Here is a 55,100-nt window from a genome sequence, read left to right as displayed (position 1 = left end):
CCGACGCGAGCGCGGACGTCGTCCTGGTCGACGTCTTCGCCGGTGCCCGCACGCCGGCGCACCTGACCAGCACGGAGTTCGCCGGCCAGGTCGCCCGGGTGCTGCGCCCGGGCGGGGTGACCGCGTGGAACGTCTCCGACGGACCGCCGCTGCGCTTCCTGCGCACGCAGGCGGCCACCCTGGCCGCGGTGTTCGGCCACGTACTGCTGGTCGCCGAGCCCGGCACGCTGCGCGGGCGCCGGCACGGCAACACAGTGGCGGTGGCGTCGGACGCCGAGCTGCCGGTCGCCGCGCTGACCCGGCGCTGCGCCGGGGACCCGATGCCGTCCCGGGTCGTGGCGGGGGTCGACCTCACCGCGTTCGTCGGGACGGCGCTGCCGGTGGCCGACGCGACCGCCGTGCCCTCGCCCGAGCCGCCGGCGGGCATCTTCGCCTGATCTGCCCAGGCACCGTCCAGGCAGTCGCCTTACGGTGTAGCCATGACCTCTCCGGCGTCCCGCAGATTCTCCCGCGACACCCAGCACAAGGTCGTGGCGGGGGTGTGCTCCGGGCTGGCCCGGCGCTTCGGCCTCTCGCGCACCGTCGTCCGGGTGGCCTTCGTGGTCTCCTGCGTCCTGCCGGGGCCGCAGTTCATCGCCTACCTGGTGCTGTGGGCGGTCATGCCCCGCGGCTGAGCCGCGGGTGGGTCACCAGCTGCTGTTGCCCGACTGCAGGCCACGCAGCGCCGGCCGGACGTCGACCAGGTAGACGATGATCCCGACGATCGCCGGCAGGCCCAGGAACGACATCACGCCCATGCCGTAGACGACCAGCGTCGCGATGGCGGTGATGGCCACCCAGGCGGGCTTGCTCAGCTTGCCGGCGGCGACGTAGCCGGCGGCCGGCCGGATGATCGCGTCGACGGTGGCCCAGGCCCCCAGCCCGAGCACGGCATAGGTGATGACCGCGAACAGGGCGTTGTCGAAGGCCGGCATGGCGCCAGGGTAGACCGCGGACACGCGTCAGGGCCCGCAGCGCGAGGCTGCGGGCCCTGACGGCGGGGCGGGTCTCCTCAGTTCGAGGAGGGCGCCGAGCTGCTGGCCGACGGCGCGTTGCTGGACGCCGAGGGGGCGGTGCTGCTGGCCGACGGCGCGGTGTCCTTCGCCGCAGCGCTCTTGGCCGGGGGCACCAGGGGCGAGGTCCGCCCGGCCGCGGGCTTCCGCGCGGTGCGCTTGGCCGGGGCCTTGGGGGCGGTGGCCTTGGGTCCGGTGGTCGAGCGCACGGTGCGCTTGGTGCTGCGCGCCTCGGTGCGGACCTCGTCCTTGGCCTCGGCGGCGGCCTTGCTGGTCTGGCTCTTGGCCTTCTGGGCGACCGAGGTGGCCTTGTCCGACGCCGCGGCGACGGTCTCGTCGGCGGTGTCCAGGACGTCCTCGAGGGCGTCCTCGACGGCGTCGACCGAGCGCTCGGCGCGGCTCACGACGGAGCGGAAGCCGGGCTGGCGGCGCAGGTCCTCGACGACCTCCTCGCCGCGGGCGGCGAGACCGGAGACGGTGCTGAGCGCCTGCTGGCGGACGGCCTCGGCCAGGCCGACGACGGTGCCGCGCACCTCGGCGACGGTGCCCTTGACGGCCTCGGGGCGGGCAGCACCCTGGGCGCGGTCCGCGGCGACCTCGGCCTTGCCGCGGGCCTGGCTCACGGCGGAGAACGCCTTGTCGCGGGCGCCCTCGGCCCGGGTGCGGACCTCCTTGGCGGCCAGGTCGGCCTGCACCTGGGCCTCGCCCGGCAGGGCCTCGGCCTTGCTGCGGACGGTGCCCAGCACCGAGCGGACGGTGCCGACGGCGACGTCGCCGGCGCCGATGGCGGCCAGCACCCCGGTGCGACCGGCCTCGACGACCAGGTCGGTGGCGGACTTCGCGGTCAGCCGGGCGTCGTCGGCGGTGCGGGCGGCGCGCTTCTTGGTGCGGTCGCGGGTCTCGGTGGTGCTCATGGGGACTCCTCCTGGGAGGTCTGCGGGGTGGGGGTGACGGGGGTGCTGGCCAGCGACTCGTAGAGGTCCAGCAGCACGTTCTTGTGCCGCTCGCTCAGCGCCGGGTCCGACCGGATCGCGGTGACCGTGTCGGGCGTGCCGGACCGGCGGTCCAGGATCCCGGCCTGCTCGTAGAGCGTCTCGGCCGAGATCTTCAGGCCCCGGGCGATCTGGGCCAGGATCTCCGCCGACGGCTTGCGCAGTCCCCGCTCCACCTGCGAGAGGTAGGGGTTGCTGACCCCGGCGGTGCGGGCCAGCTCGCGCAACGACACCTGGGCGGCGTTGCGCTGGGTGCGGATGAAGTCGCCCACCTGGGAGCTGACCGCGGTCGACACGGTGGTCGCCTCGGCAGCGGCGGACTCGACGGCACTGGTCACGCTCTCGCGGACCGAGCTGACGATCTCCGACGGGTTCTGCACACCGACGACGCTAACCCAGGGTGCTAGCTCCTGCAAGCACAGGTGCTAGCAGTGTGACGAACCGCTCATGGAGTCGCAGCGCTCGGGGAACGATGCGCAGCGACTCCGCTCAGACCAGTGCGGCGGACGGCCGGACCTCGCCGACCACGCCGTCGCCACCGCTCACCGGGGTCACCGCGAACGGCGCCAGCAGCTCGGCGTCGACGCCCAGGCGGGCCAGCCCGGCGCACAGCGCGGGCATCCGACCGCGGTCGCCGCCGTCGTCCAGCTTGAGCGCGACCGCGCCGACGCCGGGGAGGGCGGCGACGTGCACGCCGTCCGCACCACCCTTCATGAGCAAGCCGGGCACCGCGCCCATCAGCAGGGTGTCGTCCTTGCCGGTGCCGGCGACCAGCCACGGGTGGGCCCGCACCGCGTCGGCGACCGAGCGACCGGCCGTGCCCGGCTCGGCCTGCACCAGCGACAGGACGCCGCGGGCCAGCGCGGTCACCGACAGCGCGTGCTGCGGGGCACCGCACCCGTCGACGACGACGGCGCTCACCGGCTCGCCGCCGGCCTCGCCCAGGCGGGCCTCGATGGCCTGCTGCAGCGGGTGCGCGCGGTCCAGGTAGCCCTGCGTGGGCCAGCCCGCGGCGACGCAGGCCGACAGCATCGCGGCGTGCTTGCCCGAGCAGTTCATCGCCTCGCGGGCCGGCGCGCGGCCCTCGACCAGCCAGGTGGCCCGCTCCCGCTCGTCGGAGGGCAGCGCGGCGGGACAGCCGAGGTCGTCGGGGCCGAGACCGGCCGCGGCCAGCATCGCCAGCGCGAGCTCGACGTGCCCGGGCTCCCCGGAGTGCGAGCCGGCGGCGATGGCCAGCTCCTGCGTCGACCGCGGCACCCACCCGGCGTCCAGGTAGGTGGTGGCCTGCACGGGCTTGTTCGACGAGCGCGGCAGCGTCGGCACGTCCACCGCGCCGACCGCGTGGGTCACGGCACCGTCGGCGTCCAGCACGACCAGCGACCCGCGGTGGGCCGACTCGAAGAAGCCCGACCGCCAGACCTCGACCAGGACAGGGTTGTCCGGGAAGTTAATGGCGACCCTCCGCGGCGAGGAGCTGGGCGACGTCGGCCTCGCCGTCGCGGTAGCGGCGGCCCAGCTCGCCGGCCAGGGAGTCCATGACGTCCTGCACGCCGCGGCGCCGCTCGGACAGCCCGCGCTCGCCGGCGGCCAGGGCGCGCGCGGCGGTCTCGAGCTGGTCGTCGGGCAGGTCGGCGATGTCGGAGAGGTCGACGCCGGGGGCCAGCGAGTTCACCCAGTGCTCGAGGGCGACCGGGTCGCTGGGCTGCACCGTCTGGTGCCGGCCCAGGCCGTGCGCCGGGCCGCGGCCCTTCTCCGAGAGGATCTCGGGCAGCAGGTCGACCAGCGAGCGGCCGTCGTGCTCGGCGCGGCGCTGCAGCTCCCGGCGGACGATGTCCAGCCGGCCCTGCAGCAGGCGCCGGGTGTAGGAGAGGTCGACCTCGGACTGCTCGGCCTGCCGGCGCAGGGCGCGGACGTCGAGCATGCCGCGCTGCTCGATGCCCTCGAGGAAGGCCGGGGCGAGCAGGGTGTCGACGGCGGTGCCACCGGCTGAGGACGGAGCGGTCATCGGGATGCCTCCTGGGGTGCGCGGATGCCCAGCAGCTCGCGGGCCTCGGTGGTGGTCAGGGCGGGTCGTTGGGCGATCCGGGCCAGGCCGGCGGCGCGGGCGACGAGCTGGGCGTTGTCCCGCACCGGCTCGCCGGGGGCGTAGGTCAGCGTGTCCTCCATGCCGACCCGCAGGTGCCCGCCGGCCGACAGCGCGGCCAGCATCACCGGAAGCGAGGTCCTGCCGACCCCGGTCGCGGCGAAGGTCCAGGACGGGTCGATCGCGGGCAGGCAGGCGGCCAGCGCGCCGGTGGTGCCGGGCATGCCGCCGGGGACGCCCATGACCAGGTCGACGTGCACGTGCCCGCCGTGCGGCAGGCCGTGCCGGTCGAGCAGCCGGGACAGCGTGGCCAGGTGGCCCAGGTCGAAGGCCTCGTACTCGGGGACGATGCCGCGGTCGCGCATCTGGGTGTGCAGCTCGACGATCAGGTCCCACGGGTTGCTGAAGACGTCGCGGCCGAAGTTGACCGTGCCCAGCGAGAGCGAGGCGGCGTCCGGCTCGGCGTCGAGCACGGCGACCCGGTCGGCCAGCGGGTCGGTGACTGCGCCGCCCGAGGACAGCTGGACGACGAGGTCGGTGGACTGCCGGACGGCGTCGACGACCTCGCGCACCCGCACCAGGTCCAGCGTGGGCCGGGTGTCGAGGTCGCGGACGTGCAGGTGGACGACGGCGGCGCCGAGCGCCTCGCAGTCGCGGGCGGTGGAGACCACCTCGTCGACGGAGACCGGCAGCGCGGGGACGTCGGCCTTGGCCGACTCGGCCCCGGTGGGGGCCAGCGTGATGAGCGTCCCTGCGCGGGTCCCTCGCGTCGCCGTCCCCGTGGTCACCGACCGATCGTCGCAGACCGGACCGCCCGCACGCGCTCCCGGGCCGCCGCGACCGTGTCGTCGGTGGTGACGACCAGGTCGTCGGGGTCGACGACGGCGACGCTGCCGCCGACCCGGAGGTCGGCCGCGCCCTTCTCCAGGGTGGCCGACTTGACCAGCGCCAGGCCGACGACGCCCAGCTCGTGGTGCCGGACGACGGTGCCCAGCCGGCCGACCTCGCGGGTGCCGGCGGTGACCGGCGTCCCGGGCTCGGGCAGGTGCTCCTCCATGCCGTCCAGGTGCACCAGCACCAGCCGGCGCGGCGGACGGCCCAGGTTGTGCACCCGGGCGACGGTCTCCTGGCCGCGGTAGCAGCCCTTCTCCAGGTGCACCGCCGTCTGCAGCCAGGGCGTCTCGTTCGGGATGGTGCGGTGGTCGGAGTCGGTGCCCAGCCGCGGGCGGTGCGCCTCGACGGCGAGGGCGGCCAGGGCGTCGACCCCGGCGAGCACCGCCCCCCCGGCCAGGAGGGTGTCGGCCCGGGCGTCGAGCTCGGCGCGCGGCACCAGCAGGTCCACGGTCGGCACGCCGTCCCCGAGCGGGGGCATCCGGCGGACCCAGCCGCCGTCGGTCGCGAGCACCTCGTACGGCGCGGCCGGGACCGGCAGGCCGGCGGCGGTCAGCACCTCGTCGGTGCGCGGCCCGACCAGGGTGAGCACGGCCCACGCCTCGGTGACCAGCGCGGGCTCGACGCGGAACATGAACCGCATCCGGTCCAGCCAGCCGGCCAGCGCCGCGCCCGTGCCGGGCTCGGTGTCCAGCCACGTGGTGCCGGCCAGCTCGGCGACCACGACGTGGTGCTCGACGTGGCCCTGCGGGGAGAGCACGAGCGCCTCGGTGCCGGCGCCGTCGGGCAGCCGCTCGAGGTGCTGGCTGAGCAGGCTGTGCAGCCAGGTCAGCCGGTCGGGCCCCGGGACGGCGACGACGTCGCGGTCGCTGCGGTCGACCAGCACGACGCCCTCGGCGGCACGGCGCTGCTCGGGCAGCGGTTCGCCGTAGTGCGCGGCGACCTCACCGCCCTCGGCGGCGACGGCGGCGGGGCGGGACAGCAGGGGGGATGGCACCTCAGGACTCCGATCCGGCCGCACGGCAGTCCCGGCAGGTGCCGGACAGCGCCACGTGGCCCACGTCGAGGGTGTAACCCAGGTCGGCGGCCAGACGTTCCGCGACGCCGTCCATCACCGCGGGGTCGACCGAGTCGATCCGGCCGCAGCCGGAGCAGACGACGTGCAGGTGCGGGTGCTGGGCGGCGTGGTAGACCGGCGCGCCCTTGCCGAGGTGGGTGTGCCAGACCAGGCCCAGCTTCTCCAGCAGCTCGAGGTTCCGGTAGACCGTCGAGGTGTCGGGGGCGGCGCCGTCCGGGCCGGCCTGCTCCTTGAGCCAGGACCCGATCTCCTCCGGCGTCCCGTGCTCGAGCGCGCCGACCGCGGCCAGCACGCGCTGCCGCTGGGTGGTCAGCCGCAGCCCGCGGGCCCGCAGCTGCGCGGCCAGCGGGGGCGCCGTCGCGGGCTCGTGGCTGTGGTCGGTCACGGGGCGAGCCTAGGCCCGGTCCCACCAGGCCAGGACCCGTCGAGCACCCAGCGTCACCCACCGCGAGGGCTCCCCCTCGGGCACGTCGACGGGGAACCAGACCGCACCGGGCTGGACCGGCCCCTGCAGCCAGCGACCGTCGGGCTGCCGGCCGGCGCGCAGCAGCTCGACAGCGTCGGCGGCCCGCGGGTCGGGGTCGGTGCCGTCGAGCAGGGAGGCCGAGCGCAGGTGGTCCAGGGCGCGCAGCACGTCGTACCGCCAGCGGGAGGGCGCGGTCGGCGGGACCAGGCACGGCTCGAGCATCGCGCCGCTGGACAGCCGCCGGGTCAGCCGGCGCGCCAGGAGGTGCTCCTCGCCGCGGTGCCGGGCCGCCCGCAGCTCGTCGCTGCCGCCGGTCGCCACCTCGTCGGCGAGCAGGCCGCGGACGGCGTTCAGCGTGGAGTGCACCGACGAGCGGGTGGTGCCCTCGACCCACTCGCAGTTCCAGCCGCCGTCGTCCAGCTGGTGCGCGGGGAACCAGGCGGCCAGGGCCTCGACGTCGACCCCGAGCCAGACGCCGGAGGCCAGGGTGTTCGCGTTGATGCAGACGTCGACCTCGCCGCCCCAGTACGGCAGGTCGTCGTACTCCCAGGTGCAGTTCTGGGCCAAGCGGTCGGCGGTGTCGGCGAGCGCCGCGGGGTCGCAGCCCCAGTCGCGCAGGGCGGCCAGCGACCAGGTGGTCGCCGTCCAGGGCTGGCCCTCGCCCTCGGCCGGCCACTGCACCTCGCCGTCCACCTTCGGGAAGAACGCGCCGCCGGCCCACTGGCCGTCGGGGTCCTGCAGCGCGAGCAGCCGGGCGCCCCAGCCCTCGGTGGCCACCCGGGCCCGCGTCGCCCGCCAGACCGGCTCGGGTTCGCCGGCGAGGTCGCGCTCGACCTGCCAGCGCAGGGCCGGGTCGCTGTCCAGGAGCCAGGTGAGGACGTCGTCCGCCATGCCGGGACGGTAGTGCGCTCCTAGGGTCGGGTGGGTGTTCTTCCTCTTCGGGTTCGGCAGCAAGCAGAAGGACCTCGGTCCCGGCTCGACGCGCACGTGCCCGCGGTGCGGCAACACGACGGTGTGGGCGCGGGTGAAGCAGTACAAGCAGTTCACGGTGTTCTTCGTGCCGCTGGTGCGCTGGAAGCGGCAGCAGCTGGAGATCTGCACGATCTGCGGCACCGCGGTGGTGGTGTGAGGCAGGCTGGGCCCGTGGACGGACGGCGTGCGGTGGCGGTCTGGCGGGACGGCGCGGCGGTCAGGGTGCCGGCCGACCAGCCGGTGGTGACGGCGTTCGACGCCGGGCTGGCCCGCGGGGACGGCGTGTTCGAGTCGGTGCTCGTGGTCGGCGGCGCGACGCCCCGGCTGGCCGACCACCTGGCGCGGCTGCAGTGCTCCACCGGTCTGCTGGACCTGCCCCCGGTCGACGACGCGACCTGGCGGGAGCTGGTCGCCGCGGCCGTGGACGGCTGGCCGGCCGAGGTCGAGGGCGTGTGCCGGCTGTTCCTCACCCGCGGGGACGGCACCTCGCCGACCGCGCTGGCCCTGCTGGCCGAGGTGGCGCCGGACGTGCTGCGCCAGCGCGCCGACGGGGTCGCCGTGGTCGCGCTGACCTACGGGCTGGCCGCCGACGTGCGGGCCTCGGCGCCGTGGCTGCTGGGCGGGGCGAAGACGCTGTCGTACGCGGTCAACATGGCCGCGCAGCGGCACGCGCACGCGGTCGGCGCCGACGACGTGGTGTTCACCTCGGCGGAGGGCCGGCTGCTGGAGGGCCCGACGTCCACGGTCGTCTGGGCCGCCGACGGCGTGCTGCACACCCCGCCGCTGGACAGCGGCATCCTGGCCGGCACCACCCAGGCCCGGCTGTTCGCCGCCGCGGAGGCCGACGACTGGCCGACCGCGGTCACCGCCGGGACGGTCGCCGACCTGCACGCCGCGGACGCCGTCTGGCTGCTGTCCGGCATCCGCGGCGCCGCGCCGGTGACGTCGCTGGACGGCGTGGCCCGCGGCGACGCCGGCCTGACTGCCCGGGTGCAGGAGCTGCTCGCCCGCTGAGATCAGCGGTCGTCACCGGCCGTCCCCGTCGTGCCGCCCCGCCGAGGAGCAGATGTGCCCGGACCGTCCACGAGCGAGCAGTCCACCGCCCCACGCCGTCGCCGGCGACGGGTGCTGGTGTCCGGACTGGTGGTCGCCGTGGTCCTGGTGACGGTGGTCGTCGCGGTGGTGGCGTGGGTCCGTCGCGCGCCGACCGGGGGGAGCGTGGCCGAGGGGTCCGACGCCTTCCGGCGGTGCTGGGAGCTCAGCACCACGGGGCAGGACGACCTGCTGGCGCCGACGGGCACGGGGACGTGGGACGCCGAGGAGGAACGGCGGTTCTGGTCGCAGCCCGCAGCCCTGGACTGCGCGGTGGAACGCCTCGAGGAACCGGTGCGCGCCCGGGCGCTGCAGGAGCGTTCCCGTCCCGGGAGGACGGCGCCGACGTCCAGGCGCAGTGGCAGGCGGTCGCCGACTACGCCACGTGGCTGACGGTCGAGCAGGACATGGACAGCGCACAGGTGCTGCTGCGGGCCGGCGCCGTGCTCACGGCGCTGTGGGTGGCCGAGGACGACACCAGCTCGTACGCCGAGGGGTTCGTCGACGTCGTCGTGCTGGCGGACATGTCGGCCCGGGGTGAGCTGCCCGGCTACCGACCGTGGTTGCAGGAGACGGACCGGACGGACGACGCCCGCGCCCTCGCCGACTACCTCGACGACGACCTGGTCGCCGACCGGCCGGAGAACGACGATCCCTACCGGCTGAGCCGTGACCGCGCGGATGCGCTGCTGTACGCGATCCGGTGAGCACCGGCACGGACGTGACCATGACGTGGGACGGCGACGGTGATCGGGACCCGTTGTCGGCCCCGACGACGACCGACCTGACCGCAGCGATCGAGCGGTTGGACGGTGCGCGGTGGAGCCTCGTCACCGTCCACCGCGCGGACGGTGACCTCGTCGTCGGGGGCTCGGCGGCTCGTGGCCTGATCGTGTACGCCGATCTGGGGCCCGGGCGCTGCTGGACCGCGCTGGGGACGGACCGGGCCGGCGAGGACGAGGTAGAGCTCGTCGCCGGCGGTCAGCCCGGGAACTACCCCAGTCGGGTCGTCCTCGGACTCGACGCCGCCGTGGCCGCCGCCGCGGCCTTCCTGACCACGGGCAGCCTGGCGCCCGAGATCGGGTGGGAGGAGAACTGAGCCCCGCGCACCACCACACCGGACCGGTCAGGCCAGGTCAGGTCAGGTCAGGTCAGGTCAGGTCAGGTCAGGTCAGGTCAGGTCAGCAGCGGTCCGATAATGATTTCGGTGCCGTCGGGGCGGTGGGTGCGCCATCGCTGCCCAGGTGGGGCGTCGTCGTCCTTCGTCACCCGGAACCCGTGGTGCACCTTCGTGTGGTGGCGCTCGCAGAGCAGCGCGGAGTTGTCCAGGCTGGTGTCGCCCTGGTCGAGCACCCACTCGGCGAGGTGGTGGACATCGCACCAGTGCGTCGGGGCGTGGCAGCCGGCGAAGACGCAGTGACCGTCGCGCTGCTCGACGGCACGTCGGATGTGCGGCGGGACGACGCGCTTGGTCCGGCCGACGTCCAGCGGCAGCCCGTCGGGGCCCATCACGATCCGGGTGACCGCGGAGTCGCAGGCGACCCAGCGGGCGCGGGCGGCCGAGATGCGGGCGCCGAAGCCGGTGGTGGCGGTGTCGTGGCCGGCGACGGGGTCGACCAGGTCCTCGAGGTCGACGGTCACCACCACGTGCGGCTTGACGGTGCGCAGGAACGGCAGCGCTCCGGCGGCGAGGGTGTTGTCGGCCCACTGGACCAGCGCGTCGCCCTGCTGCTGCGCCCGGTTCCGCAGGTCGCCGCGCGGCCGGTCGGCCTGCACCATCGACTCGATCACCGCGGCCACCTTCTCCAGGCCGACCGCGTCGAGGTCGAACCGGCCCGACCCGCTGCCGTCGTGGTGCCGGGTGATCGTCAGCCGCCGCTGCTCGGTGGGGTCGGGTTCCGGGCCGTCGGGGTCCAGGGCGTTGCGGAAGGCCTGCACCGCCGTCCCCAGCTTCGCGTGCGGCAGGGTGCGTGCGACCTCGGTCCAGGCCTCATCGAAGGCGTCCAGGTCGATGCCCTGCTCCTCGGCCGCGGCGACGTCGCCGGGCCTCAGACCGTCCGCGACGATGCCCACCTGCGCGGCGGTCACCGCGCCGTCGGCGAAGGCGGACTCGAGCCGGGGCAGGTGCTCCAGAGCCCGGCCGGCCCGCACCACCGCAGCTGCCGCGCCCGGCGAGAGGTGGTGGTGCCCGCGCAGCACCGACTGCATCGTGCGGAGTCCGTCGTGCTCGGCGGCCCCGACCACGTCGGCGTGCCGCACGGTGCGCACCAGCTCGGCCTGCAACCGGTTGATCGTCTGCGAGATCTCCGCGGTGCGGTCGAGGAGCTGGCCGTCGCGCAGCTCGTGCAGGTCGTCGGCGGCGAGCGCGTCGACAGCGGAACGTAGCTCGCTCACCACACCTCCTCCAGTCGAACACCTGTACGAATAGTAACCCAAGCGGGACTGGTCCGCAAGACGAACCTGCAGATCAGAGGCCAATTGATCGGGAAAGGCCGGCCCCCCGGGCTGCCCGACACGGTCCCGCCACCGAGGTCGCAGGTTGACCACCGGGAACGGACAGGACGACTGTTGCGCGGACCGTCCCCGTCGCACCGGTCCTGCTGCTCAGCGAGGCCCGAGAGCCGACAGACGGCGGAAGCTGGACCAGGCGCCACCGGCGAGGAGGACGACATGGAGAAGGTCACCGGCATCGGCGGCTTCTTCTTCGCCGCGACCGACCCCGGCGCACTCGCGCAGTGGTACGCCACGACGCTCGGGGTCGACCCCGCCCCGGAGTCCTACGAGCATCCCAGCTGGTGGCAACTGGCCGGCCCCACCGTGGTCGCGCCGATGCCCCGCGACGCCGAGCACCTGCAGCGCTCGAACGGCACGTTCGCGGTCACCTTCCGGGTCGCCGACCTCGACGCGATGGTCGCCCAGGTGCGCGGCCACGGGGTCGAGGTCGTGGTGGACCCGACCCCCTACCCCAACGGCCGGTTCGCCGACCTGGCGGACCCCGAGGGCAACGCCGTCCAGCTCTGGGAGCCGGCAGGGGTCGACCTCCGGCACCCCTGAGCGCACCGGGGACGATGACCGGGTGCGTCCCACCCCCTCCGCCTGGCTGCTCACCGGGGCGGTGGTCACCGAGGTGGTCGGCACCCTGGCTCTCCGGGTCTCGGACGGCTTCACCCGCTGGCTGCCCACCGCGGTCACCCTCGTCGGCTACGGCGTCTCGCTCTGGCTGTTCTCCCTGCTGCTCGACCGCGGTGGCGTCGCCCTCGGCACGGCCTACGCCACGCTGACCGGTGTGGGGCTGGCCGCGGCGACGCTGGCCAGCGTGCTGCTGTTCCGCGACCCGTTGACCGCCGTCCAGCTCCTCGGCATGGGCGTGCTGGCGGCCGGGGTGCTGGTGCTGCAGACCGGCGGCCCGGCGGAGCGCACGTGACCGGGGCGGCGCTGGCCTGGCTGGCCGGCGCGGTCGCCGCCCAGGTGGTCGGCATCGGCTCACTGCGGGCCTCGGCGGGGTTCCGGCGCCCGGGGTTCGCCGTCCTCACCCTGCTGGGCATCGGCGTCTCCGTGGCGCTGATGTCCCGGGCGCTGGTCAGCGGGGTGTCCCTCGCCGTGGGCTACGGCATCTGGACCGGGTCGGGCATCGCGCTGGCCACCCTCGGCGGCGCCGCCGTGTTCGGCGACCGGCTGGGTCGGCGCGAGCTGCTCGGGGTGGGGCTGATCGTGCTCGGGGTCGTGGTCGTGCACGCCGGCGGTTAAGCTGGACGACGGTGCGCCGGGAAGTCTGGTCGGCAACTCCTCGACCGACCCCGCACCCCGGAGCCGCCCTGTGACCAGCCCCACCCGCCTGTTCTCCCGAGGCACCTACTCCGAGGCCGTCCGCATCGCGGCCCTGCTGCGCCGGGAGACCGTCGGCGGCGTCCTGCTGATCCTCGGCGCGGTGATCGCCCTGATCTGGGCGAACACCCCGTGGTCGGCGGCGTACGAGACGCTCCGGGACACCCGCGTCGGCCCGTCCGCGCTGCACCTGGACCTGACCCTCGGCACCTGGGCCGCGGACGGCCTGCTGGCCATCTTCTTCTTCGTCGCCGGGCTGGAGCTCAAGCGCGAGTTCGTCGCCGGCGACCTGCGCGACCCCCGCAAGGCCGCCCTGCCGGTCGCGGCCGCGGTCGGCGGCATGGCCGTCCCCGCGGTGATCTACACGGTGATCAACCTGGGCAGCAGCGACGGCGGGCTGACCGGGTGGGCGATCCCGACCGCGACCGACATCGCCTTCGCCCTCGCCGTCCTGGCGGTCATCAGCACCCACCTGCCCGCCGCGCTGCGGACGTTCCTGCTGACGCTCGCGATCGTCGACGACCTGCTGGCCATCACGATCATCGCGATCTTCTACACGTCGTCGCTGGCCTTCGGGCCGCTCGCCCTGGCCTTGATCCCGATCGCGCTGTTCGGGTTCCTGGTGCAGAAGCGGGTCCGGCACTGGTGGCTGCTGCTGCCGCTGGCCGTCGCCACCTGGGTGCTGGTCCACGAGTCCGGTGTGCACGCCACCGTCGCCGCCGTCCTGCTCGCCTTCACCGTGCCGGTCGTGCGCAGCGACGCAGCCGGCGGTCCGGACGCCGGGCCCGGCCTGGCCGAGCACTTCGAGCACCGCATCCGGCCGATCTCCGCGGGGATCGCCGTTCCCGTGTTCGCCTTCTTCTCCGCCGGGGTCACCGTCGGCGGGCTCTCCGGCCTGGGCGCCTCGCTCACCGACACCGTCGCCGTCGGCATCGTCGTCGGCCTGGTCGCCGGCAAGGCCATCGGCATCACCGGCGCCACCTGGCTGGTCAGCCGGTTCACCAAGGCCGAGCTGGACACCGACCTGCGCTGGCCCGACGTGATGGGGCTGTCGCTGTTGGCCGGCATCGGGTTCACCGTGTCGCTGCTGATCGGCGAGCTCGCCTTCGGCTCCGGGTCCCTGCGCGACGAGCACGTCAAGGTCGGCGTCCTCACCGGCACCCTGATCGCGGCCCTGCTGGCCACCGCCGTGCTCAAGCCGCGGGACCGCGTCTACCGCCGGATGGCCGAGGCCGAGGCCCGCGACGACGACGGCGACGGCATCCCCGACGTCTACCAGGAGCACGGCCGAGACGTCGCGCAGACCTCACCGCGGGAGACCGTCGACGAGGCCGCCGAGCGCCGCCGGAACCCCTCCGCGGAGAGCTGAAAAAGGGTGTTGCGCGGCCGCGGAGCACGGTCGTACCGTGGCTGCACACGAGAGAGGAGGTGGTCCGAACAATTGATGTCGTTCAGGACTCGTGAGGTGGCTGTCCGCTAGCCGCCGTCCAGATGGGCCGCCCGCTCAGCACCGGATCAAGCCGGTCTGACGCGCGTGGCATCGCCCGTCCGTCGAACGGCGGCGAGCGAGAACCGGACAGTCACCCGACCCCCGGGCCGCCGACCCAGTCCAGTCGGCCCGCGACCTGCCAGAAGTGCTCATCGAGCCGGCAGGGACCGCGGAGCAGCCCGGGGGTTGTCCGTGTCCGGGGTCGGTCAGACCGCGGTCGGCCAGCGGAACCGCTGGGCCGCCACCACCCCGGCCGGCAGGTCCGCCTCCAGCGGGCCCAGCACGTCGGCCAGCTGCTGCACGGTCAGCTCCGGCCCGGCCGCGCCGAGCGCAGCGACCGCCGGCCACGGGGTGCGCCAGTCGCCCAGGCCCTGGTCGTCGGCGACGCCGTCGACGTAGGAGTCCACGACGCCGTACAGCGACTCGGCGTCCACCGGCAGCCCTGTACCCGGGTCGTCGGGCAGGTCCGAGGGCACCCGGGACCAGGCGGCGCCGTCCCAGCCCAGCACGAACGCGATCTCCTCGGTCCGCCCGCGCAGCGGCTCCGACCACCACCCGGGGACGTCGGCCACCAGCGTGCCGTCCGGACGGCGGGACGGGCGGTCGACGGCGGTCCGGTCGCACCCGAGCAGCACCGCCCGGTCCGGTGCGCTGACCACGACCTCGGCCCAGTTGCCGCCCCCGTCGTCCCAGCGCCAGTGCCCGTCGCGGGCCCGGGCGGCGTCGGGGAACCCGAGCGCGGTGACGACGGCGGACGCCGCGGCCCACCGGTCGCGCAGCTGGTCGAGGGCGGGCAGGTCGACGACGGCGAGCTCCACGCCCGCGACTGTAGGACGATCGCCGGCATGGACGCGCTGACGGTGGAGACCCGGCTGACCTCGGTGCTGGGCACGTGGGCGGCGGCCAGCGTCGCCGTCGGCGCCGTGCTGTCGGTGCGGGAGAGCACCCGCGGGTTCGGCCGGCAGACCGCCGCCTGGGGCGCGGTCGACGGGGCGATCGCCGCCGTCGGCACCCGCAACCGGCGGCGCCGCGGACCCACCGACCCGGCCCGGCTGCGGAAGGTGCTGCTGGTCAACGCCGGGCTGGACGTCGGCTACCTGGCCCTGGGCGCGGCGCTGCTGCGCACCGACCGCTGGCGGGGGGACGGCGCGGCGGTCGTCGTCCAGGGCGCGTTCCTCCTCGCCCTGGACTCCGCCGCCGCGGCCGCCATCCCTACAGGCGGCTGAGCTCGTCGGCCAGGTCGTCCAGGCCCAGGCTGCCCTGGGACAGCGCGGCCATGTGCCAGGCCTTCAGGTCGAAGGCGTCCCCGCGGGCGGCCTGCGCCGCGGCGCGGCCCTCGAGCCAGGCCCGCTCCCCCAGCTTGTAGCTGATCGCCTGCCCGGGCATGCCCAGGTAACGGACCAGCTCGCTGTCCAGGAAGGCCTCGTCGCGGCCGCAGTACTCGCCGAAGAACGCGCGGGCCAGCTCCGGCGTCCAGGGCTGGCCGCGGTGCTCGGTGAGCGCGCCGTCGGCGTCGTCGGGGATCGGCAGCTCCAGGTGCATGCCGATGTCGACGACCACCCGGACCGCGCGCATCTGCTGGGCGTCCAGGTAGCCCAGCCGGGCACCGGGGTCGGTGAGGAAGCCCAGCTCGTCCATCAGCCGCTCGGCGTAGAGCGCCCAGCCCTCGAGGTTGGCGCTCACCCCGCCGACCGCGGTCTGGTAGGTCGACAGGTCCTTGGCCACGTACGTCCACTGGGCCAGCTGCAGGTGGTGCCCGGGGACGCCCTCGTGGTACCAGGTGCTCACCAGGTCCCAGAGCGGGAAGCGGTCCTTGCCCAGGGTCGGCAGCCAGGTGCGGCCGGGCCGGGAGAAGTCCAGCGACGGCCGGCTGTAGTACGGCGCCGCGGCGCTGCCGGGCGGGGCGATCATGGCCTCGACGCGCTTGATCGGCTCGGCGATGTCGAAGTGCGTGCCGTCCAGGGCGGTCATCGCCTCGTCCATCATCTGCTGCAGCCGCTCGCGGATCGCCTCGACGCCCTCGACGGCCTCGCCGTGCTCGCCCAGCCAGCGCATCGCCTCCATCGGCGTGGCACCGGGCCGCACCAGGTCGGCGGCGGCGCGCTGCTCGCCGCGGATCCGGCGGTGCTCGGCCCAGCCCCAGGCGTAGGCGTCCTCCAGGCCGGTGCCGGTGCCCAGGTCGCTGCCGTTCCAGCGCCGGGCGAAGCGGGCGTACCGCTCGCGGCCGACGGCGTCCGGCGTGCCCTGGGCCTGGGGCAGGTAGACGTCGCGCAGGAAGTCCCGCACCTCGGCCACCGCCCCGTCGGCGGCGGCCGCGGCGGCGTCCAGCTCGGCCCGCAGCTCCGCGGGGCCCTCGGCGACCAGGCCGGCGAAGTACGGGCCGCTCAGCCACTCACCCAGCTGGCCGACGACGGTCTCCACCTGGCGCGGGGCGGCGAAGAGCCCGCGCGACGCGCCCTCGGTGAGGGTGGCCAGGTAGCCGCGGTAGGCCTCGGGCACCCGGGCCGCCCGGCGACCGAGCACGGCCCAGTCCTCGGTGGTGGCCAGCGGCATCATGGAGAACACCTGGCGGACCGAGTGCACCGGGGAGAACAGGTTGGACAGCTCGCGCAGCCCCTCGTCGGCCTCGTGCATGTCCAGCGCGGAGGTCAGCCGCTCGCGCAGCAGCCGGGCGCAGCGGAACTCCACCGGGTCGTCGGCCAGCGCGGGGTCGGCGGCCAGCACCCGGTCGAGCTCGGCCAGGGTGTCGCGGACCAGCTGCGCGTCGGCCTCGAGCCCGGCCGGGGACAGGTCGGGCAGGCGGTCGTCACCGGGGCGGGTGCCCAGCGCGGTGGCGGCGATCGGGTCCAGGTCGCAGAGGGCGTCGACGTAGGCGTCGGCGACCTGGCGGGGGGTGCTCGCGGGGGTGCTCATCGGATCCTCTCCAGGCGGGCGGACATGACCGGGCGCAGCTGGCCGTCCGGTCCGGCCCGGTCCACGGCGTACATCAGCGCGCCCTCGACGATCCCGTAGAGCCGGGCCGCCTGGGTCACGTCGGGGTGGTCGGGGGTGCGGGCCAGCACGTCGCTGGTCAGCTCCCAGCTGGTCGTCGTCCGGGCGGTGCCGACGTAGATCTCCACCAGGCCCTCGGGGTGGGCGACGAGCAGCTCGACCTCGTCCTCGCCGCGGGGGCGCCAGAAGCCGGACTCGCGCACGTCGGGACCGCCGACCGTGCCGTCCTCGGCGATGGTCCAGGTGCGGGACTCGTAGGCCAGGAAGTCGCGGCCGTCGTGGGCGAAGCGCACCCACTGGCCGAACCGCTGGTCCCCGGCCGGGCCGACCAGCACGCCCTCGCCGTGCCACTCGCCCAGCAGCGGCAGCACCGACAGCAGCCCGTGGGCGACCTCGGGTCCGGTGCGGACGTCGGTGGTCTCCTCGACGGGCAGCTCGGTGGGCCCGGTGACCGGCTGCTCGGGCAGCCCGGCGGGGGTCGGGTCGGTCACCGGGTACCCCCGGTGCGCTCGCGACGGGTCGACCGGGCCGCACCGACCGCGCACCACAGCGCGGCGAGTGCGGCCAGGGCGACGAGAACCCAGGCAGTGACCAGACCCATGCCCGCCACGGTAGCCACGGCCCGACCGGCCCGCGGCACGGGAGTCAGACCGGCAGCGCCCCGGCGGTCCGCGCGACGACGTCCGCCCACGGCGTGGGCCCGGTCCCCAGGACGGCGGTCGTCGCGGTGCCGTCGACGACGAAGTCGGCGTCCCACTGGTGCCGGATCGCCACCACCTCGCGCAGGAACGGGACGACGGCACCCAGGGCGGTCAGCAGCGGCCACGGCGTCTGCGACACCTTCGGCGCCGGGGCGCCGAACGCGGCGGCGAAGTCCCCCAGCGCCTGGCGCTGGCTGCGGGACGGCGTGCTGGGCACGACCCACGCCTTCCCCCAGGCCCGCTCGTCGGTGCCCAGGGCGGCCAGCGTCGCGCCGACGTCGGGCAGGTAGGCCCAGCTGTGCTGCACGTCGGGGTCGCCGATCACCCAGACCCGCTTGCCGGCGCGGACACCGGGCAGGTTGCGGACCAGGTAGGACTGGCCGGCCGGGATGTCCGGGCCGACGAAGTCCGACGCCCGCGCCTCGGCCACCCGCACCCGCCCGGCCTCGTGCGCAGCCAGCATCTGCGCCCACATCGCCGCCCGGACCCGGCCCTTGACGTCGGTGGCCGCCAGCGGGCTGTCGGCCGTCATCGGCCCGGTCGGCCGCCCGTAGCCGTACAGGTTGCCCATCGCCACCAGGACGGCGCCGCTGCGCTCGGCCGCGGTGAGCAGCGCCGTCGCGATCGGCGGCCAGTCGGTGGCCCACCGGTGGTAGGGCGGGTTGACCGCGTTGTAGAGCGCATCGGCGCCGGCCGACGCCGCGGCGAGCGCCTGCGGGTCGGCGGCGTCCACCGCCCGGTGCTCGACGTCGGCCGACGACGTCCCGCCGCTGCGCGACAGCACCCGCACCCGGTGCCCGGTGCGCACCAGCTCCTCCGCGACGGCCGAGCCGACCGGTCCCTTGCCCACGACCACGTGCAGTCCCACGACGTCTCCCTCGCTCGACGAGAGCGGTGCTCTCGTTCTGGAGCGACCATGGCCTCTCCCCGACCCGATGTCAAGAGCACTGCTCTCGTACCGGATCGGTGCTATCGTCCGGCACGTGGTGAGCACGGCGAGGGAGCGCGCCCGCGCGGCGCTGACTGCGGAGATCCTGGAGTCCGCGCGCGGTCAGCTGGCCACCGTCGGGGCCGCGGCGCTGTCGCTGCGCGCGGTGGCCCGCGACCTCGGGCTGGCCTCCTCCGCGCTCTACCGGTACTTCGCCAGCCGCGACGAGCTGCTCACCGCCCTGATCATCGAGGGCTACGACGCGATCGGTGCCGCCGCGGAGGCCGCCGACGTCCCCACTGCGCAGCCCCGCACCCGCTGGCACGCCATCTGCGCCGCCGTCCGGGCCTGGGCCCTGGCGCACCCGCACGAATACGCGCTGCTCTACGGCTCCCCCGTCCCCGGCTACGCCGCGCCGCAGGACACCGTCGCCGCCGCCGGTCGGGTGGGGACGGCGCTGGGCCGGGTGCTGGGCGACGCCGCGCGCGCCGGGGTGCTGCCGCCGGCCGAGCACCGCCGGACGTCGTTGGTCACCCCGGCGGCAGCCGAGGCCCTGGGCGGCGAGCACCCCGACCTCGACGACGCCGTCCGGGCGCGGGCGCTGCTGACCTGGAGCTCGGTGTACGGGCTGATCAGCTTCGAGCTGTTCGGCCACTTCGCCGGGGTCGTCACCGACCTCGACGCCTTCTTCACCGAGCAGGTGGGCGAGCTGGCCGACCTGCTCGGGCTGTAGCGGTCCTCCTACGCAGAAGTCCGTCCTCCCGCACCAGATCTGGCGCAGGAGGACGGACTTCGGTGCACCCCCCTGATCAACGCTGGGGGGACTGCCTTCAGGCGATGGCGAGGGTGGTCTCGTTCAGGCCGACCTCGGCGGACAGCACGCGCTCGGCGCGGCCGACCGGGGCCAGCGAGCGCAGCTTCCAGTCACCGGGGGCGGCGAAGAACCGGAACTCGCCCTCCGGCGAGGTCACCACCTCGGCGGTGAACTCGTCGGTGGAGTCGAGCAGCCGCACGTAGGCACCGGCCACCGGGGCGCCGTCGTGCCAGACCGAGCCCTGGATGACCGTCTGGGTGGACAGGTCGATCCCGGCGAGCGCGCCGCCCTGCTTCGGGGCCCCGCACACGGTCAGGCCCCCTTGGCGATCGGGACGCCGACGAGCGAGCCGTACTCGGTCCACGAGCCGTCGTAGTTCTTGACGTTCTCGTGGCCGAGCAGCTCCTTGAGCACGAACCAGGTGTGCGAGGAGCGCTCGCCGATGCGGCAGTAGGCGATGGTCTCCTTCGAGCCGTCGAAGCCGGCGTCGGCGTAGAGCGCGGCCAGCTCCTCGTCGCTCTTGAAGGTGCCGTCCTCGTTCGCGGCCTTGCTCCACGGCACGTTCACGGCCGAGGGGATGTGGCCGGGGCGCTGGGCGCCCTCCTGCGGCAGGTGGGCCGGGGCGACCAGCTTGCCGGCGAACTCGTCGGGGCTGCGCACGTCGACCAGGTTCTTGGTGTCGATCGCGGCGACGACCTCGTCGCGGAACGCGCGGATCGAGGTGTCGGGCTCCTGCGCGGTGTAGGTGGTGGCCGGGCGGGAGACCTCGGCGTCGGACAGCGGGCGGCTGTCCAGCTCCCACTTCTTGCGGCCGCCGTCGACCAGCTTCACCGCGTCGTGGCCGTAGAGCTTGAAGTACCAGTAGGCGTAGGCGGCGAACCAGTTGTTGTTGCCGCCGTAGAGCACGACGGTGTCGTCGTTCGAGATGCCCTTGCTGCTCAGGAGCGCCTCGAACTGCTCCTTGTCCACGAAGTCGCGGCGCAGCGGGTCCTGCAGGTCGACCTTCCAGTCGAGCTTGACGGCACCCTCGAGGTGCCCCTTGTCGTAGGCGCTGGTGTCCTCGTCGACCTCGACGAAGACGATGCCGGGCTCACCCAGGTGCTCCTGGGCCCAGTCGGCGCTGACGAGAACGTCTGCACGGCTCATGGTGGTTCCTCCTGCGGTCGGCGATCAGGGGTGTGCGGCGGGACGGGCCCGCCGGGCGAGCAGGTAGAGCTCGCAACCGAGGCAGAAGCCCACGGCCGCGTTGAGCAGGGCCGCCACGAGCGCGAGCCCGGTGGCGACGGCGCCGACGAGGGGTGCGCCGGCGAGGTAGCCGACGGTGCCCACGAGGGCGAAGCCGAACCCGACCAGCTGGGCGAAGCGCGGGGGCGCCTCGTCCTCGGTCTCGGTCGCCGGCCCCAGGCGGGGCGCGACGAGGGTGCGGAAGAGGAGCCCGTAGGGGGCGTGCCGCAGACCGGCGAACGCGCCGACGGCGAAGACCGCCGCCTGGACGGCGAGCAGCCAGCCGCTGCCGGTGAGCAGGACGACGGTGGTGATCCACGCGCCGAAGCGCGGGCCTCGGACGTCGATCCGACGGGCGGGTGTCACGGGGTGGGGGCCTTTCGACGGCGGTCAGGGCGCGTCGAGGCGGGTGGTCAGCCTCGGGAGGAGGCCCGACACAGGCAGCTGCCCAGACGGCACAGGTCGACTGTGCGTCGCTGAGTCAGCAGGGTGCCCACGGCGGGGAGACTAGCAAGGGCCATCACACGGGGTCCGTCGCCGGTGCGTGCGCGGCCACCAGGGCCTGCAGCTCGTCGGGGCGCGGTGCGCCGCTGCTGCGGCCCAGCAGCTCGCCGCCGCGACCCAGGTAGAACAGCGTCGGGGTGCGCCGGACGTCCAGCGCGCGGACGGCGTCCAGGTGGCTCTCGGCGTCCACGTGCACGGCCGCGAGGCCCGGGTGCCGGGTCTGCAGCTGCGCCAGCCGGGCCTTGGTCGCCCGGCACGGCGCGCAGAAGGCGGTGGCGAACTGGACCACCGTCAGGTCGGCGTCCTCGGGCCGCACGCCCAGCGACCGCAGCACCTCGACGTCCTCGCGTCCCTCGGTCACGCCCGCTCCCGTCGTCCGCACCGCACCGCTGCGGGTCCGCAGCCACCAGGCCGCGACGCCGGCCAGCAGCAACGCGACGAGCAGCACGACAGCTCCGGTGGTGTCCATCCCGCCCAGCAACACGACCGGACCGGTGGGGATTCCCTACTGCAGGACGACGTCGGTGGCGGCCACCGTGACGTCGACCCCGCCGTCGGTGGTCTGCAGGCCGGTGAGCTGCAGGCCGAAGGGCAGCGCGGGCAGCGTGTACCGGAAGTCCAGCAGGTCCTGGGCCTGGTCCAGGAGGAAGTCCGGGACGTCGATGCCGGCCCCGGCGGCGGAGTCCACGGTCACCACCAGGTCCTGCCCGTCGAGGGCGACCTGGCCGGCCGCGGTCAGCGGGATGGTCTGGCCGAGCACCTCGACGGTCTTGGTGATCCGCAGCCCGTCGCCCTCCCGGGTCAGCGTGGTGTCCCCGCCCAGCTGCGCGGCGAGCAGGTCGTAGGGCACCGAGGCCCGGCCGTCGACACGGTCCACCGGCAGCTGGGAGACCTGCCCGCCCAGCACGTCGGACAGCGGCAGCCGCACGCCCTGCAGCGAGACGTCGGCGCTGGTCCCGGCGGGCTGGCCCAGCTCGTCGGCGGTCAGCGAGATCCGCACGTCGTCGTAGCGCCCGGCGACGGCCTGGGTGAGGAACGGGAAGCCTGTGATGTCCACCTCCGGCTCGCCGGCGAGCTGGCCCTGCGCGGCGACCTGGGCGGCGACCTGGTCCTCGGCCAGCAGGACGCCGACCCGGTCGGCGGCCACCAGCAGCACGACGAGCACCCCGACGGTGATCAGCAGACCCTTCACCGGGGCCACTCTCCCAGGCTCAGAGGCTGGTCTGCAGCGCCAGGAAGAAGGCCACCGGCGCGGCGGCGGCGAACGGCAGCACGGCCTGCACCAGCGGCAGCGCCACCCCGCGCTGCGGGCGCTCGGCGACCACGTAGGACGCACCGACCGCCACCAGCGCGGCCACCCCGCCGATCGCGGCGCCGTAGGTGGCCGCCGACAGGGCGTCGACCAGGTCACCGGGCTGCCGGCGGAGCAGCGCGACGGCGACGCCGGCCAGCACACCCAGCACCAGGCCGAGCAGCCCGCGGGGCACGCCGTCGGCGATCACCGGGCGGGGCAGCACCAGGTCGACCAGGTGCCCGACGACCAGCGCGGCACCCACGACCAGCGCCGCGCTGGCGGCCAGCCGGTCGCCGTCCGGGGTCCGGCCCAGGGCGAGCAGGACCGCCAGCGCGGCGACGCCGCAGACCAGCAGCAGCACCCCGGCCAGGGACGCGACGAGGTACCGGCGCGGGGCCGGCCGGGCCATCTGGTGCACCACCGCGAGCAGGAAGCCCGGACCCAGCACCAGCAGCAGCCGGCCCAGGTCGGGGCGGTCGGGCAGGCCCAGCAGCAGGTCGGCGCCCACCGCGACGGCCACGCCGATGCCCAGCGAGCCGACGAACCCGCGGATGCCGGTGGCCAGCACCCAGGCCGCCACCAGCGCCAGCTGCAGCACCAGCACCGCGGCCAGCCGCCCGGTGTCGCCGAGCAGCTCGGGCAACCCGACGAGCAGACCGGTGGCCAGCACGACGGCACCGGCCGCCGGCAGGTGGTGGGCCATCCGCGGCAGCGGGGTGTCCAGGGCCGTGTGGCTCACCGGCCGGGGCTCGCTGCGGGGGTCACCCGGTCATGCTCGCAGAGCGGGTCGCGGCCGACCGCGTCCCGCGCCCACCGACCGATGCGCTCGGCCAGCGGCCCGGTCATCCCGTTCTCCGCGTGCCCCATCCCGGGCACCACCCAGACCTCGGCGGCCGGCCCCGCGGCCTGGGCCAGCGTGCGGAAGTGCTCCAGCGGGAAGTAGGTGTCCCGGTCGCCGTGCACGAGCAGCAGCGGGGTCGGGGCGATCCGGCTGACCAGCTCGACCGGCGCCGGCGGGTTGCTCGGCCACGGCGGGGCCAGTCGGACGCCGAGCACCCGCGACCCCAGCCGCCGCCCGACGGTGGTCTCCAGCAGCCAGTGCACCCGGCGCATCGGCAGGGTGTCGCGTCGGCCCCGCTGCAGGGGCCCGCCGCGAGCCTGCGAGTGGTGGGGGGCAGCGGGGTCCTTCTGCTGGCGCAGCGCGGCACCCCCGCCCATGGAGAGCCCGACCGTGACCACCGTCGTCGCGCCGTCCTCCCGGGCGGCCCGGACGGCGGCGTCCACGTCGAGCAGCTCGGGGTCCCCGCCCACGCCCGAGGCCCCGCCCGAGCGGCCGTGGCCGCGGAAGTCCAGCCCCCGCACCTCCCCGAAGCGGCGCAGGTAGCCGGCCAGCCGGAGGAACGGGGCGCGGGACGTGGAGTTGGTGAACCCGTGCGCCAGCACGAAGGTCATCGGCCGTTCACCGGCCGTCGGTGGACGCGGGAGGTCGGCCGGGACCACGATGCCGTGCAGCCGCACCCCGTCCGAGGTGCCGACCGTCACGTCACGACGAGGTATCGCCGGGGTCACATCTCGGTGCACGTCGGATATCCTGCCGTCTCACCCCGACATCGGCGTCGACGGACACCATGAGGAGACGGCATGCGGCTCGTGCTCATGACATCCGCCCGCCAGGCGACCACCGAGGTGCTCCCCGCCCTCGGTCTGCTGGCCCACCAGGTCCGCGTCGTGGCCCCCGAGCTGTCGAGCCTGCTCGACGGCGACGCGGGCGACGTCGTCCTGGTCGACGCCCGGCACGACCTGGTCTCGGCCCGCACGCTGTGCGGCCTGCTCGCCTCGACGGGGGTGGCCGCCTCGCTGGTGGCCGTGCTCTCCGAGGGCGGCCTGGTCGCGCTGTCCGCCGACTGGGGCGTCGACGACGTCGTGCTGGACACCGCCGGCCCCGCCGAGGTCGACGCCCGGCTCAAGTGGGCCTCGGCCCGCCGCGCCGCCGCCAGCGCCCCCAGCACCGTCGACGAGGGCGGGGTGACCAAGGCCGGCGAGCTGGTGATCGACGAGCACAGCTACTCGGCCAAGCTCCGCGGCCGCCCGCTGGACCTGACCTACAAGGAGTTCGAGCTCCTCAAGTACCTGGCCCAGCACCCGGGCCGGGTCTTCTCCCGCGCGCAGCTGCTGCAGGAGATCTGGGGCTACGACTACTTCGGCGGCACCCGCACGGTCGACGTCCACGTGCGTCGGCTGCGGGCCAAGCTGGGCAGCGAGCACGAGGCGCTGATCGGCACCGTGCGCAACGTCGGCTACAAGCTCGACCAGCAGGTCGCCGACGCCACGGCCGCCGCGGCCGAGACCACCGACGCCCCGGTCTCCTGACCGGGCACCGGCACGACCCCCTCCCCGACGCCGTGACCGCGGTGTCGGTGGACGTGCTGCGCCGGGCCGAGGGTCGAGTGCTCGACCTCGCCGTCGAGCTGCTCGAGACCGCCACCCGGGTGGACGGCGTCCGGCCGGTCAGCGAGGAGGCCGAGCTCCGGCTGCGGCACGGCGGGCCCGACGACGGTCGTGACCTGGTCCTGGGCCAGGAGGGCCGGGCCGCTGCCTACGCCCGCCTGGACCGGGACGGCGACGGGTGGCAGGCCGAGTTCGTCGTCCACCCCGAGCTGCGCCGGCGCGGGCTGGGCACCGTCCTCGCGGAGCGCCTGGAGGACCTCGCCGGGGACGCGCCGCTGGCCGTCTGGGCGCACGGCGAGCTGCCCGGCTCGACCGAGCTGGCCACCTCCCGCGGCTGGACCCCCACCCGGACGCTGCTGCAGATGCGCATGCCCCTGGCCGGCGTGGACCCCGACCCGCGGCCGCAGCTGCCCGACGACGTCGTCGTCCGGCCGTTCCGACCGGGGATCGACGAGGCCGCGTGGCTGCGGGTCAACGGCCGGGCCTTCGCCCACCACCCCGAGCAGGGTGGCTGGACTGCGCACGACGTGGCGCTGCGCGAGGCCGAGCCCTGGTTCGACCCGGCCGGCTTCCTCCTCGCCTGGCGCACCGCCCCCGACGGCACCGAGACCCTGCTCGGCTCGCACTGGACGAAGGTGCACCCCGCCGGCGAGGTGGCCGACGAGCCGGTCGGCGAGATCTACGTGCTCGGGGTGGACCCCGACGCGCAGGGGCTCCGGCTGGGCCGCGCCCTGACCGACCTGGGGCTGGCGCACCTGCGGTCGCGCGGGCTCACCGACGTCCTGCTGTACGTCGAGCAGGACAACGCCACGGCCGTCCGCCTGTACGAGGGGTCCGGCTTCACCCGGTTCGCCGTCGACGTCCAGTGGCACCGGGCAGCACCCCGCTCCTGAGCCGGGTTCCACTCGAAACGCCCGAGTTCACCTGCTGGACGTGACCTGTCCCTCACCCCGACGGCCAACCCTCAGGGCCAGTTCATCCGCCGTTCACCGAGCCAGCCAGATCCGTCCACCTCGGCTCCCTAGCGTCCTCGTCTGTTGGAACCCACTGCCCGGCACCGACGTCCGGGCACCACCAGTCGAAAGGCCCTGAGTTGATGCTCAGCACCAAGACGCGCGCCGTGACCTTGTCCGCGGCGTTCGCCAGCACCCTCGCCCTCGCGGCGTGCGGCGCCTCCAACGAAGGCGGCTCGGCCGACGCCGCCGGTGGCAGCAGCAGCGAGGAGCAGCTGAGCGGCACCCTGAACGGCGCGGGCTCCAGCGCCCAGCAGGCCGCCATGCAGGGCTGGACCGCCGGCTACTCCGCCCTTCAGTCCGACGTGACCGTGAACTACGACCCGGTCGGATCCGGCGGCGGTCGCGAGCAGTTCCTCTCCGGCGGCGTGGACTTCGCCGGCTCGGACGCCGCCCTCACCGACGAGGAGCTCGCCACCGCCGAGGAGCGGTGCGGGTCCGACGGCGTCTTCGAGCTCCCGGACTACATCTCGGCCATCGCCGTGGTCTACAACCTGCCCGGCGTGGACGACCTGAACCTGTCGCCCGACACCCTGGCCGGCATCTTCACCGGCACGATCACCACCTGGGACGACGCGGCCATCGCCGAGGACAACCCGGACGCCGACCTGCCCAGCACCACGATCACCCCCGTCCACCGCGCGGACGACTCGGGCACCACGAAGAACTTCACCGACTACCTCTCCAAGGCCGCCGGTGACGTGTGGACCGAGGAGCCCGACGGCGAGTGGCCGCTGTCCGGTGGCGAGGCCGCCAACCAGACCTCGGGCATGGTCTCCGCCGTGACCGCCGGTGAGGGTGCGATCGGCTACGCCGACGAGTCCCAGGCCGGCGACCTCGGCGTGGCCAACATCGGCGTGGGCAGCGAGTTCGTCGCCCCCTCCCCCGAGGCCGCCGCGGCCGTCGTCGAGAACTCCGAGCTGCAGTCCGGGCGCGGTGAGTTCGACTTCGCCTACGACATCAACCGCACCACGACCTCTGCCGACGAGTACCCGATCGTCCTGGTCAGCTACCACATCGGCTGCGTCAGCAACGACGACGCCGCCCAGGCCGACCTGCTCAAGTCCTTCCTCGGCTACGTGATCAGCGAGGACGGCCAGCAGGCCGCCGCCGACGCCGCCGGCAGCGCCCCGCTGTCGGACACCCTGCGCGAGCAGGCGCAGACCGCGGTCGACGCCATCACCTCCGGCAGCTGATCCCCGTGCGGACGGCCCCGACGCCACGCGCGTCCGGGCCGCCCGTGCGTCGGCGGCCGCGCCGCCGCGCCACCCGCTCCACCTCCCCGCACCGCCCACCCGCAAGCTCGGAGTCCAGGTGACCTCGCTCGACAACCCGCCCCGGCAGGCCGACAAGCCCACCCGGGCCGTCCGCAGCCGCGGTGACCGCACGTTCGCCGGGTTCTCCACCGGCGCCGGCATCCTCATCCTCGTCGTGCTCGCCGGGGTGGCCGCGTTCCTGGTGACCGAGTCCCTGGACGCGATCTCGGCCCCCGCCGCGGACATCCCCGGCGGCGAGGGCGTCTGGACCTACGTCGGCCCGCTGGTGTTCGGCACCCTGCTGGCCGCGGTGATCGCGCTGCTGGTCGCGACCCCGCTGGGCGTGGCGATCGCCCTGTTCATCACCTACTACGCGCCCAAGCGGATCGCCGCGACCCTGGGCTACCTGATCGACCTGCTCGCCGCGATCCCCAGCGTCGTCTACGGCTTCTGGGGCCTGGCCGCGCTCGCGCCGGCGATGGTGCCCTTCTACGCCTGGGCCGAGGACAACCTCGGCTTCATCCCGCTCTTCGCCGGGCCCGCCTCGGCGACCGGCCGCACGATGCTGACCGCCGGCCTGGTGCTCGCGATCATGATCCTGCCGATCATCTCGGCGATCTCCCGCGAGGTCTTCTCCCAGGCCCCGGCCCTGCACCGCGAGGCCGCACTGGCCCTGGGCGCCACCCGCTGGGAGATGATCAAGATGGCGGTGCTGCCCTACGGCAAGTCCGGCGTCATCGGCGGCTCGATGCTCGGCCTGGGCCGTGCACTGGGCGAGACCCTGGCCGTGGCCATCGTGCTCTCGGTCTCCGGCGGCGTGACGTTCAACCTGATCAGCTCGTCGAACCCCTCCACCATCGCGGCGAACATCGCGCTGCAGTTCCCCGAGTCCAGCGGGCTGGACGTCAGCACGCTGATCTTCACCGGCCTGGTGCTGTTCGTGATCACCCTCGCGGTCAACATGCTCGCCCGCTACGTCGTCAACCGCCGGGCCGACTTCTCCGGAGCGAACTGATGACCACCACGACCCCCACCCGCCCGGAGGACCTCGACCCCATGGCGCCCGCCGTCGGCACCCGCCGCAAGCTGCCCCGCTACGGCGGGGTCGGGCTCTACGCCGCCGGCCTGGTCGTCGCCGCCGCGCTCACCCTGCTGTCGGGCTGGTCCTGGGGCCTGTTCGCCTTCTACGGCCTGGTCCTGGGCACCCTGGCCACCTACGTCGGCTCCCGCGTCGTCGAGGGCTCCCGCAAGGCCACCGACCGGCTGGTCACCGCACTGGTCAGCTCGGCGTTCGCCATCGCGATGGTGCCGCTGGTCTCCCTGATCTACACGGTGGTCAGCAAGGGCGTGACCCGGCTGGACGGCACCTTCTTCTCCAACTCCATGGTCGGCGTCGTCGGCGAGGGCGGCGGTGCCTACCACGCGATCATGGGCACGCTGATCATCACCGCCCTGGCCACGCTGATCTCGGTGCCGGTGGGCCTGCTGGCCGCCATCTACCTGGTGGAGTACGGCCGGGGCAAGCTGAAGAAGGCGCTCACCTTCTTCGTCGACGTGATGACCGGCATCCCCTCGATCGTCGCCGGTCTGTTCGCCTACGCGCTGTTCGCGCTCTTCTTCGGCCCCGGGGTGCGCTTCGGGCTCGGCGGGGCCGTGGCCCTGTCGGTGCTGATGATCCCGGTCGTCGTCCGGTCCTCGGAGGAGGTCCTCAAGCTCGTGCCCAACGAGCTGCGCGAGGCCAGCTACGCCCTGGGCGTGCCCAAGTGGCGCACGATCACCAAGATCGTGCTGCCCACCGCCATCGCCGGCCTGGGCACCAGCGTGACGCTGTCCATCGCCCGGGTCATCGGCGAGACCGCTCCCCTGCTCGTCATCGTCGGCATCACCGCGGCGACGAACTTCGACCCGTTCGACGGGCGCATGGCCACCCTGCCGGTCTACGCCTACTACCAGCTGACCCAGCCGGGTGTCCCGCCGCAGTTCGGGATCGACCGGGCCTGGACAGCAGCGCTCGTCCTGATCATCATCGTCATGGCCCTCAACGTCGTGGCCCGCCTGATCAGCCGCTTCTTCGCCCCCAAGACCGGTCGCTGACCGAGAGACCTGGAGAGAACTCGACATGGCCAAGCGCATCGACGTCTCGGACCTGGACATCTTCTACGGCAACTTCAAGGCCGTGGAGGGCGTCAACGTCTCCATCGAGCCCCGCAGCGTGACCGCGCTGATCGGTCCCTCGGGCTGCGGCAAGTCCACGTTCCTGCGGTCGCTGAACCGCATGCACGAGGTCATCCCCGGCGCCCGCGTCGAGGGCAAGGTCGTCATCGACGGCCAGGACCTCTACGGCTCCGACGTCGACCCGGTCGACGTCCGCCGCCAGATCGGCATGGTCTTCCAGCGCCCCAACCCGTTCCCGACGATGTCGATCTACGACAACGTCGTGGCCGGCGTCCGGCTGAACGCCAAGAAGATGAAGAAGAGCGACCTCGACGACCTGGTCGAGTCCTCCCTCAAGGGCGCCAACCTCTGGAACGAGGTCAAGGACCGCCTGAACCGGCCGGGCTCGGGCCTGTCCGGTGGTCAGCAGCAGCGGCTGTGCATCGCCCGCGCGATCGCCGTCCAGCCCGAGGTGCTGCTCATGGACGAGCCCTGCTCGGCCCTGGACCCCATCTCGACGCTGGCCATCGAGGACCTGATGACGGAGCTGAAGGACCGCTTCACCATCGTCATCGTCACGCACAACATGCAGCAGGCCGCCCGCGTCAGCGAGCAGACCGGCTTCTTCAACCTCAACGGGGTGGGTCAGCCCGGTCGGCTGATCGAGTTCAACCCGACCGAGAAGATCTTCTCCAACCCGGACCAGAAGGCCACCGAGGACTACATCTCGGGCCGCTTCGGCTGATCCGCGACCACCCAGGACCCCCGTCGACCCCGGTCGGCGGGGGTCCTGCGCGTTCGGGGACCTCCCTGCGCCGGAAGGCCCGGGGGGATCAGCCGCAGGTGGCGGTGGGGACCGTCGCGGGGGCCGCGGTGGTGGGGACGGCGGCGCCGACGGCCACCTGCTGCACCGCCAGGTCCGGCGCGGCGACGACGAGCTGCACGCCACCGCCCACCGCGGTGCTCGACTCCAGCACGGCACCGGGGACGGCGGCGGCCACCGTGTGGGCCTGCTCGACCGCCTCGGGGGCGTAGCGGACCACGCTGGTGGACGTCACCGCGGGCTCCAGCGCGACCTGGCCGACGACGAAGCCCTGCGCCGCCAGCGCCGCGGCGGTGGTGGCGCCCGCGCCGGTGGTCGGGTCGGTGCTGTCGCCGGTGGCGTCCAGGACCGTCACCGTGACGGCACCGGGGGCGACGGTCACGCTGGCGTCGTCCGAGGCCGGGACGGTCGCTGCCTCCGTGGCCTCGCCGGCCTCGGGCAGCTCGCCGGTCCGGATCACGGCCTCGAAGAGGTCCCGGGTGCCGGGACCGTCGAGCAGGAGCTGGGCGGTGCCGCCGCCGACCGGCACGTAGCCCACCCGGGCCACCGGGAGCGAGGCGCGCTGGACGGCCCCGGCCGGCAGGTCGCGCAGCGTGCCCTCCAGGGCCCGGAGGTCGGCCAGCGAGGTGTCCTCGTCGAGGGTGACCGCGTCGGCCGCGGCCAGCAGCGTGGAGGTGGCGCGGACCGGGTTGGCCAGCAGGCCGACGTCCACGGTGGGCAATGCGTCGGTCGGGCAGGCCGGGCTGCCGGCCCCGTCGCGGCCGAGGTCGACGTCGAGCAGGTGGTCGATGCGCAGGCCGGACAGCTGCTGCACCGCGCGCACCAGGCAGGAGGGCCCGCCCTGCAGCAGCGCGTCGGCCAGCGGCTCGGTCGTCGGCTGCCGCAGCTCGCCGTCGGCGGCGCGGCACACAGGGGTGTCGACCAGCGCGGTGGCGGGGACGTCGAGCAGCAGCGCGGACTCCTCGTCGGCGGCCACCCGGAGCAGCTGGGCGGTGACCGCGCCGGGGCCGTCGGCGCCCGGGGCGCCGGTGCCCAGCACCAGCCAGGTCGTCACCCCCACCTGCAGCTGCGGGGCGAGCACCTCGGGCCCACCCGGCGACAACGCGGCGACCCGGTCGGTCGAGCGGTCGGCGTAGAAGTACAGCCCGACGTAGAAGCCGCCGACCAGCCCGACCAGCACGCCGACGACCACCGCGGCCCGCACCAGCCGACGGCGCAGCGGGCTCATCGCGGCCCGGCGGTCGGCCCGGCTCAACGGGGCCGGCGGCTCCGCGGGCAGGTCCCGGCCCGGGATGGGCGGCAGCGGGGTGGCCGGCCGCAGCCCGGGCAGCGGGGGCACCGGGGCGGAGTTCCGGACGGCGCGCTCGGTGCCCGGCAGCGGCGGCACCGGGGCGGAGTGCTGCCGGGCGCGCTCGGTGCCCGGCAGCGGCGGCACCGGGGCCGAGGTGCGCATCGGGGCCGGCGCCCGCTCCGGCTCTACCGGCGGCGCGACCGGCACCGGGGGCAACGTCGGCCGGGGTCCGGCGGTCTGCGCGGGCACCGCGCTGGTCTGCGGTGCCCGGGGGATGCCGGACGCAGGCAGCTCGCTGGTCTGCGGTGCGGACCCGGTCGTCTGCTCCGGGGGGGGGGGGGCCGCCGGCGGCCGGGGGGTGGGGACCGGCGCGGGCGGCAGCGGCACCGCGGCGGGGGCCGGGGGCAGGGCGGCGCGCGGGACGGCCGGCTGCGCGACGACGGGCTGCGGATCCGGACCCGCCGGCTCGGCGACCGGGGCCGGCACCGGACCGCCCGTCGGCGACGGGACCGGCGACGGCGGCACGGGGAGCAGCGGCGCGGGCGAGGCCGCAGATGAGGCCGCGGGTGAGGCCGGCGGCAGCGGCCGGCGCTCGACCGGCACCGCGACGGCCGGGGTGGGCCGCGGCGGGGTGGTCGGCCGGGGCGCCGGCGGCGGCGAGCTCGGCCGGGCCGACGGCGGCGGGGTGGTCGTGTTCGGACGGGGCGAGGACGACGGCGCCGGGCGGGACGGCGGGGCGCTCGAGGGGGCCCGTCGATCGGCGCGCCGGCGCCCACCGGACCCGGCAGCGACGGCGGCCCAGGACCGGGCCAGCAGCGCGTCGACGGTCAACTGCGCGTCGGTGGTGGCACCGCGGGCGGGCGCCGGGGCAGCCGCGTCGACCTCGGGACCCTCGTCGGGTCCGCCGAGCCTGCCGTCGTCCGCCACCGGTGTGGACACCCTCGTCGTCGTGGTTCCCGGTCGAGGGGTCCCGTGCCGAGACGCCCCGCGTGGACGCTCCCGCAGCGTCACCGTTCGCCTACAGAGTACGGATCGAACTACAGCTGTGGGATTCCCACGCCCTGCCGTCGACAGATCGACAGGGAGTCACGTCGCCGGCGGTCCGATCGCGCACCACCGATCCGCTGCGTAGCGTCGCGACCGTGAAGATCCCTCTGCTGCCCGGCCCGGCCGACCTGGTGTCCGCCGCCGAGGGGCTGCGCGACCTGGTCACCGAGTCCCTCGCCCTGGTGCCGCGCGTGGTCACCGCCGTCGGCCAGGCCGAGCTGCTGCTGGACCGGGTGTCGGTGCTGCTGGCCCGGGTCGAGGCCGTGGTCGACCGCGCCGAGGACGCCGTCGCGGGGGTCGCCGTCGTCAAGGACCGCGCCGACGCCGCGATCACCGGGGTGGAGCAGACCAAGCACCGGGCCGACGCCGCCATCGCCGGGGTGCAGACCACCAAGGACGCCGCCGACGCGGCCATCGCCGGCGTGCAGTCCACCCGGCACGCGGCCGACGAAGCCATCGCCGGGGTCGCCGGCACCCGGGCGGCGGCCGACGCCGCGATCGCCGGCGTGGACGGCACCCGGGCCGCCGCCGACCAGTTGGTGGGCCGGGCGTCCGGGCTGCTGGACACCGCGACGCCGCTGGTGGCCGCCTACGAGCCGACGCTGGAGAAGCTGGCCCCGCTGCTCGCCCGCTTCGCCGATGACCTGGACCCCGCCGAGGTCGAGGCCCTGGTGAAGCTGGTGGACCGGCTGCCCACCCTGGTCACCCACCTCGACGAGGACGTGCTCCCCGTGCTCGCGACGCTGGACAACGTGGCGCCCGACGTGCACGCCCTGCTGGACACCGTGCAGGACCTGCGCGAGCTCGCCAAGGGCTTCCCCGGCTCGAAGCTCTTCCGCCGCCGGGGCGCGGAGGAGATCGCCGAGGAGGAGGCCGAGGAGCGCGGCCGGCGCTGAGCCGGCCGCGCCCGGGGCTCACGCCGGGGGCGGCGCCTCGGTCTCGTACCCCAGCGCCCGGACGACCTCGCCGACCCGGGTGTAGGTCTCCCCCTCGGGGAGCCGGGACAGCTCGTCGGCCACGGCGTCGGGTGCCCGGTGGTCCCGGGCGGCCTCGACCAGCTCGGGCCCGGTGGCCGGGAAGTCGGCCCGGTCCAGCCAGCGGGCCAGCTCGGCCCGCAGCCGCACGGTGTCGGGGTCGACGCCCTCGGGGGTGCCGCCCAGCAGGGCGCCCCCGGCCGACCGGTCGACGCCGGGCTCGTCCTCGCCCGAGGGCTCGGGGTCGGTGAACTCCTCGGCGTGCGTGGACCGGCCGGCCCGCACCAGGCCCTCGACCTCGGACGCCATCTCGTCGTCCAGGCGCGGGCTGTGGGTCGTGCTGCGCTCGGCGGAGACGTCCCCGCCGTCGGCGCTCACTTCTTGTCCAGGGCGTCGGGCTTGTGCACCGCCGTCTTGCCCGACTTGTCGCTCTCCACCTCGTACTGCGGCTCGTCCGGGCTGGCCTTGACCTTGCGGCCGGCCGCCTCGGTCTCCGAGGTGATCTTCTTGGTCACGGTGCCCTCGGTCTCGGTGCCGTGGGTCTTCCAGGTGACGTCGTCACCCTTCTTCAGGTCGTCGCTCACGGGTCCTCCAGGGGTCGGGATCCAGCGCTACCCCCGCCGCCCCCGGCTGCACACCTGGGTGCGCGCGGGCGGGTCTCCCCCGTCGTGGTGAGCCGGGCCGCGCAGCCGTTCCGGTCCGGCCGGGGCGCCCCTACGGTGATCATCGGTCGACCCGGTCGGTCCCCTCCCCCGGGGCCGTCCGGGTCGGCTCTCCCTAGGCTGGCTGGTCGTGACCGCCCCGCAGGGAACCCGCCCCGTCGACGTGCTGACCGTCGTGTCCGCCGCGTCCGTGACCCCGGCCGTCCGGCGGGTCACCCTGCGCGGGGCGCCGGAGGTGGTCGCGGCCGCCGGCCCGACGCTGGCCCTGCTGGTCCCCCGGGTCGACGACACCGCCCCGCGCTGGCCCGACGTCGCCCGGGACGGCCGGATCGTCTGGCCGCAGGGCAGCCACGGGGTCAGCCTGCGCAGCTACACCGCCCGCCGGCAGGACCCGGTCACCGGCGAGGTGGACGTCGACTTCGTGCTGCACGGGGACGGCCCGGCCGCTGCGTGGGCGACCGCGGCGGCGCCCGGTGCGGTGCTCGGGGTGGCCAGCACCGCCCCGCTGGGGGCCGCCACGGCCGGCTGGCTGCTGCTGGTCGCGGACGAGACCGCCGTCCCCGCCGTCGCCCGCATCCTGGCCGCGGCCGACCCCGGCACCCGGGGGCTGGCCCTGCTCGAGGTCGCCGGGCCGGCGGAGGAGCAGCCGCTGGTCGCGCCGCCCGGTGTCGAGGTGCGCTGGCTGCACCGCGGCGACGTCGAGCCCGGCGCCTCCACCCTGCTGGTCGACGCGGTCGCCGGCCTGGACCACCCGGGCACCGACGACGTCTTCGCCTGGGTCGGCGCGGAGTCCGCCGCCGTCCGGGCCGTGCGCGCCGACCTCCGCGGGCGCTGGGGGCTGGGCCGCACCCAGCACCACGCGATCGGGTACTGGCGGCGCGGCCGCGCGATGTCACCCGCCGGGTGAGGTCTTCGCAGCGACCTCACAGGTAGCGTCCAGGGCGACCTCAGCAGCTGTCCCGATCGTGTGCACCATGACGACGACGGCGCCCGAGCGGTCCCTGGGAGGACAGATGTCCGGCAGCACGGGGCAGCGAGCGCCCGAGGCACGACTCCTGGTCGTGGACGACGAGCCCAACATCCGCGAGCTGCTGTCGGCCAGCCTGCGCTATGCCGGCTTCGAGGTGGCCACCGCGGCCGACGGCCAGCAGGCCCTCGCCGCGGCCGCCCAGTTCCGCCCCGACCTGCTGGTGCTCGACGTGATGATGCCGGGGCTGGACGGCTTCGGCGTCGTCCGCCGGCTGCGCCAGAACGGGACCCACACCCCGGTGCTGTTCCTGACCGCGCGCGACGCGGCCGAGGACAAGGTCTCCGGGCTGACGCTGGGCGGCGACGACTACGTCACCAAGCCGTTCAGCCTCGACGAGGTGCTGGCCCGCATCCGCGCGGTGCTCCGCCGCACCCAGGGCGCCCGGAAGGTGGAGGAGGCCCCGCGGCTGACCTTCGCCGACATCGAGCTCGACGAGGAGTCGCACGAGGTCCTCAAGGCCGGTGAGCTGATCAGCCTGTCGCCCACGGAGTTCAAGCTGCTGCGCTACCTGATGAGCAACCCGGGCCGGGTGCTGTCCAAGGCGCAGATCCTGGACCACGTCTGGAACTACGACTTCAACGGCGAGGCCAACGTCGTGGAGTCCTACATCTCCTACCTGCGCCGCAAGATCGACACCACCGAGCCCCGCCTGCTGCACACCCTGCGCGGCGTGGGCTACTCGCTCCGGCTGCCGCGCGGGAGCTGACATCTCCAGCACCGACACGACGACGTCGCCGACGGGCGGGGAGGACACCTCCCCGCCCGTCCCGGCGTCCAGGAGGTCCCAGCCCCGGGTCCCGCTGCGGCTGCGGCTGGTCGCGCTGCTGGTCGTGCTCGTCGCGGTGGCGCTGGCGGTCACCGGCTACGTGGCCACGTCGCAGCTGCGCCAGTACCTCATCGGGCAGCAGCAGACCCAGCTGCAGGACCAGGTGCGCTCGCTGGGCGAGCGGATCGCCAACACGATCCAGCTGTGCAACACCGACATCCGGTACCCCGGGCCCACCCTGATCGCCTGCGCGAACGACGACACCTCGGCGATCGTCCAGGGCGGGGGCGGGGACGGATCGCTCCCCGACGTCTCCGGGATCACGCCGTCCTCCATCGGCTCCTACGACGACGCACCCTTCACCCTGCCCTCGCGCGACGGCACGACGTCCTGGCTGCTGATCTCCGCCGACCTGACCGACAGCACGGTCATCACGGTCGGCATCGACCTGTCCGACGACCAGCGCATCCTGGCCCGCCTCATCCTGGTGCAGCTGGTCGTCGGCGCGCTGGTCCTGGTGCTGCTCGGCGTCGCCGGCTACGTGCTGGTGCGCAACTCCCTGCAGCCCCTCGTCGAGGTCGAGCACACCGCGGCGGCGATCGCGGCCGGTGACCTCTCCCGCCGCGTGCCCGAGGGCGACGACCGCACCGAGGTCGGCCGGCTGGGCCGGGCGCTGAACGGCATGCTCGCCCGGATCGAGGGGGCCTTCCAGGCGCAGGCCGCCTCCGAGGAGCAGGCCCGCACGTCCGAGGGCCGGATGCGCCGCTTCGTCGCCGACGCCAGCCACGAGCTGCGCACCCCGCTGACCTCCATCCGCGGGTTCGCCGAGCTCTACCGGCACGGGGCCTCCGGCGGGGCGGGTGGGGACAATCCGGAGACCGGCCGGATGATGGGCCGGATCGAGGCCGAGGCCACCCGCATGGGCGCCCTGGTCGAGGACCTCCTGCAGCTGGCCCGCCTGGACCAGCACCGCCCGGTGGAGTCGCTGCCCGTCGACCTGGGCGAGCTGGCCGCCGACGCCGTGCACGACGCCCGTGCCGTGCAGCCCGACCGGTCCGTCGAGCTGGACCTCACCGACTCCCTGACCGACGTCCCGGTCGTGCTGGGCGACGAGGGCCGGCTGCGGCAGGTCATCGGCAACCTGGTCACCAACGCCCTCACCCACACCCCGCCCGGCACGCCGGTCACCGTGCGGCTCTCCGAGGAGCCCGGCGACCCGGACGCCGTCACCGTCACCGTCGCCGACCAGGGCCCGGGCATGTCCGCCGAGGACGCCGAGCGGGTGTTCGAGCGCTTCTACCGGGCCGACGCCTCGCGCACCCGTGCGGCCGGCGGCACCGGCCTGGGCCTGTCGATCGTCTCGTCGCTGGTCGCCGCGCACCACGGCACGGTCACGCTGACGACGGCACCCGGCGAGGGGGCCGCCTTCGCCGTCCGGCTGCCCCGGTCGGGTCCGGCCGGTCAGGACTGACCGGCCGCGGGTTACGGTCCGCGGGTGAGCACGGAGACCGGGTACGACCCGGAGTTGATGGCCGCGGTGACCGAGCTCGGGAGTGCGCTGCGCGGGTTGGTGGCCGCCTCCGTGCGCACCACCGTGCCGCCGGCGGAGCTGGTGCAGGTCGCCGCGACCGCCCGGGAGCTCGCCGAGCGGCTGGGCACCCGGACCCGCGAGCGGCACCAGCTGCCGGAGCTGGACGACCCGATCGCCTTCCGCCGGGTGTACTCGCCGGTCACCGGGGTGGGCAGCGCGGTCGCCCCGCCCCTGCAGATCCGGCCGGACGCCGACGGGCCGGGCGTCGTGGCCGAGGCATCCTTCGGGCTGCAGTACGAGGGGCCGCCCGGGTTCCTGCACGGCGGGATGAGCGGCCTGCTCATGGACCAGATGCTGGGGACGGCGGCCATCCGCGCCGGCCGGTGGGGCATGACCGCCCACCTGGAGCTGGACTACCGCGGGCCGGTGCCGCTGGACACCCCGGTCGTGCTGCGCGGCTGGGTCGCCGAGGAGCACGGCCGCCGGACGACGATGGCCGGCTCGATCGCGCTGGCCGCCGAGCCGGAGCGGGTGCTGGTCGAGGTGACCGGCGTCTTCGTCACCCCGCGCGAGGACACGCTGGCCACCTACTTCGGCGACGTCGTCGACGCCTCCGGGCAGCACCGCCCGCCGGGCCGCGCCACCGACGCCACCGCGCTGCACGAGGACCGGTAGTGGACGACGTCCAGCTCGCCGCCGCGGCCGCCCGGGCCGCCGCCGACGTGCTGCTCCCCCTCCGCGGCGGTCAGCTGCGCGACGGCGCGCTCGGGGACGCCGGGGACGCCGCGGCGCAGCGGGCGATCGCCGCGCTGCTCGCCGAGCACCGGCCCGGGGACGCCGTGCTCAGCGAGGAGGCGACCGACACCGCTCAGCGGCTGGGCGCCGACCGGGTCTGGATCGTCGACCCGCTGGACGGCACCAAGGAGTACCGGGCCGGCGACCGGCACGACTGGGCGGTGCACGTCGCGCTGTGGGAGCGCGCAGCCGGCGACCTCACCGTCGGGGCGGTGGGGTTGCCGGCGCTGGGCGAGGTGCTGACCACGCATCCCGCACCCGTCGTCCCGCCGGTGCCCGCCGGGCCGCTGCGGGTCGCGGTGTCCCGGTCCCGCCCACCGGAGGTCGCCCGGGCCGCCGCGGCCGCGCTGGACGCCGTCCTGGTCCCGATGGGGTCGGCGGGCTACAAGACGCTGGCCGTCGTCCGCGGCGAGGCCGACGCCTACGTGCACGCCGGCGGCATGTACCAGTGGGACTCGGCCGCGCCGGTCGCCGTCGCCCGGGCCGCAGGCCTGTTCACCTCGCGGCTGGACGGGTCCCCGCTGGTCTACAACGCGGCCGACACCTGGCTGCCCGACCTGGTCGTCTGCCGCCCCGAGCTGGCCGGACGGGTGCTGGCTGCGGTCCGCTGACCGGCATGGCGGAGACTGGTCGCCGGAATCCCCACCACACCGGTGTGGTTGGGCGGTTCGACCGCCGTCGCCGAGCACCCCGGAGCACCCGCGCGTGAGCACCCCCGACCTGCACCTGACCCAGCTGCAGACGCTCGAGGCCGAGTCCGTGCACGTGCTGCGGGAGGTCGCCGCCGAGCTGGAGCGCCCGGTGCTGCTGTTCAGCGGCGGCAAGGACTCCATCGTCATGCTGGAGCTGGCCCGCAAGGCGTTCGCGCCGGCCCGCATCCCGTTCCCGGTGATGCACGTGGACACCGGGCTGAACTTCCCCGAGGTGCTGGCCTTCCGCGACCGGCGGGTCGCCGAGCTCGGCGTCGAGCTGGTGATCGCCTCGGTGCCCGACGCGATCGCCGCGGGGACGGTGAAGCAGGAGCCCAACGGCTCGCGCAACCGGATCCAGACCCCGGTGCTGCTGGACGCCGTCGAGGAGCACGGCTTCACCGCGCTGTTCGGCGGGGCCCGCCGGGACGAGGACAAGGCGCGGGCCAAGGAGCGGGTGTTCAGCTTCCGCGACGAGTTCGGCCAGTGGGACCCGAAGAACCAGCGCCCCGAGCTCTGGGACCTCTACAACGGCCGCATCCACCTCGGTGAGTCGATCCGGGTGTTCCCGCTGTCGAACTGGACCGAGCTGGACATCTGGTCCTACATCGCCCAGGAGCAGATCGCGATCCCCGACCTGTACCTGGCCGCCGAGCGCGACGTCGTCGACCGCGGCGGCATGCTCTACGCGGTCAACGAGTTCATCACCCCCAAGGACGGCGAGCAGGTCGAGCGCCGGTCGGTGCGCTACCGGACCGTCGGCGACGCCAACCTCACCGCGGCGGTGCCGTCCACCGCCTCGACGGTCGAGGAGGTCATCGCCGAGATCGCGGTGACCCGGCTGACCGAGCGCGGCGCCACCCGGGGCGACGACAAGGTCAGCGACGCCGCCATGGAGGACCGCAAGAAGGAGGGCTACTTCTGATGGCGCCTGCGGCGGCGGACCACGAGCCAGCGCACCAGGGCGACCAGCAGGGCCACCCCGAGCAGCCAGCCCACGACCTCCGGGACGCCGGCGCCCAGCGGGGCACCGAACGCGGCGTCCAGCCCCCGGCTGAGCAGCACGGTGAGGCCGTAGCCGACCAGGTAGCCCACCAGGACGACCAGCAGTCCGGGGACCAGCGGGGCGAAGAACACCCGGTGAGCGTCCGCCCGTTGCACCTCGCCCGCCAACCCGACTCCCAGGAGGTGGCCGCGTGAGCGCCCCCGAGATCCACGACGAGCTGGCCGCCGCGGCCGCCGAGATCGCCACCGCCCGCAAGGACATGCTGCGGATCGCCACCGCCGGCTCCGTGGACGACGGCAAGTCCACGCTGATCGGCCGGCTGCTCTACGACTCCAAGGCGGTCTTCGAGGACCAGTACGAGGCGATCTCCCGGGCCAGCCGGGGCGACCACGTCGACCTGTCGCTGCTCACCGACGGCCTGCGCGCCGAGCGGGAGCAGGGCATCACCATCGACGTCGCCTACCGGTACTTCACCACCCCGCGGCGCACCTTCATCCTGGCCGACACCCCCGGGCACGTGCAGTACACCCGGAACATGGTCACCGGCGCCTCCACCGCCGACCTGGCGATCGTGCTGGTCGACGCCCGCAAGGGGATGCTCGAGCAGTCCCGCCGGCACGCGTTCCTGGCCTCGCTGCTGCGGGTGCCGCACCTGGTGGTCGCGGTGAACAAGATGGACCTGGTCGACTGGTCGGAGGACGTGTTCACCGCGATCCGCGACGAGTTCACCGCGTTCGCCTCCAAGCTCGACGTCCCCGACCTGACCGTCGTCCCGATCTCCGCGCTGGCCGGGGACAACGTGGTCACGCCGTCGGGGCGGATGCCCTGGTACGACGGGCCCTGCCTGCTGCACCACCTCGAGCACGTCGAGGTGGCCAGCGACGTGAACCTCGACGACGCCCGGTTCCCGGTGCAGTACGTCATCCGGCCGCAGTCCGACGCGCACCGCGACTACCGCGGCTACGCCGGCACCGTCGCCGGCGGGGTGTTCCGGGTCGGCGACGAGGTGCAGGTGCTGCCCAGCGGTCTCACCACGACCGTGTCCGCGATCGACGGACCGTCCGGCCCCGTCGAAGCCGCGTTCCCGCCCATGGCGGTGACGATCCGGCTGGCCGACGACGTCGACGTCTCCCGCGGCGACCTGCTCTGCCGCCCGGATGGCGCGCCCACGGTCACCCAGGACGTCGAGGCGGTGGTGGCCTGGATGACCGACGAGCCGCTGCGGGTCCGGCAGAAGCTGGTGCTCAAGCACACCACCCGCTCCGTGCGGGCGGTCGTGAAGTCGGTGCACCACTGGCTGGACGTGAACACCCTGGACCACGACGTCGAGGCCGACCAGCTCGGGCTCAACGACATCGGCCGGGTCACCCTGCGCACCACACAGCCGCTGTTCGTCGACGACTACGCCCGCAACCGCGCCACCGGCCGCTTCATCCTGGTCGACGAGGCCACCAACGCCACGGTCGGCGCCGGCATGCTGTAGCACCGGCTCGTCCGGCCCGGCTGCAGGGACCCGCGGCGTGCGGAGCACGTCGCGGGAGGCAGTCGGGTCCTTCTGCCTCCGGGCCCCCTCCTCGCGGTCACCGTGGTCACGCTCCCGGCCTCGCGACGAGGCCAGGAGCGTGGTCCGCAGTGCTACGCGGCGGTGGACTCCGCGGTGCTCGCCTCGGTCTCGCCGGCGGCCACCTTCAGCGCCCGCTGGGTGAGCAGGCGGGCCAGGTGGGAGCGGTACTCGACGTCGGCGTGCATGTCCGACGAGGGCGAGGTGCCCTCGGCGGCCAGCGCGGCGGCCTCCTCGATGCTCTTCCCCTCGGCCAGCGCGGCCTCGACGGCCTCGGCCCGCAGGACGACGCCGCCCATGTTGGCCAGCGCCACGCCCACGGAGCCGTCGGGCAGGTGCACCGCCGCGGCGGCCACGATCGGCCAGTCGTTCTCCCGGCGGGTGAACTTCTCGTAGCCCCAGCCGGCGCTGCCGGTGCGCGGCACCCGCAGCTCGACGATCAGCTCCCCCTCCTCCATCGCGGTCTCGAAGAAGCCGAGGAAGAACGCGGTGATCGGGATCTCCCGGCGCCCGTTCGGCCCTGCGACCACCACGGTGGCACCGAGCGCGAGCAGCGCGGTCGGCAGGTCCGAGGCGGGGTCGCAGTGCGCGACGGTGCCGCCCAGGGTGCCGCGGTGCCGGACCTGCGGGTCGCCGACCCGGGAGGCCACGTGCGGCAGCAGCGGGACCTCGGCCTGCGCGACCTCGGACTTCTCCAGGTCGTGGTGCCGGGTGCCCGCCCCGATGGCGACCTGGTCGCCGTCCACGCGGACGTAGTTCAGCTCCTGCGCCCCGGAGATGTCGATCAGCACGGTCGGCACGGCCAGCCGCAGCTTCATGATCGGCAGCAGCGAGTGCCCGCCGGCCAGGATCTTCGCGTCCTCGCCGTGCTCGGCCAGGGCCGCTACTGCCTCGTCGACGGTGGACACCCGCACGTAGTCGAACTGCGACGGGATCACGCGCTGACCTCCTGCTGCGACGAGGGGACCTGGCCCGCGGCCGGACCGGCCTCGGCGGCCTTGAGGACCGCCTGCACGATGTTGTGGTAGCCGGTGCAGCGGCAGAGGTTGCCCTCCAGGCCCTCGCGGACCTCGCGGTCGGTCGGGTTCGGGTTGTCGGCCAGCACCCCGATCGAGGCCATGACCATGCCCGAGGTGCAGAACCCGCACTGCAGGCCGTGCTCGGAGCGGAAGGCGGCCTGCACCGGGTGCATCTCGCCGTCGGTGGACAGCCCCTCCAGCGTGGTGACCTCCGACCCCTCGGCCTGCAGGGCGAGCACCGTGCAGCTCTTCACGGTCAGCCCGTCGACGATCACGGTGCACGCACCGCAGGACGTCGAGTCGCAGCCGATGTTGGTGGCGGTCAGCCCCAGGTTGTCGCGCAGGTGGTGCGCCAGCAGCATCCGCGGCTCGACCTCGTCGGTCCGCTGCTGCCCGTTGACGGTCATCGAGACCTGCATCAGTTGGTGCTCCCCTTCTGGGCTTCCTGGATCGCGCGCCAGACGCGCATGGAGGTGGCGGGCATGTCGACGTGTCGGACGCCGAGGTGGGCGACCGAGTCGACGACCGCGGACTGCACGGCCGGGGTGGACCCGATGGTCCCGGCCTCGCCGATCCCCTTGGCACCCAGCGGGTTCATCGGGGTGGGCGTGGCCATCTCGACCAGCTCGAAGCTCGGCAGCTCGGTCGCCGAGACGAACGGGTAGTCGGCGAAGGTCGACGTCTGCGGGTTGCCGTCCTCGTCGTAGAGGATCTCCTCCAGCAGCGCCTGCCCGACGCCCTGCGCGATCCCGCCGTGCCGCTGGCCCTCGGCCAGCAGCGGGTTGATGATCGTGCCGGCGTCGTCGACGGTGACCAACCGGGTGACGACCGCCTTGCCGGACTCGACGTCGGTCTCCACGACGGCCACGTGCGCGCCGAAGGGGAACGTCGGGGCGTTCGCGGTGAACGTGGTCTGCACGATGAGCTGCTCGTCGGCGGCCAGCTGCGCCCAGGTCACCCCGACCCCGGGCGTGCCCTTGACCGACAGACCGGCGTTGGCCAGGTCGACCTCGAGGTCGTCGGGGTTGGCCTCCAGCAGCTCGGCGGCCCGCTTGCGGGCCACCTCGACCAGCTCGACGGCGGCCTGGTGCACCGCGGCCCCGCCCTGCTGCAGCGAGCGGGAGCCCATGGTCCCGCCGCCGTCGGGGATCCGGTCGGTGTCGCCGTGCAGCACGGTGATCTTCTCCACCGGGATGCCCAGCTGCTCGCTGGCCAGCATCGCCCAGGTCGTGGCGTGACCCTGGCCGTGCGGCGACGTGCCGGTGAGCACGGTCGCCGTGCCGTCGGCGTGCACCTCGAGCTCGGCGTTCTCCGACGTCCCGTGGCCGGAGTCGGCCCCGGTGATCTCGACGTAGGCCGAGACGCCGATGCCCAGCTGGCGGGTGTCGCCGCGCTCGCGGCGGCGGGCCTGCTCGGCCCGCAGCTCGTCGTACCCGGCCGCCTGCAGCACCCGGTCCAGGGCGGCCTCGTAGTCGCCGCTGTCGTAGGTGGCGCCCGAGGAGGTCTGGGTGGGCTCGGTGAACGTCGGGATGAAGTTCTTCCGGCGGACGTCGGCGGGGTCCATGCCGATCTCGGCGGCGAACAGGTCCATGGCCCGCTCGACGGCGGCGGTCGCCTCGGGCCGGCCGGCGCCGCGGTAGGCCCCGATCGAGGTGCCGTTGGTGACGTAGCAGGTGGCCTGCGCGTGCACCTTGGGGATGTCGTAGACCGCGGCGGCCATCAGCATGGTCAGCGTCGGCAGCACGGTCCCGATCCGCGGGTAGGCGCCGCAGTCCTGCGACACCTCGAGGCTGTAGGCCTGCACCCGGCCGTCGCGGCTGCCGCCGATGGTGACGACCTGGTCCTGCGCGCGGCCCTGAAGCATCCCGGTCATGTTCTCCGAGCGGCTCTCGGTCCAGCGGACCGGCCGACCGGACTGCTGGGCCAGCCAGGCCACGAAGGCGTACTCCTGGTCGGCGCCGATCTTCGCGCCGAAGCCACCACCCACGTCGGGGGTGATCAGGTGCACCAGCGCGGGGTCCAGGCCCAGCCAGCCGGCGATCTGGCCCTTGGCCTGCTGGGCGCCCTGGTTGGTGCACCAGATGGTCACCCGGCCGTCCTCGCCCCAGGCGGCCGAGGCGGCCCGGGTCTCCAGCGGCGCGGCGGCCACCCGCTGGTTGACGATCTCGCGGCGGACGACGACCTCGCAGTCGGCGAAGAAGTCCTCGGGCGCCGGCTCGCCGAACGCGGCGACCTTGTTGGTGCCGACCGCGGGGAACAGGATCGTGCCGTCGGTCTTGGCCGCGGCGGTGCCGACGACGGCCGGCAGCGGGTCGATGTCGACGACCACCATCTCGGCGGCGTCCTCGCCCTGGTAGCGCTCCTCGGTGAGGACGACGGCCACCAGGTCGCCGACGAAGTGCACGCGCTCGCCGACCCCGACCAGCCACGGCCGGGAGAAGCCGGCGTCGAGGAAGGGCAGCGGCGGGGCCACCGGGGGCAGGTCGCCCAGCTCGGCGGCGGTGTAGACGCCGACCACACCGGGGGCCTCGGCGGCCGCCGAGGTGTCCACGGAGGTGACGGTGCCGTGCGCGACGGTGGAGCGCACGAACGTGGCGTGCACCGCGCCGGCGAGACGGGGGTCGGTGAGGTCGTCGGTGTAGACCGCCCCACGGGTGAGGAAGAGGGGGTCCTCCGTGCGGACGACCCTGGTGCCGAGGATGCTCATGCGCTCGCTTCCGCTGCTGGACGAGGGGGTGGAACGCGCCCCGACCGACAGCTCGGACGGGGTGCTCCCGGTCACTGTCGCACGGCGCGTGTGAGCGGGACCACCCCTGTGGGCACCGAGTGCCACCGACCCCGGTCGACGTCCCCGCCCGGGCGGCGTGGTCTGCTGGCCGGGTGGGTGCACAGGGTCCGGTCGCGACGTCCACGACGGCCCGGGTCGCACCCTGGTTGCTGGTGGTGGCGGTGGTCGTCGTCGCGCTGAACCAGCGGCCGGCGGTGGTGGGCGTGGCCCCCCTGCTCGGCGACCTGCGGGCCGACACCGGCCTGTCCAGCGCGCTCGGCGGGCTGCTGACCTCCCTGCCCGTGCTGTGCTTCGGCGCCTTCGCCCCGGTCGCGCCGCGGCTGGCCCGCAAGGTCGGCCTGGAGACCGCCGTGGCCGCCTCGCTGGTGCTGCTGGCCGTCGGGACGGCGCTGCGGCTGCTCACCCCGGTCGGCGCGCTCTACGGCGGCACCGTGGTCGCCGGCGGCGCGATCGCGGTGGCCAACGTCCTGGTGCCCGCCTACGTCAAGCGCGAGTTCGCCCAGCCCGGTCTGGTGATGGGCGTCTACTCCGCCGCGCTGAACATCGGCGCGGCGCTGGCCGCCGGGCTCACCGTGCCGCTGGGCCGGGCGCTGGGCCTGGACTGGCGGGACGCGCTGGCCATGTGGGGCGTGCTGGCCGTCCTGGCCCTGGCGGTCTGGCTGCCGGTCGCCGGGACCGGCCGGGCCGCCCGCGGTGCGGTGGCCGCCCCCGGTGCGTCGTGGGGCCTGCTCCGGCACGACCTGGGCCGGCGGGTGACGCTGTTCCTGGGCATGCAGAGCACGCAGTTCTACGGCCTGTCCGCCTGGCTGCCGACGCTGCTGACCGACGCCGGCCTGCCGACCGCGGAGGGCGGGCTGCTGCTGGCCGTGGCCACGGTGACCGGCGCCGTGGGCGCGTTCCTGGCGCCGACGCTGGCCGGGCGGCTGCAGCAGGGCTCCCGGGGGCAGCGGCCGCTCGTGGTGCTGCTGCTGGCCTGCTACGCCGCGGGGCTGGCCGGGCTGCTGGTGCTGCCGGCGACCGGGACCCTGGTGTGGGTGTCGCTGTTCGGGGTGGCCCAGGGCGGCGGGTTCGCCCTGGCCCTGACGCTGATCGTGCTGCGCAGCGCGACGCCGCTGACCGCGGCCCGGCTGGGCGGGGTGGCGCAGTGCCTGGGCTACCTGGTGGCCGCCACCGGCCCGGTCGTGCTGGGTGCGCTGCACGACCTCACCGGTGGCTGGTCGTGGTCGCTGGGCCTGCTGCTCGTGCTGCTGGTGCCCATGGCGTGGGCGGGGTGGGGGGCGGCCCGCGACGTCGTCCTGCCGGAGCCGTCGCGGGCCTGAGCCCTACTCGGTCGGCTTCGGGGCGTCCGAGGGGTCGCCGTCCCAGTCCTTGCCCGCGTTCTGGGCGTTCTCCGACGCACTGTCGGTCTGCTCCGCGACGGTCTCGACCATCTCGCGGTCGCTGAGGCCCTCGCCGGCCGCCTCGGTGTGCGACTCGAGCTGGCCCTCGGCACTGTGCTTGCTCATCGTGTTCTGGACCCTTCGTCGATGGACGGTCCCGTGTGCCGTCCCCGAAGTCGGGCGATCACAAACAGTCCCGGTCAGCCGAGGGCGTCGATCGCCTTGTGGATGCGCTGCTCGCTGATGGAGCGGGGTGTGCCCACCGACGGTGCGAACAGCGACACCCGCAGCTCCTCCACCATCCACCGGATCCGGGCGACCGGGTCGTCGGGCCCGCCGACCGAGGGCACCCGGGTGCGCAGCCGGCGGTACTCGTCGGCGGCCGCCTCCACCTGGGCCTGCCAGACCGCGTCCCGCCCGGCGTTGGCCGGCAGCTTCTCCAGCCGCACGGCCATCGCCGCCAGGTACCGGACGGCGTCGCGCAGCCGCCGGTGGCCGAGGGTGGCCACGAAGCCACGGTGCAGCAGCCCGGTCATCTGCGCCCGCAGGTCGGCCACCACCGCGGCCGGCACGCCGCGACCCGGTGCCGCACCGATCGCGATCGCGGTCTCGCGCGCCTGGGTCAGCACGGCCTCGACCCGGCGCACGGTCTCGGCGGTGAGCGTGTGCAGCTGGGTCCGCGAGGCCTCCACCAGCGCGGCGAACGCCTCCGATGTCCGCGGCGGACCGCCGTGCAGCGCGATCAGCTCGTCGGCCGACGCGTCCACGCAGTCGGCCACCAGCGCGGGGATCTCGCCGTCGGGGTTGAACTGCAGCGCCAACCGGGTGCGCGGCTGCAGGGACTTGACCACCTTGGTCGCCGGCGACCCGACGGCCAGCAGCAGCATCCGGCGGGCGCCCAGCCAGGTCAGCCGGGAGGCCTCGGCCGCGGTCGGCACCACCCGGACGCCGACCGTGGCGCCCTCGTCGACCAGCGCCGGGTACGCCGTCACCAGGTGGCCCTGCCGGTCGACCTGCACGGTCTCGGGCAGCGTGCCCAGCGTCCACGAGGTCAGCCCGGTGCGGGACACGTCGGCCGACGCCCGGGCCAGCGACCTCCGGGACTCCCCGGCCACCTGGCGACGCAGCGCCGCCAGGTCCTTGCCGGTGGCCAGCGGCCGGTCCCGGTCGTCGAGCACCCGGAACGTGGCCCGCAGGTGGTCGGGCACGCTGTCCGGCGCCCACGCGTCGTGCGGCACCTGCACCGCCACCGCGCGGCGGATCTCCCGCTCCAGCGCCGGCAGCAGCGGCTCGGTGGGCTCGACGTGCGGCAGCACCTCGCGCACCCGGTCCGGGATGGGCACCAGTCCGCGGCGCAGCTGCTTGGGCAGCCCGCGCAGCAGCGCGGTCACCAGCTCCTCGCGCTGGCCGGGCACCGTCCAGGCCAGCGAGGCGCCCGAGGTCTGCTCGGCCACGGTGTCCAGCACGCCGAGCGGGACGTCGACGGTGACGCCGTCCTCGGCCGCACCCGGGTCGAAGGCGTAGCTCAGCGGCAGCACCAGGCCCTGGGTCAGGTGCACCTCGTCGGGGAAGTCGCCGGCCGCGACCTGCTCGGCGACCGCGGCGTCGGTGACCATCGCCGGGGTGAAGTCCAGCAGGTGCGGGTGCTGGCGGCGGGCCTGCTTCCACCAGGTGTCGAAGTGCCGGGCGCTGACCACCTCGGCGCCGACCCGGGCGTCGTACAGCTCGAACACCGTCTCGTCGTCGACCCGCAGGTCGCGCCGGCGGGCCCGCTCCTCCAGCTCGGTGACCTGGGAGATCACCGCCTGGTTGTGCGCCCAGAACCGGTGGTTGGTCTGCCACTCCCCCTGCACCAGCGCGTGCCGGATGAACAGCTCCCGGCTCACGACGGGGTCGATCGAGCCGTACTGCACCCGGCGGCCGACCACCAGCGGGATCCCGTAGAGCGTGACCCCCTCGGTGGCGACGACGGAACCGCGCTTGGCGTCCCACCGCGGCTCGCTGTACTGCCGCTTGACCAGGTGGTCGGCCAGCTTCTCGATGGTCTCCGGGTCGACCCGGGCCACCCGGCGGGCGAAGAGCCGGCTGGTCTCGACCAGCTCCCCGGCGACCACCCACCGCGGCGGCCTGCGGGTCAGCACCGACCCGGGCGCGATGACGAACCTCGCGCCGCGGGCACCCAGGTACTCCCGGGAGCCCCGCCGCTTGTCCCCGGGCGAGGCGTCCTTCCCCAGGTCCTGCTGCAGCCCCACCTGGGACAGCAGCCCGGACAGCAGCGCGGTGTGCACCCCGCGCTCGTCGGGCTCGGCGGCCAGCTCGCCGGTGGTCATGCCCAGCCGGCGGGCGGTGCCGCGCAGCTGGCCGTGCAGGTCCTGCCACTCCCGGATCCGCAGCCAGTGCAGGTACTCGCGCTTGACGGTCCGGCGGAACTGGTTGCCCGACAGCTCGGCCTGCTTCTCGCCGAGGTAGCGCCACAGGTTGAGGATCGAGGTGAAGTCGGAGTCCTCGGCGGCGAAGCGGGCGTGGCTCTGGTCGGCGGCGGCCTGCGCGTCGGCGGGCCGCTCGCGCACGTCCTGCACGGTGAGCCCGGCGGCGATGACCAGCACCTCCTCCAGCACCCCGCGCCGGTCGGCCTCCACGACCATCCGGGCCAACCGCGGGTCCAGCGGCAGCGCGGCCAGCGCCCGCCCGGTCTCGGTCAGCTTCCCCTCGGGCGTCAGCGCGCCGAGCTCCTCCAGCAGCGCGATGCCGTCGGCGACCGAGCGGCGGTCCGGCGGGTCGAGGAACGGGAAGTCCTCGACCTCGCCCAGGCCCAGCGAGGCCATCTGCAGCAGCACCGAGGCCAGGTTGGTGCGCAGGATCTCCGGGTCGGTGAACTCCGGGCGGCCCTCGAAGTCCTCCTGCGAGTACAGCCGGATGGCGATGCCGTCCGAGGTGCGCCCGCAGCGGCCCGAGCGCTGCCGGGCCGAGGCCTGGCTGATCGCCTCGATCGGCAGCCGCTGCACCTTGGTGCGATGGCTGTAGCGGCTGATCCGCGCCGTCCCGGGGTCCACCACGTAGCGGATGCCGGGCACGGTCAGCGACGTCTCGGCCACGTTGGTGGCCAGCACGATCCGCCGTCCGGTGTGCGCCTGGAAGACCTTGTGCTGGTCGGCCGCGGACAGCCGCGAGTAGAGCGGCAGGATCTCGGTGCTGCCCAGGGCCGCCTCGCCGAGGGCGTCGGCGGTGTCCCGGATGTCCCGCTCGCCGGCCAGGAACACCAGCACGTCGCCCGGCCCCTCGGCCACGAGCTCGCGGCAGGCGTCGACGATCGCCGTCGTCTGGTCCCGGTCGGGGTCTGCCTCGGGGTCGTCGGGGTCCACGACCGGCCGGTAGCGGACCTCGACGGGGAAGGTCCGGCCCGAGACCTCGACGACGGGTGCGTCGCCGAAGTGCTTGGCGATCCGGTCGACGTCGATCGTCGCTGACGTGATGATGATCTTCAGGTCGGGACGGCGGGGCAGCAGCTGGGCCAGGTAGCCGAGCAGGAAGTCGATGTTCAGCGACCGCTCGTGCGCCTCGTCGACGATGATCGTGTCGTACTGGCGCAGCAGCCGGTCGCGCTGCACCTCGGCCAGCAGCACGCCGTCGGTCATCAGCTTGACCAGGCTGGTGTCGCTCACCTGGTCGGTGAAGCGCACCTTGTAGCCGACCACCTCGCCCAGCGAGGAACCCAGCTCCTCGGCGATCCGCTCGGCCACGGTGCGGGCGGCGATCCGGCGCGGCTGGGTGTGCCCGATCCGGCCACGCACGCCGCGGCCGAGCTCCAGCAGGATCTTGGGCAGCTGGGTGGTCTTGCCCGACCCGGTCTCGCCGGCGACCACGACGACCTGGGCGTCGCGGATCGCATCGGCGATGTCGTCCTTGCGCTGGCTGACCGGCAGCTGCTCGGGGTAGGTGACCACCGGGACGGCGGCCGCGCGCGCCGCGATCCGGGCCTCGGCGCGGACGACGTCGGCGGCGATCTGCTCGTGCTTGCGGGCGCGGGCCGCCGGGTCGCGCACCCCGCGGAGCTGGTCCAGACGGCGGCGCAGCCGGTGCTCGTCCTCGAGGGTCAGCGCGGGCAGCCGGGACCGCAGCTCGTCGTGCTCGGTGCTCACGGCGGTGCCGTCGTCCTCTCGTGCGGGGATCGCGACCCGCCGGTACCGGGGTCGCTCCCCCAGGGTCCCACCCGCCGGCCACCCGGTCGTCCCGGTTGCGCCGCGCAACGGGTTGCGCACATCACATCAACATGCACCCTGCAACTGATTGCATGTACCGCGCAACGAGTTGTATCGTCCAACCGTTCCGCCACCGCGGAGCCGTACCTCCCTCCCCGAGGACCGCATGACCGACTCCCTCACCATGGCGCCCTGCCAGGTGCACGACGCGGGTGCCCACGCACTGTCCGACGAGGTGTCCCGCCTCATGCGCGTGGTGCACGCCCTGAAGACCACCATCGCCGGCCAGGACGACGCCGCCCGCGAGCGCGCCGCGCACGTGCTGCTCTTCCCGCTGGTCCGCTACGGCCCGCAGCGGCAGAGCGCGCTGGCCGAGATGGTGCACGCCGACCCCTCCACCGTCAGCCGGCACGTCGCGCTGCTCGTCGAGCGCGGCCTCGTCCGGCGCGTCGCCGACGCCACCGACGGCCGGGCCAGCAACCTCGTCGTCACCGACGCCGGCGAGGCCGTGACCGCCACGATGCGCGCCGAGCGCGAAGCCCTCTTCGACCGGGTCACCAACGACTGGACCGCCGAGGAGCTGGGCACCTTCACCAGCCACCTGCACCGGTTCGTCGACGACCTCACCGCCGTCCTCCCCGAGCTGACCACGATCGCCCAGCCCGATCCCTCCCTCCCCACCCCCGAGAAGGACCGATGACCCAGACCACCGACCGCGCAGGCGCGGCAGCCGACAAGCGCGACGCCCGCGCGGCCGCCGCGGCACCGGACGCCTCCGGGGCCTTCACCCACCGGCAGATCATGACCATCCTGGTCGGCCTGCTGCTGGGCATGTTCCTGGCCGCACTGGACCAGACCGTGGTCTCCACGGCCATCCGGACCATCGCCGACGACCTGCAGGGCTACGACCTGCAGGCCTGGGCGACGACCGCCTTCCTCATCACCTCGACGATCGCCACGCCGCTCTACGGCAAGCTGAGCGACATGTACGGCCGCCGGCCGTTCTTCATCTTCGCGATCAGCGTCTTCGTCGTCGGGTCGTTCCTCTGCGGCATCTCGACCTCGATGTACGAGCTCGCCGCGTTCCGCGCCCTGCAGGGCATCGGCGCCGGTGGCCTGATGTCGCTGGCGCTGACGATCATCGCCGACATCGTGCCGCCCCGGCAGCGCGCCAAGTACCAGGGCTACTTCATGGCCGTCTTCGGCACCTCCTCGGTGCTGGGCCCGGTCATCGGCGGCTTCCTCGCCGGTCAGGACTCGATCCTGGGCCTCGCCGGCTGGCGCTGGATCTTCTGGGTCAACGTCCCGCTGGGCGCCATCGCGCTGGCCGTCGTCTTCAAGAACCTGCACCTGCCCGTGCGCAGCAACCGGCACAAGATCGACTGGCCGGGTGCGCTGGGCCTGATCGTCTTCCTGGTCCCGCTGCTGATCGTCGCCGAGCAGGGCCGCACCTGGGGCTGGACCGACCCGAAGGCCCTGATCGCCTACGTCGTCGGCGCCCTGGGCTTCGTCTGGTTCTTCCTCGCCGAGCGCTCCTACGGCGACGACGCCCTGCTGCCCATCCGGATGTTCAAGAACCGCACCTTCACGATCAGCGCGCTGTCCTCGATCGTGCTGGGCGCCGGCATGTTCGGCGGCATCCTGCTGCTCCCGCAGTACCTGCAGATCGTGCACGGCTCCAGCCCGACCGTGGCCGGCCTGCAGATGATCCCGCTGGTCGGCGGCATCATGCTCGGCTCGATCTCGGCCGGCCAGATCATCGCCCGCACCGGCAAGTACCGGCTGTTCCCCATGGTCGGCGTCGTGCTCATGGTGATCGCGCTGGTGAGCCTGTCGTTCATCGTCGACTCCGACACCTCGGTGTGGTCGCTGGTGCCGTTCATGGTCCTGCTGGGCGTCGGCCTGGGCTGGAACTTCCAGCCGATCATCCTGGCCGTGCAGAACGCCGTCAGCCCCCGCGAGATCGGCGTGGCCACCTCCTCGGTGACCTTCTTCCGCCAGATGGGCGGGACCCTGGGCACCGCGGCGTTCCTGTCGGTGCTGTTCTCCGCGCTGGGCGACAAGGTGCCGGCGGCCTACGCCCAGGCACAGGGCACCGAGGCCTTCCAGGCCGCGGCGGCCGCGAACCCGGACCAGGCGGCGCAGCTGCAGGGTGCGGGCACGGACCTGGCCGACACGTCGATCTTCCAGCGCATCGACGCGACGCTGGCGGCCCCGTTCAAGGACGGGTTCTCCAGCTCCATCGACCTGGTGTTCCTCATCGCCGCGGGCGTCGTCGCCCTGGGCTTCCTGGTCCTGGTCTTCCTGCCCCAGCTCGAGCTGCGCACCACCTCGGGCATGCAGGGCCAGGCCGAGGGCGAGGGTTCCGCGGACGCCGCCACCCGGTCGGCCAACGCCGCCGGCGCCGCGGCACCCACCTCGGCCGCCGCCACGGGCGCTCCCTCCCAGGACGGCGCCCCGACCGCGGACCCCGCGCAGGACACGGACACGCTGACCGACACCGGTCGGCACGCCCGGGTGGCCGACCAGCCGCTGGGCCGGCACGAGGACACCGCCGCGGCCGACCACGGCAAGCACGAGGGGGACGGCGACACCCCGACCGGCCTGGCCAGCATCCCGGCCGACCACCTGCCCGGTGACCGCCGCGACAGCTGATCGACCAGCACCGCACCGAGGCCCCCGACCGCACCCCGCGGCCGGGGGCCTCGTGCGTGCACGGGCCCGGAGGGGCAGGGTGGGCGCATGGCCACCGACCCGCTGTTCCCCGGCTCCGCCGTCGTGCACACCGACGTGGAGCACGAGCACGGCGGGACGACGGTGCACGCGGTCACCTTGGGCGAGGGGCCGCCGCTCCTGCTGCTGCACGGCTACCCGCAGACCCACGTCATGTGGTCCTCGGTCGCCCCGGACCTGGCCCGCGACCACACCCTGGTGGTCCCGGACCTGCGCGGCTACGGCGACTCCGGCAAGCCCGCCGACGGCGAGGGCCACGCCGGGCACTCCTTCCGCGCGATGGCCGCCGACGTCGCCGCGCTGATGCGGGAGCTGGGCCACGAGCGCTACGCCGTGGTGGGCCACGACCGCGGCGCCCGGGTCACCCATCGGCTGGCCCTGGACCACGCGGGTGCCGTCGAGCGGGCCGCCGTCCTCGACGTGCTGCCGACCACCCACGTCTACGGCCACGTCGACCGCCGGCTGGCCACCGCCTACTACCACTGGTTCTTCTACCTGCAGCCCGAGCCGGTGCCCGAGCGGCTGATCGCCGGCGACCCGGTCGGCTACCTGCACAGCCTGCTCGGCGGCTGGGGCAGCGCGGCGCTGGACGCCTACTCCCCGGCCCAGCTCGCCGAGTACGAACGCTGCTTCGCCGACCCCGCCACCCGGCACGCCATGCTCGAGGACTACCGGGCCGGCGCCTCGGTCGACCTGGAGCACGACGAGGCCGACGCCGCCGCCGGGCGCCGGGTCACCTGCCCGCTGCTGGTGCTGTGGGGGTCGAAGGGCGTCGTCGGCACCGGCCCGGACGACGTCCTGGCGGTCTGGCGGGAGCGCGCCGACGACGTGACCGGCCAGGCCGTCGACGCCGGGCACTTCCTGGTCGACGAGCGCCCGGCCGAGACCGTGGCCGCCCTGCGCGCCTTCCTCTGACGCCCGGCCTACCGTGGCGGGCGTGGCCGACTCCCTGATCCTGTCCCGTCGCGACCTGGACTTCCTGCTGCACGAGTGGCTGCAGGTGGAGACCCTGACGGAGCGGGAGCGGTTCGCCGGGCACGACCGGGAGACCTTCGACGCCGTCCTGGACCTGGCCGCCGAGATCGCCACGGAGCACTTCGCGCCGCACAACCGCAAGGCCGACGAGAACGAGCCGCACGTCGTCGACGGCAAGGTGGTGTTGATCCCCGAGGTGGCCGCGGCGCTCAAGGTGTTCGGCGAGGCCGGGCTGGCCGCGGGCACGCTGCCCGAGGAGCTCGGCGGCATGCAGCTGCCCCAGGTGGTCAGCAAGGCCGCCACCGCGTGGTTCCAGGCGGCCAACGTGGGCAGTTCGGCCTACCCGTTCCTCACCATGGCCAACGCCCACCTGCTGCTCGCCCACGGCAGCCAGGAGCAGATCGACACCTACGTCCGGCCGATGGCCGAGGGCCGCTGGTTCGGCACGATGGCGCTGTCCGAGCCGCAGGCGGGCTCCTCGCTGGCCGACATCACCACCAAGGCCGTGCCCCAGGACGACGGCACCTACCGGCTCACCGGCACCAAGATGTGGATCTCCGGCGGG

61 protein-coding genes (2 of these 61 running past the window's edge) are annotated in these 55,100 nt (G+C 74.6%); 31 read left to right on the top strand and 30 right to left on the bottom strand.

Translation table 11 applies throughout. From position 1 onward, the window contains the following. Positions 1-437: the 3' portion of a spermidine synthase gene (locus UXQ13_RS14670; RefSeq protein WP_225233020.1), read on the top strand. It extends 436 nt beyond the left edge of the window; 437 of the gene's 873 nt are visible here — the last part of the coding sequence; its start codon lies off the left edge, out of view; its stop codon occupies positions 435-437. Between the two features lie 42 nt (positions 438-479). Next, complete coding sequence (locus UXQ13_RS14665; RefSeq protein ID WP_225233021.1) at positions 480-674, top strand: PspC domain-containing protein; 195 nt, start codon at positions 480-482, stop codon at positions 672-674. A gap of 12 nt (positions 675-686) precedes the next feature. Here UXQ13_RS14665 and UXQ13_RS14660 read toward each other — a convergent pair whose 3' ends face one another. The 9 genes from UXQ13_RS14660 to UXQ13_RS14620 all read right to left on the bottom strand — a co-directional run bounded on the left by UXQ13_RS14660 (position 687) and on the right by UXQ13_RS14620 (position 7,453). After that, a complete protein-coding gene (locus tag UXQ13_RS14660) occupies positions 687-974 on the bottom strand; it encodes a DUF2516 family protein (RefSeq protein ID WP_225233022.1) in 288 nt (95 codons plus the stop codon). A 77-nt stretch (positions 975-1,051) separates the two neighbouring features. Continuing rightward, the gene (locus UXQ13_RS14655; RefSeq protein WP_336392478.1) at positions 1,052-1,966 is read right to left on the bottom strand and encodes a hypothetical protein; all 915 of its coding nucleotides are present in this window, start codon (positions 1,964-1,966) and stop codon (positions 1,052-1,054) included. Beyond that, a complete protein-coding gene (locus UXQ13_RS14650) occupies positions 1,963-2,424 on the bottom strand; it encodes a helix-turn-helix domain-containing protein (RefSeq protein WP_225233024.1) in 462 nt (153 codons plus the stop codon). Before UXQ13_RS14650 ends, UXQ13_RS14655 begins: the two co-directional genes overlap by 4 nt. A gap of 109 nt (positions 2,425-2,533) precedes the next feature. Further along, entirely contained in the window at positions 2,534-3,472 is a 939-nt protein-coding gene (locus UXQ13_RS14645) for an asparaginase (RefSeq protein WP_336392487.1), read from the bottom strand. A gap of 19 nt (positions 3,473-3,491) precedes the next feature. After that, positions 3,492-4,049, bottom strand: a complete 558-nt coding sequence (locus tag UXQ13_RS14640; protein WP_225233025.1) for an RsiG family protein — start codon at positions 4,047-4,049, stop codon at positions 3,492-3,494. After that, positions 4,046-4,915, bottom strand: a complete 870-nt coding sequence (locus UXQ13_RS14635; RefSeq protein ID WP_225233026.1) for a beta-keto acid cleavage family enzyme — start codon at positions 4,913-4,915, stop codon at positions 4,046-4,048. Before UXQ13_RS14635 ends, UXQ13_RS14640 begins: the two co-directional genes overlap by 4 nt. Further along, complete coding sequence (gene ygfZ, locus UXQ13_RS14630; RefSeq protein WP_225233027.1) at positions 4,912-6,015, bottom strand: CAF17-like 4Fe-4S cluster assembly/insertion protein YgfZ; 1,104 nt, start codon at positions 6,013-6,015, stop codon at positions 4,912-4,914. The genes UXQ13_RS14635 and ygfZ overlap by 4 nt, the downstream gene beginning before the upstream one ends. A 1-nt stretch (position 6,016) precedes the next feature. Then, entirely contained in the window at positions 6,017-6,481 is a 465-nt protein-coding gene (locus tag UXQ13_RS14625; protein WP_225233028.1) for a Fur family transcriptional regulator, read from the bottom strand. Between the two features lie 9 nt (positions 6,482-6,490). Further along, positions 6,491-7,453, bottom strand: a complete 963-nt coding sequence (locus tag UXQ13_RS14620) for a hypothetical protein (protein ID WP_225233029.1) — start codon at positions 7,451-7,453, stop codon at positions 6,491-6,493. 34 nt (positions 7,454-7,487) lie between these two features. On the opposite strand from UXQ13_RS14620, the gene UXQ13_RS14615 reads away from it, so the two are divergent. The 4 genes from UXQ13_RS14615 to UXQ13_RS14600 all read left to right on the top strand — a co-directional run bounded on the left by UXQ13_RS14615 (position 7,488) and on the right by UXQ13_RS14600 (position 9,725). Further along, positions 7,488-7,691 carry a zinc-ribbon domain-containing protein gene (locus tag UXQ13_RS14615; RefSeq protein ID WP_225233030.1) on the top strand — a complete coding sequence of 68 codons (204 nt, stop codon included), beginning with the start codon at positions 7,488-7,490 and terminating at the stop codon, positions 7,689-7,691. Positions 7,692-7,705: 14 nt separating this feature from the next. Continuing rightward, complete coding sequence (locus tag UXQ13_RS14610) at positions 7,706-8,548, top strand: aminotransferase class IV (RefSeq protein ID WP_225233031.1); 843 nt, start codon at positions 7,706-7,708, stop codon at positions 8,546-8,548. A gap of 485 nt (positions 8,549-9,033) precedes the next feature. Continuing rightward, positions 9,034-9,333, top strand: a complete 300-nt coding sequence (locus tag UXQ13_RS14605) for a hypothetical protein (protein WP_336392477.1) — start codon at positions 9,034-9,036, stop codon at positions 9,331-9,333. Between the two features lie 20 nt (positions 9,334-9,353). Further along, on the top strand, positions 9,354-9,725 hold the full coding sequence (locus tag UXQ13_RS14600) for an Imm1 family immunity protein (RefSeq protein WP_336392476.1): 372 nt from the start codon (positions 9,354-9,356) through the stop codon (positions 9,723-9,725). Between the two features lie 77 nt (positions 9,726-9,802). On the opposite strand, the gene UXQ13_RS14595 is transcribed toward UXQ13_RS14600, so the two are convergent. Beyond that, entirely contained in the window at positions 9,803-11,020 is a 1,218-nt protein-coding gene (locus UXQ13_RS14595; protein ID WP_225233034.1) for an HNH endonuclease, read from the bottom strand. 276 nt (positions 11,021-11,296) lie between these two features. Here UXQ13_RS14595 and UXQ13_RS14590 point away from each other — a divergent pair, with 276 nt between their 5' ends. The 4 genes from UXQ13_RS14590 (at position 11,297) to nhaA (ending at position 13,820) form a co-directional block, all read left to right on the top strand. Continuing rightward, positions 11,297-11,680 carry a VOC family protein gene (locus UXQ13_RS14590; protein WP_225233035.1) on the top strand — a complete coding sequence of 128 codons (384 nt, stop codon included), beginning with the start codon at positions 11,297-11,299 and terminating at the stop codon, positions 11,678-11,680. A 22-nt stretch (positions 11,681-11,702) separates the two neighbouring features. Then, the gene (locus UXQ13_RS14585) at positions 11,703-12,050 is read left to right on the top strand and encodes a DMT family transporter (protein WP_225233036.1); all 348 of its coding nucleotides are present in this window, start codon (positions 11,703-11,705) and stop codon (positions 12,048-12,050) included. Next, on the top strand, positions 12,047-12,373 hold the full coding sequence (locus UXQ13_RS14580; protein ID WP_336392475.1) for a DMT family transporter: 327 nt from the start codon (positions 12,047-12,049) through the stop codon (positions 12,371-12,373). Before UXQ13_RS14585 ends, UXQ13_RS14580 begins: the two co-directional genes overlap by 4 nt. Positions 12,374-12,443: 70 nt before the next feature. Continuing rightward, complete coding sequence (gene nhaA / locus UXQ13_RS14575) at positions 12,444-13,820, top strand: Na+/H+ antiporter NhaA (RefSeq protein ID WP_225233038.1); 1,377 nt, start codon at positions 12,444-12,446, stop codon at positions 13,818-13,820. A gap of 326 nt (positions 13,821-14,146) precedes the next feature. Here nhaA and UXQ13_RS14570 read toward each other — a convergent pair whose 3' ends face one another. Next, positions 14,147-14,758, bottom strand: coding sequence for a hypothetical protein (locus UXQ13_RS14570; protein WP_225233039.1), 612 nt, complete (start codon positions 14,756-14,758; stop codon positions 14,147-14,149). Positions 14,759-14,785: 27 nt separating this feature from the next. Here UXQ13_RS14570 and UXQ13_RS14565 point away from each other — a divergent pair, with 27 nt between their 5' ends. Beyond that, entirely contained in the window at positions 14,786-15,166 is a 381-nt protein-coding gene (locus UXQ13_RS14565) for a DUF6992 family protein (protein WP_225233040.1), read from the top strand. On the opposite strand, the gene UXQ13_RS14560 is transcribed toward UXQ13_RS14565, so the two are convergent. The 3 genes from UXQ13_RS14560 to UXQ13_RS14550 form a co-directional block, all read right to left on the bottom strand. After that, positions 15,153-16,853: a DUF885 domain-containing protein gene (locus UXQ13_RS14560; protein ID WP_225233041.1), complete on the bottom strand. Its 1,701-nt coding sequence runs from the start codon at positions 16,851-16,853 to the stop codon at positions 15,153-15,155. The genes UXQ13_RS14565 and UXQ13_RS14560 overlap by 14 nt on opposite strands. Continuing rightward, entirely contained in the window at positions 16,850-17,422 is a 573-nt protein-coding gene (locus tag UXQ13_RS14555; RefSeq protein ID WP_225233042.1) for a heme-binding beta-barrel domain-containing protein, read from the bottom strand. The genes UXQ13_RS14560 and UXQ13_RS14555 overlap by 4 nt, the downstream gene beginning before the upstream one ends. Before the next feature lie 154 nt (positions 17,423-17,576). Next, positions 17,577-18,500, bottom strand: coding sequence for an NAD-dependent epimerase/dehydratase family protein (locus tag UXQ13_RS14550; RefSeq protein WP_225233043.1), 924 nt, complete (start codon positions 18,498-18,500; stop codon positions 17,577-17,579). A 118-nt stretch (positions 18,501-18,618) separates the two neighbouring features. Here UXQ13_RS14550 and UXQ13_RS14545 point away from each other — a divergent pair, with 118 nt between their 5' ends. After that, positions 18,619-19,293, top strand: coding sequence for a TetR/AcrR family transcriptional regulator (locus UXQ13_RS14545; RefSeq protein ID WP_225233044.1), 675 nt, complete (start codon positions 18,619-18,621; stop codon positions 19,291-19,293). 97 nt (positions 19,294-19,390) lie between these two features. On the opposite strand, the gene UXQ13_RS14540 is transcribed toward UXQ13_RS14545, so the two are convergent. The 7 genes from UXQ13_RS14540 to UXQ13_RS14510 form a co-directional block, all read right to left on the bottom strand. Continuing rightward, complete coding sequence (locus UXQ13_RS14540; protein ID WP_225233045.1) at positions 19,391-19,684, bottom strand: DUF1416 domain-containing protein; 294 nt, start codon at positions 19,682-19,684, stop codon at positions 19,391-19,393. A 2-nt stretch (positions 19,685-19,686) separates the two neighbouring features. Beyond that, positions 19,687-20,520 (bottom strand): sulfurtransferase, encoded by an 834-nt coding sequence (locus UXQ13_RS14535; protein ID WP_225233046.1) that lies wholly within the window; start codon positions 20,518-20,520, stop codon positions 19,687-19,689. Between the two features lie 24 nt (positions 20,521-20,544). Further along, positions 20,545-20,964: a DUF4395 domain-containing protein gene (locus UXQ13_RS14530; protein ID WP_225233047.1), complete on the bottom strand. Its 420-nt coding sequence runs from the start codon at positions 20,962-20,964 to the stop codon at positions 20,545-20,547. 154 nt (positions 20,965-21,118) lie between these two features. Continuing rightward, positions 21,119-21,571 carry a thioredoxin family protein gene (locus UXQ13_RS14525; protein WP_336392474.1) on the bottom strand — a complete coding sequence of 151 codons (453 nt, stop codon included), beginning with the start codon at positions 21,569-21,571 and terminating at the stop codon, positions 21,119-21,121. Between the two features lie 36 nt (positions 21,572-21,607). Then, positions 21,608-22,294, bottom strand: a complete 687-nt coding sequence (locus UXQ13_RS14520; RefSeq protein WP_225233049.1) for an LmeA family phospholipid-binding protein — start codon at positions 22,292-22,294, stop codon at positions 21,608-21,610. Between the two features lie 19 nt (positions 22,295-22,313). Then, positions 22,314-23,135 carry a hypothetical protein gene (locus UXQ13_RS14515; RefSeq protein ID WP_225233050.1) on the bottom strand — a complete coding sequence of 274 codons (822 nt, stop codon included), beginning with the start codon at positions 23,133-23,135 and terminating at the stop codon, positions 22,314-22,316. Continuing rightward, positions 23,132-23,848: an alpha/beta hydrolase gene (locus UXQ13_RS14510; protein ID WP_336392473.1), complete on the bottom strand. Its 717-nt coding sequence runs from the start codon at positions 23,846-23,848 to the stop codon at positions 23,132-23,134. The genes UXQ13_RS14515 and UXQ13_RS14510 overlap by 4 nt, the downstream gene beginning before the upstream one ends. A gap of 189 nt (positions 23,849-24,037) precedes the next feature. Here UXQ13_RS14510 and UXQ13_RS14505 point away from each other — a divergent pair, with 189 nt between their 5' ends. From UXQ13_RS14505 to pstB, 6 genes are all read left to right on the top strand, one after another. Then, entirely contained in the window at positions 24,038-24,766 is a 729-nt protein-coding gene (locus UXQ13_RS14505) for a winged helix-turn-helix domain-containing protein (protein ID WP_225233052.1), read from the top strand. A 32-nt stretch (positions 24,767-24,798) separates the two neighbouring features. Continuing rightward, complete coding sequence (mshD, locus tag UXQ13_RS14500; RefSeq protein WP_225233053.1) at positions 24,799-25,737, top strand: mycothiol synthase; 939 nt, start codon at positions 24,799-24,801, stop codon at positions 25,735-25,737. 203 nt (positions 25,738-25,940) lie between these two features. Further along, entirely contained in the window at positions 25,941-27,053 is a 1,113-nt protein-coding gene (pstS, locus tag UXQ13_RS14495) for a phosphate ABC transporter substrate-binding protein PstS (RefSeq protein ID WP_225233054.1), read from the top strand. Between the two features lie 118 nt (positions 27,054-27,171). Further along, the gene (gene pstC, locus UXQ13_RS14490) at positions 27,172-28,128 is read left to right on the top strand and encodes a phosphate ABC transporter permease subunit PstC (protein WP_336392472.1); all 957 of its coding nucleotides are present in this window, start codon (positions 27,172-27,174) and stop codon (positions 28,126-28,128) included. Continuing rightward, complete coding sequence (pstA, locus tag UXQ13_RS14485; RefSeq protein WP_336392471.1) at positions 28,128-29,207, top strand: phosphate ABC transporter permease PstA; 1,080 nt, start codon at positions 28,128-28,130, stop codon at positions 29,205-29,207. Before pstC ends, pstA begins: the two co-directional genes overlap by 1 nt. Positions 29,208-29,232: 25 nt before the next feature. Continuing rightward, positions 29,233-30,012, top strand: a complete 780-nt coding sequence (pstB, locus tag UXQ13_RS14480) for a phosphate ABC transporter ATP-binding protein PstB (protein ID WP_091250199.1) — start codon at positions 29,233-29,235, stop codon at positions 30,010-30,012. An 88-nt stretch (positions 30,013-30,100) separates the two neighbouring features. On the opposite strand, the gene UXQ13_RS14475 is transcribed toward pstB, so the two are convergent. Further along, on the bottom strand, positions 30,101-32,320 hold the full coding sequence (locus UXQ13_RS14475) for a LytR C-terminal domain-containing protein (RefSeq protein ID WP_336392470.1): 2,220 nt from the start codon (positions 32,318-32,320) through the stop codon (positions 30,101-30,103). Between the two features lie 203 nt (positions 32,321-32,523). Between UXQ13_RS14475 and UXQ13_RS14470 the strand changes: the two genes are divergently transcribed. Continuing rightward, entirely contained in the window at positions 32,524-33,324 is an 801-nt protein-coding gene (locus tag UXQ13_RS14470; RefSeq protein WP_225233056.1) for a hypothetical protein, read from the top strand. An 18-nt stretch (positions 33,325-33,342) separates the two neighbouring features. Here the strand turns inward: UXQ13_RS14470 and UXQ13_RS14465 are convergent, their stop codons facing one another. Together UXQ13_RS14465 and UXQ13_RS14460 are read right to left on the bottom strand one after the other, a co-directional pair. After that, on the bottom strand, positions 33,343-33,780 hold the full coding sequence (locus UXQ13_RS14465) for a DUF2795 domain-containing protein (RefSeq protein ID WP_225233057.1): 438 nt from the start codon (positions 33,778-33,780) through the stop codon (positions 33,343-33,345). Beyond that, positions 33,777-33,986, bottom strand: a complete 210-nt coding sequence (locus tag UXQ13_RS14460) for a hypervirulence associated TUDOR domain-containing protein (RefSeq protein ID WP_225233058.1) — start codon at positions 33,984-33,986, stop codon at positions 33,777-33,779. The genes UXQ13_RS14465 and UXQ13_RS14460 overlap by 4 nt, the downstream gene beginning before the upstream one ends. Before the next feature lie 208 nt (positions 33,987-34,194). Between UXQ13_RS14460 and UXQ13_RS14455 the strand changes: the two genes are divergently transcribed. The 6 genes from UXQ13_RS14455 (at position 34,195) to cysD (ending at position 39,800) form a co-directional block, all read left to right on the top strand. Next, entirely contained in the window at positions 34,195-34,971 is a 777-nt protein-coding gene (locus UXQ13_RS14455; RefSeq protein ID WP_225233059.1) for a siderophore-interacting protein, read from the top strand. A gap of 106 nt (positions 34,972-35,077) precedes the next feature. Continuing rightward, positions 35,078-35,800, top strand: a complete 723-nt coding sequence (locus UXQ13_RS14450) for a response regulator transcription factor (protein WP_225233060.1) — start codon at positions 35,078-35,080, stop codon at positions 35,798-35,800. A 124-nt stretch (positions 35,801-35,924) separates the two neighbouring features. Continuing rightward, positions 35,925-37,331: a sensor histidine kinase gene (locus UXQ13_RS14445; RefSeq protein ID WP_225233061.1), complete on the top strand. Its 1,407-nt coding sequence runs from the start codon at positions 35,925-35,927 to the stop codon at positions 37,329-37,331. 24 nt (positions 37,332-37,355) lie between these two features. Next, positions 37,356-38,066: a PaaI family thioesterase gene (locus UXQ13_RS14440; RefSeq protein WP_225233062.1), complete on the top strand. Its 711-nt coding sequence runs from the start codon at positions 37,356-37,358 to the stop codon at positions 38,064-38,066. Continuing rightward, positions 38,066-38,797, top strand: coding sequence for an inositol monophosphatase family protein (locus UXQ13_RS14435; protein ID WP_225233063.1), 732 nt, complete (start codon positions 38,066-38,068; stop codon positions 38,795-38,797). The genes UXQ13_RS14440 and UXQ13_RS14435 overlap by 1 nt, the downstream gene beginning before the upstream one ends. 94 nt (positions 38,798-38,891) lie before the next feature. Continuing rightward, positions 38,892-39,800 carry a sulfate adenylyltransferase subunit CysD gene (cysD, locus tag UXQ13_RS14430; protein WP_225233064.1) on the top strand — a complete coding sequence of 303 codons (909 nt, stop codon included), beginning with the start codon at positions 38,892-38,894 and terminating at the stop codon, positions 39,798-39,800. On the opposite strand, the gene UXQ13_RS14425 is transcribed toward cysD, so the two are convergent. After that, the gene (locus UXQ13_RS14425; protein ID WP_225233065.1) at positions 39,791-40,012 is read right to left on the bottom strand and encodes a hypothetical protein; all 222 of its coding nucleotides are present in this window, start codon (positions 40,010-40,012) and stop codon (positions 39,791-39,793) included. The two genes, cysD and UXQ13_RS14425, sit on opposite strands and share 10 nt — an antisense overlap. 59 nt (positions 40,013-40,071) lie before the next feature. On the opposite strand from UXQ13_RS14425, the gene UXQ13_RS14420 reads away from it, so the two are divergent. Further along, positions 40,072-41,364: a sulfate adenylyltransferase subunit 1 gene (locus tag UXQ13_RS14420; RefSeq protein WP_225233066.1), complete on the top strand. Its 1,293-nt coding sequence runs from the start codon at positions 40,072-40,074 to the stop codon at positions 41,362-41,364. A 152-nt stretch (positions 41,365-41,516) separates the two neighbouring features. On the opposite strand, the gene UXQ13_RS14415 is transcribed toward UXQ13_RS14420, so the two are convergent. The 3 genes from UXQ13_RS14415 to UXQ13_RS14405 are packed head-to-tail and all read right to left on the bottom strand — an operon-like array spanning position 41,517 to position 45,168. Continuing rightward, the gene (locus UXQ13_RS14415) at positions 41,517-42,380 is read right to left on the bottom strand and encodes an FAD binding domain-containing protein (RefSeq protein ID WP_225233067.1); all 864 of its coding nucleotides are present in this window, start codon (positions 42,378-42,380) and stop codon (positions 41,517-41,519) included. After that, positions 42,377-42,880, bottom strand: coding sequence for a (2Fe-2S)-binding protein (locus UXQ13_RS14410; RefSeq protein ID WP_225233068.1), 504 nt, complete (start codon positions 42,878-42,880; stop codon positions 42,377-42,379). Before UXQ13_RS14410 ends, UXQ13_RS14415 begins: the two co-directional genes overlap by 4 nt. After that, the gene (locus tag UXQ13_RS14405) at positions 42,880-45,168 is read right to left on the bottom strand and encodes a xanthine dehydrogenase family protein molybdopterin-binding subunit (protein WP_225233069.1); all 2,289 of its coding nucleotides are present in this window, start codon (positions 45,166-45,168) and stop codon (positions 42,880-42,882) included. Before UXQ13_RS14405 ends, UXQ13_RS14410 begins: the two co-directional genes overlap by 1 nt. 173 nt (positions 45,169-45,341) lie before the next feature. Between UXQ13_RS14405 and UXQ13_RS14400 the strand changes: the two genes are divergently transcribed. Further along, positions 45,342-46,568 carry a CynX/NimT family MFS transporter gene (locus UXQ13_RS14400; RefSeq protein WP_225233070.1) on the top strand — a complete coding sequence of 409 codons (1,227 nt, stop codon included), beginning with the start codon at positions 45,342-45,344 and terminating at the stop codon, positions 46,566-46,568. 3 nt (positions 46,569-46,571) lie between these two features. On the opposite strand, the gene UXQ13_RS14395 is transcribed toward UXQ13_RS14400, so the two are convergent. Both UXQ13_RS14395 and hrpA read right to left on the bottom strand, forming a co-directional pair. Continuing rightward, positions 46,572-46,754: a hypothetical protein gene (locus UXQ13_RS14395; protein WP_225233071.1), complete on the bottom strand. Its 183-nt coding sequence runs from the start codon at positions 46,752-46,754 to the stop codon at positions 46,572-46,574. Positions 46,755-46,828: 74 nt separating this feature from the next. After that, the gene (gene hrpA / locus UXQ13_RS14390; RefSeq protein WP_225233072.1) at positions 46,829-50,767 is read right to left on the bottom strand and encodes an ATP-dependent RNA helicase HrpA; all 3,939 of its coding nucleotides are present in this window, start codon (positions 50,765-50,767) and stop codon (positions 46,829-46,831) included. A 226-nt stretch (positions 50,768-50,993) separates the two neighbouring features. Between hrpA and UXQ13_RS14385 the strand changes: the two genes are divergently transcribed. From UXQ13_RS14385 to UXQ13_RS14370, 4 genes are all read left to right on the top strand, one after another. After that, a complete protein-coding gene (locus UXQ13_RS14385; protein WP_225233073.1) occupies positions 50,994-51,527 on the top strand; it encodes a MarR family winged helix-turn-helix transcriptional regulator in 534 nt (177 codons plus the stop codon). Next, entirely contained in the window at positions 51,524-53,482 is a 1,959-nt protein-coding gene (locus tag UXQ13_RS14380) for an MDR family MFS transporter (RefSeq protein ID WP_225233074.1), read from the top strand. Before UXQ13_RS14385 ends, UXQ13_RS14380 begins: the two co-directional genes overlap by 4 nt. An 87-nt stretch (positions 53,483-53,569) precedes the next feature. Next, positions 53,570-54,475, top strand: coding sequence for an alpha/beta fold hydrolase (locus UXQ13_RS14375; protein ID WP_336392469.1), 906 nt, complete (start codon positions 53,570-53,572; stop codon positions 54,473-54,475). 22 nt (positions 54,476-54,497) lie between these two features. After that, on the top strand, positions 54,498-55,100 hold the start of the coding sequence (locus tag UXQ13_RS14370) for an acyl-CoA dehydrogenase (protein WP_225233076.1). The gene runs 1,188 nt beyond the window's last position; 603 of the gene's 1,791 nt are visible here — the first part of the coding sequence; the start codon lies at positions 54,498-54,500; its stop codon lies off the right edge, out of view.

This window comes from Klenkia terrae, from assembly GCF_037083865.1.
In the GTDB taxonomy this organism is placed as follows: domain Bacteria; phylum Actinomycetota; class Actinomycetes; order Mycobacteriales; family Geodermatophilaceae; genus Klenkia; species Klenkia terrae.
Note: the sequence above shows the minus strand (reverse complement) of the source record. Positions and strands in the feature narration are given on the sequence as shown.

Excerpts from the sequence above, each read along its gene's own strand:
- UXQ13_RS14665 (WP_225233021.1), top strand. The coding sequence starts at position 480 with ATGACCTCTCCGGCGTCCCGCAGATTCTCCCGCGACACCCAGCACAAG.
- UXQ13_RS14660 (WP_225233022.1), bottom strand. The coding sequence starts at position 974 with ATGCCGGCCTTCGACAACGCCCTGTTCGCGGTCATCACCTATGCCGTG.
- UXQ13_RS14655 (WP_336392478.1), bottom strand. The coding sequence starts at position 1,966 with ATGAGCACCACCGAGACCCGCGACCGCACCAAGAAGCGCGCCGCCCGC.
- UXQ13_RS14640 (WP_225233025.1), bottom strand. The coding sequence starts at position 4,049 with ATGACCGCTCCGTCCTCAGCCGGTGGCACCGCCGTCGACACCCTGCTC.
- UXQ13_RS14620 (WP_225233029.1), bottom strand. The coding sequence starts at position 7,453 with ATGGCGGACGACGTCCTCACCTGGCTCCTGGACAGCGACCCGGCCCTG.
- UXQ13_RS14605 (WP_336392477.1), top strand. The coding sequence starts at position 9,034 with ATGGACAGCGCACAGGTGCTGCTGCGGGCCGGCGCCGTGCTCACGGCG.
- UXQ13_RS14600 (WP_336392476.1), top strand. The coding sequence starts at position 9,354 with ATGACGTGGGACGGCGACGGTGATCGGGACCCGTTGTCGGCCCCGACG.
- UXQ13_RS14590 (WP_225233035.1), top strand. The coding sequence starts at position 11,297 with ATGGAGAAGGTCACCGGCATCGGCGGCTTCTTCTTCGCCGCGACCGAC.
- UXQ13_RS14565 (WP_225233040.1), top strand. The coding sequence starts at position 14,786 with ATGGACGCGCTGACGGTGGAGACCCGGCTGACCTCGGTGCTGGGCACG.
- UXQ13_RS14560 (WP_225233041.1), bottom strand. The coding sequence starts at position 16,853 with ATGAGCACCCCCGCGAGCACCCCCCGCCAGGTCGCCGACGCCTACGTC.
- UXQ13_RS14535 (WP_225233046.1), bottom strand. The coding sequence starts at position 20,520 with ATGAGCCGTGCAGACGTTCTCGTCAGCGCCGACTGGGCCCAGGAGCAC.
- UXQ13_RS14525 (WP_336392474.1), bottom strand. The coding sequence starts at position 21,571 with ATGGACACCACCGGAGCTGTCGTGCTGCTCGTCGCGTTGCTGCTGGCC.
- UXQ13_RS14510 (WP_336392473.1), bottom strand. The coding sequence starts at position 23,848 with ATGACCTTCGTGCTGGCGCACGGGTTCACCAACTCCACGTCCCGCGCC.
- UXQ13_RS14505 (WP_225233052.1), top strand. The coding sequence starts at position 24,038 with ATGCGGCTCGTGCTCATGACATCCGCCCGCCAGGCGACCACCGAGGTG.
- pstS (WP_225233054.1), top strand. The coding sequence starts at position 25,941 with ATGCTCAGCACCAAGACGCGCGCCGTGACCTTGTCCGCGGCGTTCGCC.
- pstA (WP_336392471.1), top strand. The coding sequence starts at position 28,128 with ATGACCACCACGACCCCCACCCGCCCGGAGGACCTCGACCCCATGGCG.
- pstB (WP_091250199.1), top strand. The coding sequence starts at position 29,233 with ATGGCCAAGCGCATCGACGTCTCGGACCTGGACATCTTCTACGGCAAC.
- UXQ13_RS14450 (WP_225233060.1), top strand. The coding sequence starts at position 35,078 with ATGTCCGGCAGCACGGGGCAGCGAGCGCCCGAGGCACGACTCCTGGTC.
- UXQ13_RS14410 (WP_225233068.1), bottom strand. The coding sequence starts at position 42,880 with ATGCAGGTCTCGATGACCGTCAACGGGCAGCAGCGGACCGACGAGGTC.
- UXQ13_RS14405 (WP_225233069.1), bottom strand. The coding sequence starts at position 45,168 with ATGAGCATCCTCGGCACCAGGGTCGTCCGCACGGAGGACCCCCTCTTC.
- UXQ13_RS14395 (WP_225233071.1), bottom strand. The coding sequence starts at position 46,754 with ATGAGCAAGCACAGTGCCGAGGGCCAGCTCGAGTCGCACACCGAGGCG.
- UXQ13_RS14385 (WP_225233073.1), top strand. The coding sequence starts at position 50,994 with ATGACCGACTCCCTCACCATGGCGCCCTGCCAGGTGCACGACGCGGGT.
- UXQ13_RS14380 (WP_225233074.1), top strand. The coding sequence starts at position 51,524 with ATGACCCAGACCACCGACCGCGCAGGCGCGGCAGCCGACAAGCGCGAC.
- UXQ13_RS14375 (WP_336392469.1), top strand. The coding sequence starts at position 53,570 with ATGGCCACCGACCCGCTGTTCCCCGGCTCCGCCGTCGTGCACACCGAC.